A 57,671-nucleotide genomic window follows, 5' to 3' on the forward strand; every position below is an offset into this window, starting at 1 on the left:
TTCTTGCTCATGGTAAACTCCTGATGAGTGTGTTTAGTTTACCAAGTTAAAACCTCCTGTTTTTTCAGCACACATCAGTTCATCGTATTGATGGCATTAATTCCACTTCATTTACTCGCAAGTTTTTTTGCGGGTTTCGTCGTGTTTGAAATCATTAATAGTTTGGGGAATATTACTGAACGCTACATTGATGGGCAACGTGCGCGAATTTCAATTAGCGTGATTTTAGGTATTTTAATTATTACGTTCATCACGCTATCTATTACAGGTTTATATAGTTTTGTACAACATGATTTACAAGGTGATGGAATTACTTTGCTAAGTCAACAAGTGGATCAAACCTTACTGAAATTACAAGAAGAAATCGCTCAGTATATTCCTGGTTTTATTCCCTACACACTCAATGAATTAAAAGATCAAACCTTTGATCTTCTACGTGATAATTTATCTTTACTTAAAACTACAGGTACAGACGTTCTACACACGCTCGCAACCATGCTCATTGGAACAATTATTGGCATATTGGTTTCGCTTAATCAATTACATCCTAAACATGAATATCCAATTTTTAAACGTGCATTGATTCAACGGATTGAGAATCTTTCTATTTCTTTTAAGAATGTTGTTTTTGCTCAATTTAAAATTTCACTCATCAACACCGCACTCTTTATTATTTTTGCACATATTATATTGCCCCTCTGCGGTATTCATCTGCCTTTTGCAAAAACACTGACTATTCTTACTTTTATCTGTGGGCTCATTCCTATTGTTGGTAATCTTATTTCCAATACCATTATTGTCCTTACAGGTTTAACCATTTCAGTCACAACAGCTGGAATTACACTTATTTATTTGATTTTAATTCATAAACTCGAATATTTTATCAATGCTCGAATTATTGGCACAAAAATTCATGCCGCATCTTGGGAAGTTCTTTTAGCCATGTTGGTCTTTGAATCACTCTTTGGGTTAACAGGCTTAATTGTTGCACCCATCTTCTATGCTTATTTAAAATTAGAATTAAAAGAAGCAGGCATGATTTAACATCTTTTATTGTTACTCAATTTAAATCTAAGAATGTTTTATTCATATGCATGAAAAGCTCCCTCAGGAGCTTTTCAAGATCATTTATTTTCAATATAGATATACAATATAATCATGATTCCCAAACGACTTCCTGTTTCAGTGCCGCCCATTGGTTTAAAAATGGCTCATAATGACTTTCAATTTTATTACGCTTAATTTTTAAAGTGGGTGTCAGTAAATCATTTTCCATTGTCCAAGGCTCATTCACCACAACAAAAAAACTAATTTTTTCATGTGATTCAAGTGTCTCATTAATACTATTACGCAATAATTTCAATGAACTTTCAATCTCATTATTTTTACTATTTTCTTTTAGCTGATGACGAATTTCTTCAGGAAGCATAATAAATGCAACAGGTTGAGGCTGACTTGAACCACCTATACATACAGACTCAATAAGTTCATGATTCCCTAGTTTTTGTTCCGTTGGCACAGGCATAATATATTTCCCTTTCGAGGTTTTAAATATATCTTTAATACGCCCTGTAATTTTTAATCGACCACTCGCATCAATTTCCCCTAGATCACCTGTACGTAAAAATCCATCTTGAGTCATATCTTCTGCTGTTTTTTCAGGATTTTTATAATAGCCCAACATCGTTCCCGGACTTTTAACTAAGATCTCACCATTTTCATCAATTTTGCATTCAACCTTCGGTTGCGCATTACCCACATAGCCTGCGGCAAAGTTTCCTTCCTGAGTGACATGAGAATAACCACAATTTTCTGTCATACCATAGACCTCAAGTAACTCTAAACCCAAATTGCGATACCATAAAATAATATCAGTGGGTAAAGGGGCAGATGCCGTAAAAGCATAACGAACTTTATTTAACCCCAATTTGGTTAATAACTTCTTTTTTACAATTTTACCTAAGACTGGAATTTTAAAGAGTATCTTTTGTACATGTAATGGAATTTTTTCATTAATACCTAAATAAAACTTTGTCCATAATCTTGGTACTGAGAAAAATAATGTCGGTTGTGCACGATTCAAATCTTCAACAAAAGTTTCGATTGAATTGGCAAAATAAGCTGTAAAGCCACTTATCATTAAAGTACATTCAATAAAAATTCGCTCTGCAACATGCGCAAGCGGTAAATAAGACAGTGCTCGGTCTGCCTCTGTTACTTGATATTTCGTTTGTAATTCACGAGCACCTGCAAGCAGAGTACCAAAGCTTTGCATCACCCCTTTTGGTAATCCTGTACTTCCTGATGTATAAATAATGGTTGCCAATTGGCTTGGCTCAGGCAAAATCACTTGATCAAGTGGGGCTGTATTTTCAACAATATCATCCCACTTTGGTGCATCAAACTCTGGTGCCAAAGCCAGACAAATACAGGTTAAATGTGCTGGAATTTGGTCTTTAACTTCATTCCAACTATCTGTTTTCCCATCTAACTTACCAATAAATAATACTTTTGCATCACTATGTTCAAGCACATAAGTTGCCCCTTCGGCATTCAATGTCGGATATAAAGGAACGGAAACATGCCCTGCCATCCATATCGCTAAATCCGCCATAATCCAATGTGCACTATTTTTTCCATAGATCGCTATCGATGTGCCTTTGGGTAAGTTCAATGACAATAAGTAAGTCGCGATACAGCGAACCTGCTGTGCGACCTCCATCCAAGTATATGAAATGACTTCTCCATTGGCTAAGGGCTGTACCAATGCCTTTTTATTGGGTAAGTTTTTTTCCCAATGAAGCAAACCATGCACATGACTGATATATACATCTGCGTTTTCCGTGTTTTGCATCTCATTCTTCCTTTATTTTAAGTTTTTTAAATCCTATTTTTGTCTTTCACCTGATTTATCACAAATCTAGTGTTTTCCTATGCAAATAAAATATGACATTTGCATTATGGATAGCATAAATTTGACCACTCTGTATAGATTGTTTTTTAACCTTTTTTTTAATTTATTCATAGATCGATATTGAATTTTTTCTCTAAAACAAAAAAAGCTCCCGAAGGAGCTTTTTATGCATAAATGAATTTAATTAAATTCGTTTATTATGGCTTAACTACAACTAACACTTGAATCGCTTCAGGGGTTACAGATAGACCTTCAAGTAAACCTAAACCTTCTTTCTGCAATTTTTGTAAACGTGTAATTTCATCTTCACGAATACTTGAGTTGAACTGTTTCAAGTACGTTAAACGGTCAATTTCATATTGCCATTTACTGCCATACATTTCTTTGGCTTGTTCTTTCAATTGTGGCAATGCACTTTTTGCGATGTCGAGTGCTTGCGCATAACGCTGTTCAATCACATCACGGCGCGCTTTAACAACTTGACGGCAACTGTTGCTGTCTAAATGACTAACATAAGGCGATAAAATTTCAGGGCTCAATTTTGTTGAAATATCTTGACCTGTCTCAGTCAATAACACTCGGATCAATTGTGTTGGCAAGCTTGAAGGCAAGTTCAAAGCTTTTGGTGCAACCACATCCACTTTAAACCACACTTCAAGCAAGACTGAACCTTGTTTTAAAGCATTGGTTTTTAAAATTGCAACATTGGTACTACCGAAAGATTGAGTGCGGATCATTTCCATTACGCTTTCAGTAAATGGATGCTCCAAAGTCAAATATTCTGCATCTTCACGAATTTGAGCTTGGTCACGATAAAACGTTACAGTCATACCATCTTCATCAAGATCAAGTCCTTGAACTTGCATTTGATCAGTTGGTTTAATGATGACCGTACCGTTACTTTGCTCATCAAAATCGATATTGGTCGATGCCATGAAACGCTTCATGAACATTGGCAATAAAGTATTGTCATCATAGTCTTCAAGTGCAGTCACAATTTCTTGTGCAACGATTGGACGACAAGAATTGTATTCAAGTAAACGGTCACGGCCTTCTTGCAATTCATTTTCAAGTGCTTGGCGTTGTACATTCACTGCTTCAAGCAATTCTTCAAATGCTTGACCTTTATCGGTAAGTAAACAATCTTTTAAATCAACAATAAAGTTTTCTTGTAGCGTTTGTGCTGTCGGTGAAATGCTACTGAAAATATTTAACGCTTCATTGTACCAACGGAACATACGCTCTTGCGCCGTACCCACCAAGTATGGCACATGAATTTGAATACGATTTTCTTGACCAATACGATCTAAACGACCAATACGTTGTTCAAGCACATCAGGGTTGGCAGGTAAATCAAACAATACAAGATCAGATGCAAATTGGAAATTACGACCTTCTGAACCAATTTCAGAACACAGTAAAATCTGTGCACCATAGCTATCTTCTGCAAAATATGCAGCCGCTTGGTCACGCTCAAGTAAACTCATACCTTCATGGAACATTGCAGTACGAATACCCGCATGAATACGTAATGCACTTTCCAATGCTTCAACCACAGGACCACTACGTGCAATCAACAACACTTTCTTGTGTTTTAAATCGGTACGTAATTTTTCCATCAACCAGTTAACACGTGGATCTGTTTCCATCCACGAGCCATCAAGTTGTGTTTCTTCAGGCCACATTTGTTCACGTAATTTACCATCTTTTGACCAATTTTCAGGTGCAGGTAATGGCGCAGGTTGACAGTCACGACCAGGGAAACCTTGAATCGCTTCACGAGTATTACGGAACAATACACGCCCTGTACCATGACGGTCTAACAACTCATGAATGGCGCGGAAGCGCTGTTCGGGTTCATCGGTAATTGGATGACCTAATAATTGTTCAACAGCAGCTAAATGTTCAGCTTCAAGCGGGAAGTCAGACATCAACACTTCTGCAATTTTTGCAGTGTGATGATATTTTTCTTCTTCATCCAAGAAACGATCTAAAGAATTAAAACGTTGCGGATCAAGTAAACGTAAACGTGCAAAATGACTTTCTACACCCAATTGTTCAGGTGTTGCAGTTAATAACAATACGCCTGACGTTTTTTCTGCAAGTTCTTCAACAAGGTCGTAACGATCGTTACCACCGTCTTCTTCACTCCACATCAAATGATGTGCTTCATCGACTACCAAAAGATCAAAACCGGCTTCAACAGCTTGTTCACGTAGGTCTTCATGGTCAATCATCAAATCGACCGAAGCAATAATACATTGTTCTGTTAAGAATGGATTGAGCTCAGGATCATGTTCTTTGATTGCCGCAGTACGAGTCAAATCAAACAATGAGAAGTTCAAATTGAAACGACGACGCATTTCAATCATCCACTGATATTGTAATGAATCTGGTACTAAAATCAGGATGCGTTCAGAACGACCTGTTTTGAGTTGCTGATGAATAATTAAACCAGCTTCAATCGTTTTACCTAACCCCACTTCATCGGCAAGTAAAACACGTGGCGCAAAACGTTTGCCAACTTCATGTGCAATATAGAATTGATGTGGAATCAAACCAACACGAGCACCAATCATGCCTCGTAATGGACTATTTTGCATATTGGCTTGCATTTGCATTGCTTCAATACGCAAGTCATACCATTCTTTATAATCAATTTGACTTGCAAGAATACGGTCTAGCGGTTTAGACAACTGAATGGTCGCGCCAATACGGGTTTCATTTAAAGACTTACGTTCTTGCGTACCATCTTCAAGGGTACGAATCACGTCATAACGTAATACACCATTACGGTCTTCTACATGTTCTACCGTCCAACTTGTTCCATCTTGATCGTGCAAGGTGTCATTGACGTTAAAAACAATTCGAGATAATGGTGCATTATTACGTGCATAGACACGTGTTTCATCACTTTTTGGGAATAAAATACTGATTGAACGTTCATCAACATCAATCAGCACCCCCAAACCAAGTTCAGTTTCTGTATCTGATAACCAACGTTGACCTATAGCGAATTGTTGCAATTTTTCCACCTTTATCTCAAATAGGACTGAAAATTATGGTTCAAATTAGGAGAATATTTGAACCATAATTTCATACCTTAATGCAATCTATTTTGACATAAAGCCCACCAAAAAAGGGCTTCATTTATAACTTTAAAATCGGTATGACTTAAAAAGGAACTGGACAATCAAAATGTACAGACTCCTGTGTTTCAGGATGATGAAAACTTAGCTGTGCTGCGTGTAAACATAGTCTTGGCATCAATTGTTGCTGTTCTGCTGTGGCATATAGGGTGTCGCCAATAATCGGATGACCTAGATATTGCATATGCACACGGAGTTGATGAGATCGCCCTGTAATCGGTGTCAATTCGACACGACTTACAGCTTGTCCCTGAATTTGAAAATTTTCGATCACTTTATAGTGCGTGAGGGCAGGTTTATTATGTGTAGGATCGGCAATATGTAAAGGTGGATGTTCAGGATCATAAATCACAGGCACATCAATTGTACCTTCGCCTTGAAGCGTTCCTGCAACAATCGCTTGGTAGGTTTTAGACGTTTGACGTTCTTGAAACTGACGAGAAATATTTTTTTGCCCCCAACGGCTTAAACCAAAAACCAAAATACCTGAAGTATCTCGATCAAGTCGGTGAATCAGCAGTGTTTTAGGTTCAACTTTTAATAGACGATTGATGACACAATCCTGTAATTCTTCTGTTTTTCCTGGAACGGTGAGTATACCTGGGGGTTTGTGGATGACCATAAAATCATCTTCACGATGTATCAGGTTTTCGGTTAGAAAATTACTCAAGGTTCAGTTCCGCTGATCGTAAAAACAAGCGAGCAATGATAAGAATGCTAGCCATAAATTACAATCAAAATTATCATTTTTATGCAATATATCTGCATATTTCAGCCGAATATAAAATATTCATATTTTTAGCACGTTTAATTCCGCTAATCTTCATTTCGAAATCTAATGATAAAACTCAATCGGATACTGAACTTCACTATCAATTTGCTCAAGCCAAGATACACATTGAATTATATATGCTTAAGCAAACAAAAATAATTTAACTTTATAAAAGTTAGCTAATTACTTTTTTAAAGTTTTAACTATTTTTTCTAATGTGCAATATGTGAGAAAATCTTCATAAGTTATATTTGCTCCATTGACACGCCATAAAGCAATCAACGTGACTATTGCAACTGAATCTAAACCATAATCACGTAAATCTACCGCAGGATTGATGTCTAAAGGTGCAAGATCAAGTTGCTCCGCCACTGCCAATAAAATACCACGATCGGACAGAATCAGTTCTTTTGGCGCACTCAAAGACCATAACCGACCCAAAGTCGCTGTGTTTATGTGATGGATGCCTTGCCCTGTCCAAACATCCACACTTTGAATATGTTGTTCAGCAGTTGTCATCAGCACTGCATCATCCACCACACAAATTTGTTCAATCATACTCAATGCATGTTGAATCATTTGCTTCATCATTGGACTCATCTTGCCTGCAACCATCAATTGAGCATGAGCAACAGATAAGTATTGCCCAAGTTGTATCATGCCATGTTGAGGTTCTGACTGACTTAAAAATATGATTGGAATATCGAGCGCTTGTGCTTTTTTACATAATTGATCAATCTGTTTAGCTAGTCGACTTCCATTCCATTCAATGTGTTGTTTAAGTTCATCTAGACCAACAATTAATAAAACACTGTGTGTCGATTGAACAGACCATTTGGCTTGAGTTGGTTGATATTGGATTTTCTTGGGAAATGGATAAAACATAAAACCGATTCTACTGAACCATCAAGAATGAACTCACCCTTGATGGAGATAAAAATATAAATACGTGATAACAACTTAGTCATTCATCGCTACGTGAGCAGCAGCTAAAAAACTTAATTCTTCAGCATGCGAAAAAAGTAACATTTCAATATCATGATGTGTAGTCTTTCCACCTAATTCATGTGCAACGATATTCAACATGTCTAAATAATAACTATAAAATTCTTGATCATCAAACTTATCCCATTGACTCAAGGTAGGCTGAATTTTAATTTGAAAAAAATTAATTAGCGTATTTCGACCTTTAAGAGGTGGAAAATATTTTGCATCATCAATATTGTCAATAATTTGTAATGCATTTAATGACATTGCCACCCGAGCATCATAAATTGCATAGCGTGCAGGATCAATAACCGTCAAGGCTTTTGACCAAGATGCGATTCCTTTCGAGCCTTTTATAATTAGTTGTTCAGGAGATGTTTCTGTATATTTACGCAGTGTATCTTTACTATTCGCCTTTACACCACCCCCAATGATAAATATACCATTCAATAATCTTATACTTTTCATCAAATATTGTCGTAGCTAAATAAGCTTGATGTAATTTATGACGTAACTCAATATTTTGTTGATAAACATTCTGCGCTATAAGATTTAGTTGAATAGGCAAATGATCTAAACTCACTTGCCAAGTATAATTTTCATTTAAATGATCAATATTTTTTTTGAAAATGCGAATAAAGACTGATAAAGATTCATTTATTCCCCTATCGATATTGTTAAAATAAAACAACTAAAAATATTTAATTGTATAAAAAATTTATTTTACTTGCGCTAAAAAGGTCTGAATTGCCCATTGTGCAATCGCAGCATCTTCAAAAGCTTTCACCCCTGAAACACCCACTGCCCCAACCAACTGTCCATCATAAAGAATCGGCTCACCGCCTTCCAACAAACCGACAAAGTTCGAAATTGAAAGAAAACCACTACGACCATTTTTAATCATTTCTTCAAATACTTTAGATGGCTTAGTACTTAAAGCAGAACACTTGGCTTTTTCTTGGCAAATTATCGCACTAATAGGTGCTGCACCATCCATACGCTTCATTGCCAATAGATTGCCTGTTTCATCGACAATGGCAATACTGACATTAAACTGCTGCTGAATCGCATATTGATGTGCTTGATTTAGAAGAAACTCAGCATCAGATAAGGTTAAATAATATTTAGTTTTCATTTTTAAAAATTCCTTTTATATTATAAAAAAGCTCGTAGTAAACTACGAGCTAATCTTAAATGAAATCAATATATATTTAATACACTTTTATTGTATTTTAGCAAAAACTTCTTTCGCCATTGCAATGGTAAATTCAATATCTTCATCACTATGTGCAGCAGAAATAAAGCCAGCTTCAAATGCAGAAGGCGCAAGGTTCACACCACGACTAAGCATACCATGGAAGAATTTACGGAAAGCTTCTACATCACATTTCAACATTGAATCAAAACTTGTGATGTCTTGTTGATCTGTGAAATATAGACCAAACATACCACCCACTTGTTGAGTTTTAAATGCGATACCCGCTTCATCCGCAGCATTTTGTAAACCATCAAGTAGTTTAGCCAATTGCGCAGTTAGGTTTTCATAGAAACCTTCAGCACGTAAATGCTTAAACATTTCAATTCCAGCACGCATTGCCAATGGATTACCTGATAATGTCCCCGCTTGATAGACTTTACCGAGTGGCGCAATGCATTCCATCACTTCACGTTTACCACCAAAAGCACCGACTGGAAGCCCCGCACCAATAATTTTACCTAAAGTGGTTAAATCAGGTGTTACACCATAATGTGCTTGCGCACCGCCTAAACCGACACGGAAGCCTGTCATGACTTCATCAATAATAAATACTGAACCATATTCATCACATACATCACGAATCGCTTGCAAGAAACCATCAATCGGTTTCACTAGATTCATGTTCCCTGCAACAGGCTCGACGATTACGCCTGCAATCTCTGAACCAAATTTGGCAAAGCATTCCTTTAATGTCGCAATATCATTGTATGGAAGCGTTAAAGTGTGCTTAGCAAAATCTGCGGGTACACCTGCAGAAGTTGCCTCACCTTCACCATTCGTCAATAAACCTGAACCAGCTTTCACCAAAAGCGAATCTGAATGACCATGATAACAACCTTCAAATTTTACAATTTTGTCACGACCTGTATAACCACGCGCTAAACGAATAGCAGTCATGGTCGCTTCTGTACCTGAGTTGGTCATACGCACCAATTCAATTGAAGGCATAATTTCACAAATCATATCGGCAAGCGTAGTTTCATGTACCGTTGGCGCACCAAAACTTAGACCATCAACAGCCGCTTCTTGCACCGCTTTGATAATTGCAGGATGCGTATGACCTAAAATCATCGGCCCCCAAGAACCAACATAGTCGACATAACGTTTACCATCAACATCATACAAATATGCGCCTTTGGCTTTTTCAATAAAAACGGGCGTACCACCCACACCATTAAACGCACGTACAGGTGAATTCACGCCACCTGGAATATGTTTACTTGCTTGTTTAAATAATTGTTCTTGCTTTGGAGATAAGCTCATCAATCTACTCAACTAAAATTCAATACAAAATAAAAATAGCGTTTAAGCGGTTGCTTTAAAAAGCTCAGACCACTCATCAATGCGTTCAGGAATATGATTCATTGGGCGACCTAGAATATCGCTAACCACAGCGCATAAGTCCGCACCTGATTCAATCACTAATTGTGAATTTTCTACCGTTAAACCACCAATCGCGCAAATTGGCACATTCAATTTGGCTTTAGCAAGTTGCAACGTTTCTAAACCAATGTTGCCTGCTTCAGGTTTGGTATCGGTAGCATAAATTGCACCAAATGCCACATAATTTGCACCATCTGCAATGGCTTGTTCGGCCAATTCAAGTGAATTATTACAGCTACGACCAATCAAAACTTTTTTTGGTAAACGTACAACTGCATCTACAATTGAGCCATCATCTTGCCCTAAATGTACACCTACACCGTATTTTACCGCCAACTCTAGATCGTCATTAATCACGAAAGGCACTTTATATTCAGCACATAAGGCTTTCATATATTCCACTTCATAAATTTGATCTTCTTTTGCCACTTTTTTACGACGATATTGCAATACTGCAACACCACCATTGGCAAAAGCACCTTCTAACTTGGCAAGTAAAACTTCTAAAGGATCATCATTGGTAATGAGGTATAAACCACGCATTGTCTTTCCACAGCTCAATTTCATGCTCTGAGTATACCGTTACCGACTTGAAAATGGGGGCATTTCCTCGATTTTCTATTAGCCGATCTACAAATATAAACCTTTCCAAACATGAAAATAAAAATTGCAATAAAAACAACCCAAACAAAAAATTTGCTTGGGTTATTCGATCAATCTGAAATATTCATAGACTTACTTTACAAAGTCTTATATCAAAAATTTAAATTTTGCACTATATATGGCTCAAACAGTACGGATGACACTAACACGTATCCAAACACATTGAATGGTAAAATATAATTTTCATGTGACTGCGTAATATCGGTCATTCAATATGTTCAACCTGTTGTTTCTGTCCAGCTGTGAAAACAGTGGCTAACTTTTTTTCAAAAGCAGTGTTATCGGTTTTCCATTGTGGATTTTTGTCTTTATCAATCAAAAGTGCACGGACACCTTCAATGAAATCACCCTGTTCTAGCCAGATGTCCTGTACATCACGTTCAAGCTTCATACATTTTTCAAGCGATAAACTTTGCCCAATTTGTTGTAATTTCAAGCTTGTTTGCATTGCCATTTTTGGACGTTGTTGAATGGCATGTAAAGTTTTTTGTGCCCATTCGATGTCATTAGGATATTTTTCATCAGCAAGACTTTTTTCAATTTCATCAAGCGTAGCAAAACCAAAATGCTTATTTAAACGCTCTGCCATGGCTTGCAGTTGACTAGGAGCAGGGTCGGTAATAAAGCCACCAATAATTTCACGAATACGGCGCTCATTCAGTGTTTGTGCTGAGCTCAAAGCAGTTTGTAATGTAGTAAACTGTTCACTCTGCACATGATAATCAAGTAAATCTAAGTAAAGTGCATCACTGCTACTAATCTGTTCACCTGTCAATGCCATATAAACACCAACTTCATCGAGGCGTGATAAAAAGTGCGTTGCACCGACATCTGGGAAGAAACCAATAATCGTTTCAGGCATTGCAAAACGTGATTTTTCACTGCTCACCTGAATATGACAAGCTTGAGCCAAACCAAAACCGCCACCCAAAACAAAACCATCAAGCATGACAATAATCGGTTTTTTATACTGTCGAATGTATTCGAGCAATGCATATTCTGCTGCAAAATAATCTCGATAATCATTTTTATCCGTTTGGAAACTATCGTACAAATAGCGAATATCACCACCTGCACAAAATGCCTTCGGACTATTTGAATGAATTAATACAGCCTGTACTTGATCTTGCTCAAGCCAAGTTTCGAGTTGTTGATAAATACCTTGCACCATCTCTAAAGACAAAGCATTCAAATGCTTCACTCGATCAAGGGCGATCATGCCTAACTGCCCCTGAATTTGAATACTTAAATCATGTTCTGATTTTGCTTCATGTTGTGTCTGAGCGTTCATAATTTATTCCTGACTGCATGTTGATGCTGTATTTTTAATTTTTTATCATCATTGAAACTTTACTGATGCGTAAACTTTGCTGGACGTTTCTCCACAAATGCTTGCATACCTTCTTTTTGGTCAGAACCTGCAAAAATTGAATGGAATACACGACGTTCAAAACGCAAACCTTCAGCTAAACTGACTTCAAATGAACGATTAATCGATTCCTTAATCATCATGACCGCAGTCAATGATTTTTCAGCAACTTTTTCCGCAACCAATAGTGTTTGTTCAAGCAGTTCTTCTTTGGCAAAAATACGCGCGACTAAACCACTTTGCTCTGCTTCTTGCGCACCCATTTGCCGCGCGGTCAAACACATTTCCATGGCTTTAGCTTTACCAATCGCTTGCGTTAAACGCTGTGTACCACCCAATCCAGGTAATACGCCTAAAGTTACTTCAGGTAAGCCAAATTTTGCATTGTCTGCACAGTAAATAAAGTCACACATGAGTGCCAATTCACAACCACCGCCAAGCGCATACCCACTCACCGCGGCAATCAATGGTTTACGGCGCTGTGCAATGCGATCTGCAAGACTAAAAAAATCATCTAAATAAATTTGTGGAAAATGAAGTCCTGCCATTTCCTTAATATCCGCACCTGCGGCAAAGGCTTTTTCTGAACCTGTAATAACAATACAGCCAATGCTTGTATCACGTTCAAGCTGATCTAACGCTTGATTAACTTCTATAATCAATTGATTATTCAGTGCATTTAAAGCTTGTAGTCGGTTTAAGGTAATCAAGCCCACACCATTTTTTTGTTCAAGTATAATTGTTTGCCATTGCATAAAAATATCCTTATCTATCACTGTGTTTCTATCTATTTGAAAGCGGTTTTATTGATTTTTTATGCTGATGCCTAAGTGCTAAGCATCATATTCATTCAGTTTGCTTAATTCGCCATGCTACGTGCAATCACAAGACGCTGAATATCACTTGTACCTTCGTAAATTTGGCAAATACGGGCATCACGGTAAATACGCTCAATTGGGAAATCTTTTAAGTAGCCATAACCGCCAAAAATTTGTAGCGCTTGTGAGCAGACACGTTCCGTCATTTCAGATGAAAAAAGTTTCGCCATAGACGCTTCGGTTAAACATTGCTCACCTGCTTCTTTTTTACGTGCTGCAAAGTGGACTAACTGACGTGCCGCTTCAATTTCTGTTTTCATACTGGCTAAACGAAATGAAATTGCTTGTTGCTCAAAAATAGTTTTACCAAAAGCTGTACGTTCATGTGCATAACGAGTCGCTTCTTCTAGTGCTGCACGTGCCAGACCCACTGCTTGCGCTGCAATACCAATACGACCGCCTTCCAAATTTGCCAAGGCAATTTTTAAACCTTCGCCCTCCGCACCTAGACGCATACTTTCGTGCACACGTACATCGGTCAATGCAATTTGACAGGTATCCGAAGCATGTAAACCTAATTTTTCTTCGACACGAATTACTTCATAACCCGTTGTATTACGTGGAATTATAAAGGCACTCATACCCTTTTTTCCTGCACTTGGGTCGGTCACGGCAAAGACAATAATCATGCCTGCATTATGCCCTGAAGTAATAAACTGCTTCGCTCCATTAATAATATAGTGATCGCCATCTTTTACCGCACGAGTTTTAATCGCTGCCGCATCTGAACCCGTATGTGGCTCTGTCAATGCAAATGCACCTATCATTTCACCGCGCGCCAAAGGCATTAAATATTCTTGCTTTTGTTCTTCCGTACCAAATTTTAAAATTGGTACGCAACCCACAGAGTTGTGTACGCTCATAATGGCTGAGGTTGCACCATCCGCTGCGGCCACTTCTTCAAGTGCCAAAACATAGGCTAAAGTCCCTGTACCCGAACCGCCCCATTCCTCAGGAACAAGCATGCCTAAAAAACCTAACTCACCCATTTTTGCCAAAGCATCTTTCGGAAATATGCCTTTTTGATCCCATTCACCTGCATTTGGCTTAATTTGTTCTTGTGCAAAACTTTTTGCCATGTCCTGAATCAGTTGTTGTTCTTCCGTTAAATGCATCGCTTTCTTCCTATAAACAAACGTCTTATTTCTAACTTGCTTAACCTTAAAATTTAAATCATTAACTTTAAATAGTGATGATTTAAAAAGATTTTACAGATGAATCTTATGATGATATGGGATTGGCTGAAATATGCCTTCAGTCCAATCCATATCCTATTTTTTGAAAATAGTCAGTCCAATTAACCTGCTTGACCCAACTGTGTTTGCTGTTTGCTGATTTCTTGATTACGCAATAAAAAACGCTGAATTTTGCCACTTGGAGTTTTTGGCAACTCACTGACAAATTCAACCAAACGTGGATAAGCATGTGCCGATAAACGCTTTTTCACAAATTGACTGAGCTCATCTTCAAGTGCCTTACTTGCTGTGGCATGATTCGATAAAATCACAAAGGCTTTAATAATTTCTGTCCGCTCAGGATCAGGTACACCCACCACAGCTGCTTCAATTACAGCATCATGTTCAAGTAAGGCACTTTCTACATCAAATGGTCCTACCCGATAACCCGATGTTGTAATGACATCATCACTACGCCCAACAAAGCTCATACTGCCATCTTCATGAATTTCAGCAGTATCACCTGTTAAATAATAATGCTTTAAGAAGGGGGATTTGCGACTTTCCACATAGCCTGAAAACCACATCATTGGGGACTGGCTGATATCCACCGCTAAAATTCCTGATGTATCCGCAGGCTGTTCATTACCCTGCTCATCTAATACCGCAATCCTATAACCAGGACTTGCAAAACCTGCCGATCCAGCATGTACAGGATGTGACAATGAATGATGATTACATACCACCATTCCGACTTCAGTCTGACCATAATGGTCAAAAATTGGGGCATCTAAAACCTGTTCAAACCAGCGAATCACTTCTGGATTGAGCGGTTCACCCGCACTACTCACCACACGGAATTTACCTTTTAATGGTGCCATTTTTTCAGGTTCAGCCGCCATCATCATACGATACGCTGTTGGTGCACCTGCCAAATTGGTAATTTGATATTCCTGCACAATTTGGCAGACATTGTCGACGCTAAATCCCCCCTCATAAAACAGCGTTGCATGTCCCAATAACAATGGTCCTGTTATACCGTAATACAAACCATACGCCCAACCTGGATCGGCAATATTCCAAAATGAATCGGTTTCAGTCAGTCCAATGGCATTTTTCATATAAGTGCCAAAAGCTACCAATGCTTTTAATGGCACTTGCAACGGTTTTGCAGGACCTGTTGTACCTGAGGTAAACATCAATAAAAATGGATCAGAACTTTTCATCAGTATGGTTTCACACTCATCCGACTGTGCCTCAAGGACTTGCCAAAAACTCAAATCTTGCGGATATTCTGTTGCCATGTTTTCAACATGCACCGTTACAATAGGCGGACAATCTTGTAAATCAACCAATTTTTCCCGATTACCCAAATCGGTCACTACAAGTTTACTCCCTGCGAGTTTGAGACGATGTTCAATCGCCTTTGGACCAAAAGCAGTAAATAACGGTTGATAGACCGCACCTATACGCCATGTTGCCAAAATCGTAATCACAAGTTCAGCCGTGCGAGGTAAAAGTCCCGATACTCGATCACCAGCGTGGATGCCTTGTGATTTGAGAAAATTGGCATATTGGCTTGAATATTTTTTCAACTGTGCAAAGGTATATTGTTCCTTACGACCATCTTTGCCGTGCCAATACAATGCGACTTTGTCCGTATCTGCATAGCGATCACAGCACTCATAACAAGCATTCAGAGCATCTAATGAACCCGACAATACATTGTTTGCAACCGTATTTAAATCAAATGTCTGAACCGCATCCTGATAATTCAACATCTTAAGTACCTCAGTCTAAATATTGTTATTACTGAATTTTTGAGGTAGCAAATCCATGCTACCCTTTTTGCACATTAATTTTTTATGTATATTGTTGAATGATGCTCGAAAAATCTAATCGTGCAGCATCCCCTTCACTTTGTTTCTGATACATTTCTTGAACTTTAATGCCCAATGTAACTGGCTGATCAACATGCTTTGCTGCATCGACTGCGAGTCCTAAATCTTTCAACATCAGTTGTGAAGCAAAGCCATCCGTATAACCACGAGATGCCGGTGCATTTTCACAAATACCCGGCCAAGGGTTATAGATTTCTGAACTCCAACAACGACCTGTTGAACTGTTAATCACGCCTGCCAATGCTTTAGGATCAATACCCAACTTCACGCCTAGCGCCATACCTTCAGCCACCGCAGTCATTGAAATCCCTAAAATTAGGTTATTACAAATTTTAGCAACTTGACCTGTACCCACAGTACCGCAATGCACCAAATTTTTACCCATTAAACTGAGCACTGGCTTGGTTGCTTCAAAAGTCACTTCATCTGCACCGACCATAAAGGTCAATGTGCCGTCTTTTGCACCGAGTGTTCCACCTGAAACAGGTGCATCACATACTGCAATATTTTTTGTTTTGGCAATCTCTGCAATTTCTTGAATGGTTTGCGGGTCAATCGTGCTGCTATCAATACATAAACTGCCTGATTTCAAGACACTGAGCACACCGTGCTCACCCAAATATACTTCTCGAACATGCTTTGCAGCAGGTAACATCGTAATAACAATATCTGCCTGCGCGGCAGCCGCTGTCGGGCTCTCACAAATCACGCCGCCTGCATCGGCAAAATGTTTTAAAGCGACTTCACTTAAGTCATAACCAAAGACTTGTTGACCCGATTTCAACAAGTTTTGCGCCATTGAGCCACCCATATTGCCTAAACCAATGAATGCAATTTTCATATGAATGCTCCTTAGCGTAGACTAATTGTGGTATTAACAGCACCTGCGTCTTGTGAGTCTTCAAACCAACGGCTAGTGATGGTTTTAGTTTGGGTATAGAATTGTACCGCTTGTTTACCATATGGACCTAAGTCACCCAATTTCGAACCACGAGAACCCGTAAAGCTAAAGAATGGCACAGGGACAGGGATTGGAATATTAATGCCGACTTGACCAATATCAATATTGTGCTGGAATGTACGCGCCGTCATACCACTTTGGGTAAATAGACCGACACCATTACCAAATGGATTGGCATTGATCAGCTCAATGGCTTCTTCAAGAGTATCGACATGCATAATTGCAAGAACAGGACCAAAAACCTCTTCTTTATAAATGCGCATATTGGTTTTTACACTATTAAAAACAGTTGGTCCAACAAAATTACCCTGCTCATAATCCTTCACTTGAACATCACGACCATCAAGTAACAGTTCTGCACCTTGCTCTACACCGCTATTAATCAGATCAAGTACACGTGCTTTGGCTTTTTGTGAAATCACTGGTCCAACATCGGTATTCGGCTCATGTCCTGCATTGACTTTCAGTGTTTTTGTTTTTTCAACCAACTCATCGACCCATTGTTTAGACTCACCGACCATCACTGCAACAGAAAGCGCCATACAGCGTTGACCTGCCGCACCAAATGCTGCACCAACCAAAGCATTCAAGGTTTGCTCTTTATTGGCATCGGGCATCACCACAACATGGTTTTTTGCGCCCATCATCGACTGCACACGTTTACCATGCTGACCTGCAAGGTTATACACATGCGTACCCACCGCAGTTGAACCAACAAAAGAAATTGCTTTAATATCTGTGTGAGTACACAGCATATCAACCACTTCTTTACCACCATGTACTACATTGAGTACGCCTGCAGGAACGCCCGCTTCAAGTGCAAGTTCAACCAACATCATGGTTGAAAGCGGATCTTGTTCAGATGGTTTCAAAACAAAGGTATTGCCACACACAATTGCCATTGGGAACATCCACAATGGAATCATCGCAGGGAAGTTAAATGGGGTGATCCCTGCACATACTCCAAGCGGTTGTTGTAATGTATAAGTATCTACACCACGAGCTACACCTTCAACATATTCACCCATTTGCAGTGTACCAATTGAACATGCATGCTCAACGACTTCAAGTCCACGCTGAATATCACCTTCTGCATCTGCAAGAGTTTTACCCTGCTCAGCCGTGAGTACTTGCGCAATCGCTTTGGCATTTTGGCGAATCAAATCTTGTAGTTTCAACATGATGCGCATACGTGCTTGAATTGGTGTGTCTTTCCAACTTGCAAATGCACGTTGTGCCGATGCAATTGCAGCATTCACTTCTTCAGGTGTTGCAAATGGCACACGACCTAAAACTTCTTGCGTTGCAGGATTGATAATATCTTGCCATTGCGCGGTTTCAGATTCAACAAATTGACCATTGATGAGTAATTTTGCTGTAGTCAGTTGTGCGCTTTGCTGTGGTTGATGTATAGCGTTCATGATCGCTCCATGATCCTTGTTCTTGTTGATTTTTTTGCCCGATGGCATATCTATTTTGCGTATTTTTTACTTCATTTTTACGCTGTTTCAACAGACTAACAAAGAAAACTTTGACCCACTAGCCAAATTGTTGCACGATGAATGTGCAAATTTGCACAAACCTTTTTAGTATCTAATAGATTTGATTTAACAGGACGTTAAAGCACATATGAAAGTTGATTGGGATCATTTACGCTATTTTTTAATTCTTGCACGTGCCAAAACACTCACTAATGCGGCACGAATCATGGGCGTTGAACACAGCACTGTGGCAAGACGTATTCAAGCGCTTGAGCAATCGTTAGGTATGCAACTATTTAAACGTGAAGCGACAGGTTATGAGCTTACCATTGAGGGTTTAGCACTCATTCCTCGAGTGGAACAAATGGAGCAATCTTTTTTACAAATTGAAAAGCCCAATCCACTGCAAGGACGCGTCCGAATTGGTGCACCTGAAGGTTTTGGAACAGCATTTTTAGCTCAACTTCTGGCGGAATTTTCACAGCATTATCCCTTGCTGACCATCGACCTAATTCCTGTACCCAAAACCATTCGCTTATCGCACCGCGAAGCCGATATTGTCATTTCAATTGAACGTCCAAAATCAGGACCTTTTATTATCACGCGACTGACCAATTACAGCCTTAAACTGTACGGTAGTCAGCAGTATTTACAGCGTAACTCGCCTATTCGCCGTGTAGAAGATTTATCGGAACATCGTTTTGTCGATTATATTGATGATTTAGTCTATAGCTCTGCGCTGTATCGCTTGGAACGTCTACCTTTGCAGTTAACCGCATGTTTTCGCAGTAACAGTATTTTAGCTCAACAAATTGCTGTCAGTGCAGGTGCAGGTTTAGCTATTTTGCCGAGATTTATTGCGGTAGATCAGCCTGAATTACAAGAAGTCTTAAGTGAGGATGTCAACTTTACCCATACGTTTTGGATGCTAACCTTGGTCGATTTGCAACATGAACCTAAAATTAAATTAGTCTGGGATTTTTTACGTAAACAAGCCGATTTACAACAGGAATTATTGATGGGCTAAAGAAAGATCTATTTTTATGTATTTTTAGATACATTAAATTATTGAGGAATATATTTACGCCAATCACACTCCTGTAAATGCTGTGGTACTAAATCGGGTCTGTGAATATAAATTTTAGAACTAATATTGAGTAAGCAGGAATGTATTTTAGCTACTTCGACTAATGTAAATCAGGATCTAAAGCATCAGCATGAGTCAGATTATATTCTAGCTGCTGTACAACTCGTCCAATATCTAAAACCTGATAATGCAACTTTTCAATGTCCTGTTCATCCATAGATGCTTCTTCTGAATTCTGCTTTATGGTCAAATATTTTCAAAAATGAAGTACGATCAGTTAAAATTAATTGTGCTTCATTTATGAACTAATATTTTAACAATCAACTGTCAATTTTATCGAATTTACGATCACGTAAACTCAAATTTCCACGTAAAATATCTGACAGCATACGCCAATCTGAAATGAAGCTATAAAACGGTTGTTTAAAGCTCGCGGGCTTATTTTTTTCAAAGACAAAATGACCAACCCAAGCACAGGCATAGCCTGAAACTAAACCATAAACAAAATATTTTGCTTTACGTTGACGAATAGCTTTGCTAAAAAAATAAATTCCAAGACTACTACCTGCCGCATGCAAACGACGGCTCATAATGCTACGGTGTTCAGTCAAATAAAAACGATAAAATTCCGAATAGTTCTTAATGGGTAACTGAAATTGTGGCGCTTGCTGCAATTCGCCTTTCGGCACTACCTGTGCATTCATGTTATTTTCCTTGTAGTTTCCATCCACAATAATCCAAAATTTGCACAATGCAAAGAAGATTTATGCTTTCCTTACGATTCATAAATCCATTCACAAACATACACTCAATCAAATCTGTTCAACGTTCATGATAAAAATTGCGTTACAATAATCGATTGCAAAACTTCTCCGATTTCAAAGCTACGTTAAGTATCGGGACTTGCAAATAAAAATTCAAAAGATTGCATCAGGATTTAGACATGGTAGAAGTTGAATTAAAATTTCAGATTCCCGAAGCACGTCGCAATGCTTTACTCAAAGCATTAGACCCTAAAAAGTCAGAAATAATTCAATTACAGGCAAAATACTACGATTCTGAAGATCGTTTGCTTTCAAAGAATCATGCCGCACTGCGTCAGCGTTTAGAAGGTACTCGTTGGATTCAAACCTTGAAAGCGGCTGGAAAAAGCCATTTACACCGTTTTGAAGACAACGCTGATTTGGGCGAGCTTGAACAAGCACCCAATTTAGACCTCTCTCTTTATGAGGCCAATCCTACGGCAAAAGAGATTTTGAATCAGGTACTCGGTCAGCAAGCTGACCAATTAAAATTGCAGTTTGAAACTGATATTCAACGCACCCTTCGTGTCATTACTTTTGAAGATGCTGAAATTGAAATTAGCTTAGATATTGGCGAAGTTCGGACTGAATCTGCGACTCAAGAAATCCATGAAGTTGAATTTGAGCTTAAAAGTGGTTCGATACAATCTTTATTGGCTTTTAGTTTTGAATGGGTTAAAAAATATCAACTGTGGCTTGATGTTCGTAGTAAAGCTGAGTTTGGTGCTTTACTTGTGGCTCAAAAACACGTTAGCACTGCAACTGGGGCAAAAGAAGCTATTTTTAATAAAAAAGATTCCGCCGATCAAAATTTACGATTATTGATTGCAAATCATCTACAGCATTTATTGCCCAATATTGCGGCTATTTCTGCACAAGTTGCCGAAGATGAACATGTACAACAAGCACAATTGGCACTGCATCATTTACATTTAAGTTTATCTTTGCTCAGTGATTGGACGGATCACAAAGTCGATAAATGGGCACATCAATTATCAGCATTTGAAAGCCATTTTAAAAATTTGCAACATTTTGAGCATATGCAACGTACTTTAGGGGCTTTATTACAAAATCCTAAAACGGCAGAAAGTCTTGATAAAGATATTTTATATGCCAAAGAAAAGCTTAATAATTTGGTCAAATCGACACAAAATGTACAGCATTATCTTGAATTATTAATGTTTAGTTTAGGCATTAGTGAAAAAACTCAAACACATGATTTGAAATGGTTTGCACAAAATACACTGCAAAATCAGTATAAGCAGTTGCAAGAAAGTTTAACTCAGGCAGATTTATCAGATTTGGAAAGCTTAGAAAAATTGGCTCAACATTTAAATGAGTTAAAGTTTAGCTTTCCACTTTTAACCTCAATTTATGATGTTAAAAATTTGCAAAAATATGGCAAGTCTTTAAATGATGCTCAACAAGCCTGTGAACAATATCAAGTACTTGCCTCTTCATCATCTTATTTACAGCAAAGTGAACTTGAAGCAAGTGATTGGTTTGCACTCGGCTGGCTTACTGCAAAACAAGAAGTTTATGCTGAAAAATTGCTTGAAGCGACTGAGCAATTCTTAGTAAGTCGTAAATTCTTGAAGTAAACAATTAAGGTTGCATCAGTTTTATCCAATTGATGCAACCTTTCTTAAACCTGCAAATCAATACATCAGCGATATTTACCAAAAACTTTCCACGTTTCGTTATCTGCCAAAGGATCACTATAGCTGTCATTGCGTTGTTTTCGTGGTTTATCACGTGCATCAACCAATTCAAAATCATCTTCAACGCTCAATACAATGCCATTTACATAAAAACGAGTGCGTGTATATTCACTTTGCCCATGCTGAAATACATAGGTACGTAGATCGATAAATTCTCGATGCGCAACTAACGCAGCCGTATCATCACTGTTTAACCACTGTGACATGATGGCAATTTCACTCGGATCAAACTGCCCACATTTATCGATTAAACTTGCAATACCGCGAAAAGTTTTTGACTCTTTGGCACGAGTTTTATTGATCCGTATGCGATCGACATGAAAGAAAAATAACGGTAAATTTAAATGACTTGGCAACTGAATTGCATCCAAAACCTGATCTTCCATAAATGGTTGGAATAAGTCTTGTGCCCGTTCAATGAGCCCTGTCCATTGTCGATAATACTCATCGATCTGCCGTTTTGTACCATAATAAATGGGTAAGCCTTCAACATTGGCAAGTTCTGCAGGTGGCCAAGTATTTTGACGTAATAGAGCAATATCACTTTTTAGACTTTGCACAGCAATCACATCTTGCTGAACCGCTTTAGTTGTACTTTTTTGAATCGGATTTCTCTTTAAAACGAGCATTTCTGTTGTATCTGACATCGCGACATCCCTATTCATAACAATAATTAAATAGATACTTAGGCTATTTTAGATTAAGTCAAAGGTTTTGTTTCTGCAAGGCTTTGCTTATAATGATGCAGTTATTTATTTGTGGAAAAAAGTCATGTCTCAAAAAATCAACGCGACTGATGTTACCGATGAAGAAGCCTTAAATGCTGTATTTTTTGAGCGTGCTGACGAATTCATTAAACAAGCCAATGAATTTTGCCGTCCACCTAAAGGTCAAAAACCAAACCCTGATGAACTACGTGGTCAAGTTAGTTCAGCAATGCTATTCGGGACTGCTCGCTTTAACACTTGGGTTGCAGCCAATACCTTTAAAGATGGCGATGAAATGCGTGATGCGAAACAACAAGTGATGTCTTATATCTTGCAACAGTTTCAAATGATGCTTGAAGACAATTATGATGAATATTGTGAGCAATTTGAAAACTATTTACGCTTCCGTAAAAATGAAGATTTTCATACGCATAAACATGATCTTGACAAAGATGGACATAACCATCAACACTAATGTTTAAAGAGTCTCTATGAATAATAAAAGCCCTTCTGGGCTTTTTTTATTGCGCATTTTTTTGATAACTCCAAAATATGATGATTTTTTACACTTACCAAATCATACAATTTTGAGCATTTTTATAGATTTACCCGTATAAAAAATACGCTATATTCGAGTCATAATAATGAAATATATGGATGACTTATGCAAAATCTTGGATTTGCCCTGATTGACCCACACATTCATCAATGGGATCCATATAACACGCCACATGTAGCCTCACTTGCCGTCAAGCTATTAGGCAAACATCCGTTTTTACTCGATAAAATAGTACGCTTAGTCAAATCCAAAGACCTCATCGAAACAGTAGGTTTAACTACTCACATCACCCGTCCGTATTTGCCACAAGACTACAAACAAGATATTGGACAATATGCAGTCGAACAAGTCGTACATGTCGAAGCAAGTTGGGCTGATTCTAAAGGTAAAGGTGTAGTTGCTGAAACACAGTTTATTGAGTCACTTCCCTTTGGCACCAACACTGTTCAACTCGGTGGTATTGTTGCCACTGCCGATCCGACTGATAGCAATTTCAAAAAGATTTTAGCCTTACATCAAAAAGCATCTAGTCGATTACGTGGTATACGACGTATGGCTGCACATCATGAAGATAAAGGCATTCATGCTTGGGCGAATGATCCTCACTTATATACCAATAAGAAATTCCTAAAAGGCTTTGAACAAATTGTACGTCATCATCTAAGCTTTGATGCTTGGGTTTATTCCACCCAACTTGAAGATGTTATTGCGCTTGCGAAACGCTTTCCTGAGACGTCTATTGTTCTTGATCATTTGGGTACACCCGCAGGACTTTTTGGCAAAGTGGGACAAACTACAGGGCTGACGCAAACTGCTCGTGAAAATATTTTTTATCATTGGCAAGATGCCATCGCTGAACTTGCAACCTACCCCAATGTCTATACCAAAATGTCTGGGCTTTTTATGCCTGTACTTGGGCATCAATTTCATAAGAAAAAACAACAGGCATCTAAACAGCAAATTATTGATTTGGTTGCACCACTCATTACCCATGCGCTCGATAGCTTTGGTCGTTATCGAGTAATGTTTGCCTCAAATTTTCCAATGGATCGAGTTAGCACATCATTGGTAAATATTATTGATGCGCTCAGTGACATCGTACATGACTATGATGATGAAACTTTACAGCGTGTTTTTCATCATAATGCCAAACAATTTTATCGTTTATAAAGCATAGTTTTTAAATCATGATATAAAAAAGCCACGCTCATTTTTCAATCAGCATGGCTTTTTTCAATTAGATGCAATACAACAATTATTTCTGTACTTGACCGTATTGATCCGACATCACTTCAACTAATTGATCAGGTTTAATGTATTTTTTAATCACCGCATTCACATCGGCAACAGTTAAATTTGCCAAAATTTGATTACGCTGTTTGCTATACAACAAATCACGACCACGCTCTAATTGTGGTGCAAGCATGCCATGAATACGACGTTCATCTTCAAGCGCTGTCACTTTTTTCTTCATTATATCTGCTTTAGCTGCTTCAACTTCTTGCTCAGTCACGCCTTTGCTGATCATATCTTGTAAAACTTTATGCACAGATTTTGACACTTCTGCGGATTTACCTGCAGTGTAATTTGCACTAATGCTCAAAGCACCTGAGTCATTCCAATCGGCAAGTTGGACACTGCTACCAAAACCATAAACCAAAGCATTTTTTTCACGTAACTCTTGTCCTAAACGTGAAGAGAGTTGTGATTCACCTAAAATATAGTCAAAGACCATCATGGCTGCAGTTTCAGGACTATCTGCCCCCATTGGGAATGTTTGAATGGCTTGATAACTACCAAACTCACGTTGTTCTGCAAGTGCATGAACTTTTTGCCCTTTATATTCAAAATAATCATCCGCAATACGTTGATAATTTTGTTTACCATTCCATGTTGAAAATTCTTTTTGAATCATTTTCAACATTTTTTTAGCATCGTAATCACCCGTAATGGCCAATTGCGCATAATTCATTGCAAAAAAATCTGTGTATAGCCGTTTGACTTGAGCATTATTTGCATTTTTTAACTGCGTTTTCGCAAGTTCAGGTTCAAAATGATAACGTAAATCACCTGGTTGATATTTTTCAAGTAAACGTGCAATAGTCAATGCTGATACTGTTGCTGGTTCAGTATAAGGACGATCCAAACTCGATAAACTTTGTGATTTAATTAAATCAAATTGAGATTGTTCAAATGCAGGATTTTTCATTACAGAGAGCATGTACTTGAAATAATGTTCAAATTGATCTTTCTTTGCTGAAATCTGAATCACCATACCATTGTCTGACGCAGATGCCGAAGCAGATCCACTTACTTCAATGGTTTTATCTGTAATATCTTGTAGGCTATATTTATCTGATGCACGTAAAAGTAAATACGCAGTTAAATCAATAATTTCACTCTTATTCATCAATGACTGTGCTGTACCAAAATTGACAAACAATGTCGCATAGGTTTTATCATCTCGGGTTGTCGTTGGAAACAATGCATACTTCATGCCGTTCTTTAATGCACCACGTTGAATTTTCTTTTCAATCTCGACATATTTCACATCTGTGGTTGCTAAATACTGACTCACTTCCTGCTTATACACACTCGCATCTTTTAATGGTTCAACCGCGTCACTTTGCTGATCGAGTGTTTTTGGTTGTTCCGATGCTTTTTGTTGCTGTGCTTTTTTTTGATCTTCGGGTGTGGGTAAAACCTCACCTTCTATACGATTAGGTTTTACCAAAAAATCTTTAAGTGTCGTGTTTAAATCGGTCACTGATAATTTTTGAATCGCTTCTTGATCTCGGAAATATTGTGTCCAATCACCTTTTGAACTCACCACATAATCACTCAGCATCGAACCGACTGAAACAGCATTTGTAAATAATGTTTCCTGACCATTTTTCATCATATTTTTGACACGATTTAGCTCAGTATCAGTAAATGATTTGTTTTGCTCGACACCATCAATCAGTGATTTTTCAATTTTATTTACATCATGGTTTGGTGCATAAATTGCCCCAAGAAAAACCAAATTAAAATTATTATCAAGCCAACTTGTAGACTGTACATTTGTTGCAATGCCTGTTTCCACCATCTCAGAATACAAATGACCACTCGGCTGTAAAGTAAATAGATACGGTGCTACGGATAATGCTGGCTGAATACTGTCATTTTTACCATTTAAATAAATATTGAATCGAGCAAGATCACTGCCCTTTTTCACTTGAAATTTACGAGGTTCAATTTTGCTCGAATTGAGTAATGGAACAACCGCTTGTGCAGGCAATTTACGCGCTGCAATTGGGCTAAATTGTTGATCAATTTGCTTTAAAACCTCAGCTTTATCAAACTTACCTGAAATGACCATCACGGCGTTATTAGGTGCATACCAATTGCGATAAAAAGTTTGTAGCTCATTCATTTTAATTGATTTTAATTCACGTAAATCACCAATTGGTAAACGCCCAAGTGACTCATTACCATATGCTGCTTTCCACATTTGATCCATCAACACGGCAAACGGCTGATCCATACGCACTTCACGTTCACGCATGACAATATTGATTTCAGAAGGTACAAATTTTTCTTGTAGTACCAATTTATCCATGCGTTCAGCTTCAAGATGGATAATTTCATTTAGTGCATTTACTTCAGGTCGCACAATATTGGTATATTTGGTCGAGTAATAATCGGTACTCGCATTGGTCATTAACGTATGCTGATCAAGTCTGCGCTGAAATTCTTCACCTTTGACATTTTCTGTACCTTTAAATGCCAAATGTTCAAGTAAATGCGCTAAGCCCCCTTTACCTTTAGGATCATTCAATGCACCAGTGAAATAAATCGTATTCACTAAGACTTTATTTTCTTTATCATTTGGTGCAAGTAGTACACGAAAACCATTATCGAGTTTATATTCTTCAATTTGATGTTCTGATTTTACAAGTACCGTTTGAGCGAATGTCGATGTACCAAAACCCAATACACATAAAGATAACGTCAGTTGTTTCAACTGCATAAGCATAAATTAATCCAGCTTTTTAAAGTTCTAAAGGTTATATGCCCTATATCTTAAAAAAAGCTGAATCAAATTTATAGTTGACTTTTGAAAACAAAGTGCTTTATTTATATACAATCAATGATTATCCCCATCATACAAACTGGGTCTGCCCCTTAAATTTTAATCAACAAAAATATCAGCTTGCATATAAAGTTTCGCATAACCTGAAATTTCGATTCGATTTTCAGGTAAAAGTGAGCAATACAGTGCCCCGCCTCGTAGCGATGCCTGATACCCAATCAGTTGAGTTTTCCCTAACTTTTCCGCCCACAATGGCGCAAGTCCTGTATGCATCGAACCTGTGACAGGATCCTCATCAATACCTTTTTGTGGTGCAAAATAGCGAGCAACATAATCATACTCATGATGTTGCGATGAATTTGCCTGTGCCGTAATGGTCAAATCCAAATCATCATAATTTGCGGTAATAGCGGTACTAATATGGTGCTCTAAGGCAAGTTGACGAATGATTGTTAAATTTGGCGTTGCCTCAATCACATCTTGTGCAGATTCACACACCAAAATAAACGCCTGAGCATTGATATAAACCTCTTTAAAAGGTCGATCAATCACTTGATTTAATAATGCAGGATAATTGACTAATTTCTCAGGCTTACGCACAGGAAAATTCATTTCAATTTTTCCATCTTCTGCCTGACGAATAATAAAAATACCTAAATTTTTCACATGAAAATGAATGGTCTTTGCTTGGGTAAAATCCTTAAACAAAACAAAAGCCGATGCCAAAGTAGCATGACCACAAAAATCTACTTCAACAGTGGGCGTAAACCAACGGATTTCATAACTGTCCACATTTTCTTGGGTAGATGCTATTTTTTTCACAAATGCCGTTTCAGCTAAATTATTTTCTAAGGCAATATTTTGCATTTTGGCATCATCTAACCACTGATCAAGCACTAAAACCGCAGCAGGATTACCTTTAAATAATTCGCGACTAAACGCATCGACCTGATACATTTTCATAATATCTCTCCTTTGATTGTATTTTAAATCACTGCTATTTTGAGTACAGATACAATTTCAATTTAAAAATGGTTACAGCAAAAAAAAGCGCATTCACATTGAATGCGCTTTTTGATCAATCACAATATTGCCTAAAGCAACATACAAATTAACGATGATTCAATTCTAGATCATCATCACTGAGTAAAATGCTTTTATCAGTTTGTCCCAGCACTTGACTCGTCACCATACCAGCAGTCATTGAGCCATCGACATTCAGTGCAGTACGCCCCATATCAATCAATGGTTCAATTGAAATGAGTAATGCCACCAAAGTCACAGGCAAGCCCATAATCGGCAGAACAATGAGTGCTGCAAAGGTTGCACCTCCACCCACACCAGCAACGCCAATTGAACTCAGTGTCACAACACACACCAAAGTCAAAATCCAGAGTGGATCAAGTACATTAATACCAACAGTTGGTGCAACCATCACTGCCAACATGGCAGGATATAAACCTGCACAACCATTTTGACCAATAGTCGTACCAAATGATGCAGCAAAACTCGCTACAGATTCAGGAATACCTAAACGTTTGGTTTGTGCCTCAATACTCAGTGGAATACTTGCAGCACTTGAACGACTGGTAAATGCAAAGGTTAGTACAGGCAAAACCTTCTTAAAGAAGCGTAATGGATTGACGCCACTTAACAATAAAACAAGAGCATGTACCGCAAACATAATGGCTAGACCCAAATATGAGGCAACTAAAAAACCACCAAGTTTAGCAATATCCGCAGCATTAGAACTTGCAACGACTTTGGTAATTAATGCAAAAACACCATATGGTGTCAAAGTCATGACCAAACGAACCAACTTCATAATCCATGCTTGTAAAGTTTCCACAGCACTGACAATACGGTGCCCCTTCGTCGAATCATCGCGAATGAGTTGAATGCCTGCGATTCCTAAGAAAGTCGCAAAAATCACCACGCTAATAATGGATGTTGGATTTGCACCTGTCAGCTCTGCAAATGGATTGTTTGGAATAAATGATAAAATCATATCGGGTACATTAATATCTGTAACTTTGCCAACATAATCTGCATTAATTTTATCCAAACGGGCATTTTCCTGTTCACCTTGTACGAGTCCTGTCGCAGTTAATCCAAAAAGCTGCGTAACCATAACACCGACAAAAGCAGCAATTGCTGTTGTACCTAATAAAGTTCCGATACTAATCGCACTAATTTTGCCAAGAGATGAGGCATCATGTAATTTAATTACCGCACTCAAAATGGAAATGAAAACTAATGGCATCACCACCATTTGTAATAACTTGACATAACCATTACCAACTACGTTAAACCATTGAATGGATTCCTTTAAAATTTCAGAACCTGCACCATAAACTGCATGTAAACCCAAACCAAAAACAACGCCCACGGCTAAACCTGCCAAGACTTTTTTTGCTAAACTCCAATTTGTACGACGAGTTTGCAACAGCAAAATAATCAAGCCTACAAATACAGCGATATTGATGATCAAAGGATAATTCATTCTTATTCCAAGTATTTCTATCTGTCTATTATAAGCCAAATTGAATGATCACCGTAAAATTCGGTTTTTAGCTGATTTTATTCTCTACACATCTTCTCTTTATAATAAGCAATAAAACAACGTTATAGCGACTAAATCAGAAAAACTGCAATGCTTTTCTTAATTTTTTATAAACAATCTATATTTGTCTCCTTAATTAATTACTTACATTAGATGCTACTAAAATCATCCATTGATTTATTTAATAGCTTTATTAAGCATGCTTTTGGATAAAGATCCACCAAAGTCGTATTGTGAGCAACGGCTCAGTTATTTAACGTTCAATAAAATTTGTCTTTAAGCCACGAGTGAACAGGATGTTCCCCAACAAAATAAAACTCAGCCTTTTCCTGTGTCTAAGCATGTGTTTGGGCATTGGCATTTTACGTTTTTCCTATACCGCACTGTTACCTGTCACTCGTGAGGCTTATGATTGGACAACTAATTTTGCAAGTTTACTCGGTAGTGCGAACTTATTGGGCTATTTGATTGGTGCATTTTGGGCTTTAAAACTACCACAAAATCAAAAATTACCTTTCTATATTCAAATGGCAGCAATTACAGGCTCACTCAGTTTATTGGCATGTGCATTTTCTAATTTTTCTGCAAGTTGGTATATCGGTTGGCGTATTCTTTCGGGCATAAGTGGTGGATTATTAATGATTTTATCACCAAGTGTAATTGCACAATGTTGCCAACCCGAAGATCGCTTAAGCATTAATTTCATTGGCTTTAGTGGAATTGGTTTAGGCGTTTTGATGGCAACGCTGTTTTTGCCGTGGCTTGATCAGATTGCAACCCAAATAGCTTGGTTATTATTATTTTCTTGCTCAGCGCTCATTTGTATGGTTCTGATTTTTTTATTGTATCAATTCAAACCGTATTTAACTGATCAATCTACACAGACAACGACAATACCTGTATTTAATGGTTTGTTTTTGGCATTATTAATGGTGTATGCAAGCAGTGCCTTTGCTTACGTACCGCACTCGTTGTTTTGGATTGATTATCTGAGTAATACACTAAACCTCAATTTGTATTGGATCAATTTCAATTGGATTTTATATGGCATTGGTAGTGCTTTAGGTGCATTTGTGGCATTTGTGGCATTTTTATTGGCACGAAAATTTGGCAATTTCACCGCTTTAAAAATTCTTTATAGTATTTATGTACTTGCAATTTTAATTGCTGTGCTAAATGTTTATCCTATTTTTACCTTTGTATCTTCTTTTCTAACTGGAATGCTTAATCCTGCGGTGGTCTTTCTCACCTCTTATACTATTTTGCAATTATTTAATCAGCAATATAAAAAACTTTGGAGTATTGCTACCTTAGTCTTTGCCACAACACAACTCATTGGTGGTTTAACTTTCAGTACATTACAAAAATTTGGTGCAAGTTATCACCACCAATTTATGTTGGCATCCTTTATCTTACTCATTGGCACACTGATTTTAATGGGCTATTTGTATCGTCACCCAACAGTCCAAATAAAAACCAAAGATAAAAAATTCAAACATTCAATCAAGAATTTATGAGCAGAGGTTAGAGGTTATAGCGGATACTTTTAATAAAACTTTTCAGAAAAATAAAAAAACCTCAATCGATGGCTTTCTCAAACAACGTTCGTTCCACAACTCGTCTATTCACATGCCCTTGCATCGCCTTGCCACCACTCTTATTCCAAACATTGAACTGAGTAGCGACACTCGTATAATCTGCTTCATTCAACTTTTTAAGTCATGTAGATTTTTCAAAAACACCTGTACCAATGCGGTGGGCAACCGATACTAATGCATCGAACGGATTATGATTGATCGAAACAGTTAAAGCACTATTCACAGCAGATGCAATGTCTTTAAATCATACGTCATATTCGCTTTGGCTTGTGCTTAAATGCCATTGGGATAAATTGTGGTACCAAAACCAATCATCTATATACCACCTAAAATTCCACACCAAGGTCAATCAAGCTCCCACTTCAGCATGGCAATTGCGCCTTGAGCTCTGTAATTTTCTGCTCAAGCGTTTCAACTTTTACTCGTTGCTGATCAAATGCTTGATGGTATCCTTTATTAATTGCATTTGTTTGCACCAACTGCTCAGATACTTTCTGTAGTCGATCCGATACTTCGTTTAATCTTTTCCACAGTGATAAACTTGGTTCATTCACATACGCCCCATTATTTTTGACAATAAAAAAGCACCCTTCTGGGTGCTTTTAGATTTACTTTTCAATTTGGCATATGTTGAATAACATCTGTAATACATACCGCCAAACCGATGAAACTGAGTAATGTTAACAAATAGATAAATACATATGATTCTGATAACTTGTATTTAAAAATCATAAAACCTTAAATGGCTAAACTTTAAGTATAGTAATAATCATTATCAATTAAAAACACAATACTATTGATCTACTTTCTAGTCATTTTTTCATATAGCTTTATCTGAAATGAAGAAATGTATTTGAGTAATTTTTTCAAGACATTAAATTTGAAGATAAAACAAGTAAATAGCAATATAATTAAATTCTCAATGATGCCAAGAATGAAATTAGTCGCAATGTGATCAGGATTATGAAGTATACCTCCAATAGTTAGAAAGCTTTCAATCACTCATTCTTTGAAATCCACGGCAGATTCTAAGCAGATGGTTTCTTCTTCCTCTGCTCAATCAATTAGATCCATTGGTGGAAATGATCTGATCTTTTCACCTTTTAATCTATTAACTGCATTTTAATCCAATTAATCGTAAAACCTGATTAAATTTGATGAGGCTCAAGATGTACAGTTGATCCCCTTTCTTCGGACAAATCATATTTATACAATGCAATTGCTATCTTTTTGCCACCATGCCCCACTGACCATGAGCTGCCAGCAATTTCTAGCTGATTCAAATTGAAATTTTCTGCGATAACCAATGTTGTTTTCTTCTAACTCTTGAAATAAGGATTTTTCAGCTTCAAAATATTTTTCTTCTTTAGCAAATTGCTTAGTTCTTAGTTTGGTTTTAAGTGGGCGTTTCTTGGTTTTCCAAAAATAGCTGTCTTCATCCATAAAGTACGCCCATTAAAAAACCACCCGAAGGTGGTTTAAACATCTAATGAAGCTACTTGCTCTGAAAGTCGTGAAGCTGCTTCTCTGCATCCGTAATAATTAACCGAATCTCAGCTTCTCTTTTCTTCTTACTATCCTGATGTGCAATTACACCTAAGAAATAAATAACTACAGTCAAGCCTACAAGTATTGAAAAAATATAAGTTTTAATTTTCACCACCGTTTTATTGTAGTTTATTAACAACCTATTTTATTAATTTTTTTATATATAACAATAGTATTTTTTTACTATTTGATAAATTTTATATTTTCAACAACAAATAGAGTCTCGCATAATTTCAATAAACGCCATGCATAAAAAAGACACCTAGGCACCTTTCATCATTTGCCTTTGTCGCCTAACTAAACCAAGTGCTTCTTTACGCTCATAGATTTCATCATCGGAATAAGGGAGTAGTACTTTTAAATCCTTATTAGTCAATGAGCTGTTTTCAATTAATATACAGTCTTGCTCAGTAGTCCAACAAGACTTTGGAGATTCAGATATCTTACGTTGTCTTTTCATAACTTTATTTTAGTCAAAATTCAGGCATAAAAAAACCCTAATAAGCACGAAGCTAGTTAGGGTATTAAACTTTAATTTCTTTTCGTTGGTAGCGGGAGCTGGATTTGAACCAACGACCTTCGGGTTATGAGCCCGACGAGCTACCAGACTGCTCCATCCCGCATCAACGAAGTGTCTTTATACGCCTAAAATACAAGTAATACAATCATTATTAAATTTATCTAATACATAGCCAAATATAAAAACTCACATATATTGGGTTTTTATATTACTTAATGTTCAATAATTTTAAATATTTTTCCAGTATTTACACTTTGAAAAAACATTTCAAAGCTAGGACGAATCAGTTCATTGTCTACAATAATATATTTAATTCGTTCATAGGTTTTAACTGCACTTGATACAACTTCATCTAAGGTCGCTTCAATGGCGTAATTCGCACCAAATTGATCTTGTACATTAATATTAAGTTTATTCATAAAAATACCTCAAAAAGTCAAATAACAAACAGTCTAAGACTGCAAAAGTGGCATTCAATATTTATTAAATTTAGTGGTTATATATTGAACGCTCAACAATATACGTTAAAAAACACCTTCTAGGGGATTTTTTGCATGTCATACACATCTCTAAAATTCAGGTATTAAAAAAGCCCCACATTTCTGTGAGGCTTCCCCCCTTATTCAATTGCGCTGATTAAGGATTATTTTTTGCTATTTATTCTAAATAATCATTGAAGTTTTACTAAACAATTTAGCTCAAGTCAAACTTATTTACTAAAAGCCATCTTTTCGATGAGCAAAAAACACCCACCTTCAACTCTTGCCTGAAATTCGTTCTCGCCATGCTATCGCACCAAAATATTTCGAGAATGAATAAACCAAAATCGTATTATTTGGCAAATTGCAAAAAGAGTTCTAAAAATTTTCTGCAAAAGTACCATAAACATCGTCAGTCAAAATAAATAGATTAGGACGTTTTTTCACAATATTGGCAATAATTTCTAAACTTTAAAACCGCATATTTAAATGCAGGTGGTAAGGCATCTGAGCTTGAAAATGAAAATGGAGATTATGTGTCATCAACAGCTCAAATGGATTTATCTGAAGATTTAATACTAAGCTTGAAAGAAGTGTCATGATGGAAATTGATCACAGAATTCGAGCAAAAGAATTTATGAGACTGCTCGCAATTGGTAATGATAAATTTTACGACTTTGTAAAATCTGGTGCTATACAGCAACCAGTTCGGCAAACTGAAAAAGATGTGTTTTGGTACTCATCTTATGTTCGGAATAAAGTTGAAGAGCGTAAAGCTTAATATGGTATAGTAGCCCACATTCTAGTGGGCATTTTATTTTACTCAGCTACCTATTCTCCCTAAAACGGGTAATTAAACGGGTAACCCACGCAATCCACAATATTCTATCTATATATATCAATTGGTTACTATGAAAATTGTAATTCTAAATAAGCCTTATGACGTGCTCTCCCAATTCCGTAAAGATGAAGCACACATGACCATGTCTGACTTTGTCAGCGATCCAGATTTACGTCTTGCTGGTCGTTTAGATATGGACTCAGAAGGTCTCGTTTTCTTAACCGATCACGGTGGGCTAAATCAGTACATTACCAATCCTGCCAATAAAAAGTTCAAAACTTATGTTGTGCAAGTTGAAGGTGATGTAACTGAAGAAGCACTTGAACAATTACGTAAAGGTGTTGAGCTAAAAGATGGCATGACTTTGCCTGCAAAAGCTGAAAAAATTGAACAACCTGAATGGTTGTGGGATCGTGATCCTCCAGTACGTTTCCGTGCCAATGTGCCAACTTCTTGGGTTGAAATTCAGATTTGTGAAGGTCGTAACCGCCAAGTACGTCGCATGACTTCATCTGTGGGCTTCCCGACTTTACGTTTGATTCGTACACGTATTGGTGCAATTGATCTTGTACAAATGGGTTTAAAACCAGGTGAAATCAAAGAAATCGAACCACTACTGTATCCTGACTTCCAGAATCTTCCTCCTGAAGAACCGTATCGTTCTCGTTCTTATGTAAAAAAACCAGGAGGTACAGGTGGTAAACCAATGGTTCGTAAAAATAAAGATGGTTCTGTAAAGAAAACATCGGGTACGAAGCGTATTTGGCAAATGGATGATAGCGAAAAGCCAAAACGTAAAACCAATGGTACAACGCGTCCAAACTCGAAAGCGCCTCGTGGTCGTGGACGCAACGGTCGTTAATCTTTCCTGATTATTAAAGTTAAATATAAAAAGTTCACTTCGGTGAGCTTTTTTTAGCTCAATTTTTAAAGTGTTCTGAATAACAATAACTCAAAATAAAATCATCATTGGAAAAGGCATCATCAAATTGCTTTAAGCCTAGATTAAGCACTGTTTAATTTTTGATTAATTAGCCATTAATCTAACAAGGTTATGCTTACTTTATACAAAATTCAACGAAGTAAGGATGCGACCGTGACGATCAATACTACGCTACAACATCTACCCAATATATTAGTGATCCATGATGGTCGTAAAGGTCACTTGAATCCATCACTCGCTATTGCTGAAATGATTTCAGAACAGCATCCTTTTAATACAATATCATTTCAACTACCAATTCAATTGAATAAAAAATTGGTCAGCATATTAAAAAAGCTTTCTCACTTTCCCCAGATATTTCAAATCATTGGACAAATTTTCTTCAAATTTCAACCACAAGGCATTGAAAATACAAAACTCATTGTGTGTTCAGGGATGCCCAATCTGATTTATGCAGCCTATTTATCACGTAAATACCATATTCCCCTGCTGTACTCTGGCGGAACACGGAAATTCAATACCGCTTTAATAAATTGGATTGTTGCCTCTGTTCCTGAGAAAAATGCCTGTACACAAATTATTGTTCCTGTTGGTCCAACGCTTGCTCAATTTGCCACTATTCGAAATACACTCCCCTTACAAGAAGCAAGTTTATTACTGGGTGGAGCAACCGAAGAATATCCTTTTAATCAACAACACATCAGCACAATAATTGAAAATTTCACTCAGTTTTGTCAGCAACATCATTTACAAGGCAATATTATAACTTCTAGACGAACAGCACCTTTTTCTGAAAATATGCTGCAATGGATGACACAACAGCAGTTACGTTTAATCACACCTATACAAAATATTGCAGTTTGCGATATTTTACAGCGTAGCCAATATGCTTTTGTCACTTCAGATAGCGACACTATGTTGTCCGAAGCGTTACACACTGGGCGTACAGTCATTTCTGTTGGTTTAAACTATACAACAGCAAGCTTTTTTGATCCCTTAATAGCACAACACTATTTACAACGTAAAACCTGTGAGGATTTACACACTGCAATTGAATTGCCAAGTCCACTGATGCGAAATGCAATTGCTCAACCTATTCTAAATGCACTCAATCCAATACTCAAAAATAGCGTATTGCAAAACACAACTCACTCACTACATTCCATTCAACATTTTGCTTAAACTTAGAACTCTCTTAAACTCAATATACATGGCTATTTTCAAAAACATTGAAAATGGCATCAAAAAAGCGCGGTTTATAGTTATGCCGATCCTTTATGTTAATAATTATACAAAATCCTAAAAATCTCCCATAATCCCTCTTAAAAAGAGGAAAAATCTCAACTTTAATAAATTTTCCTTATTGAAAGCTCCCTCCTTTGGAAAAGGAGGGTTTGAGAGAATTCAAAGAATTATTAACAAACTAACATCAACCATTTACATTGCATCTTTAAACACATATTAATCTGATATATAAGAATATATTAAGATTTTAAGCACGTGCTTTCAACCAAGTATCTGCTTTGTTTTGATCAGTAACATTTAGTTCAACTTCCGTTAAAGCTGAACCACCTGTTTGTACATCAAACTGAATAAACTCATCACGACGGAATGCAAATACAGTATATGTACCTTCTTGTTTGGCATACTTTTCAACAAGTTTAACTGTTGCTTTAATGCCATCAATCGCCACAATCACATCATTAGCAGATAAACCCGCTTGAACAGCAACACCATCACGACGTGCAGACTGAATCAATACACCTTCAGGTTTATCAACAAGTTTTAAGCCCAGAGGTAAAGACTTGTCATTTTTCAATGTATAGTTTAAACCAAACTCTGGAAGTAATTGATCTAAAGGTAATTCATCTGTGGTATTGATGAGATGATTAATCTGTTCAATCCAATCATCACCTGTCAATTCATTACATAAATCGACAATAGTACGTTCATTCACTTGAATGCCATTCTGTGCATTTTCATACAGTTTACGCATCAATGCATCTAGGCTTGAACCACGTAAACGTAAACCCATATCTAAGCACAACGCCACTAAACAACCTTTGTTATAGTAACTTGTACCGGCATTATTTGAATTTTCATCTTGGCGATAAAATTTCACCCATGCATCAAAGCTTGACTCTGAAACTGATTGAATTGCTCGACCTGGATTTTGCAAATATCGATCAATTTGTACTTTTAACAATTTAATGTAGGATTCCTGAGAAATCACACCGCTACGAAGTAAAATTAAATCATCATAATATGAAGTGAAGCCTTCAAAAATCCACAATAAAGAGGTATAGCCTTCTTGATTCAAATCATAATTAGCAAAATTTTCAGGGCGAATAAATTTAACTAACCATGAGTGGAAATATTCATGGCTACATAAACCTAAGAAACGTTGATAATCTGCTGAAGGTTCTTCTGGCTCATCAGTTTTAGGTAAGTCATCACGCGGAGTAATCAAACTCGTGCTATTAGGATGCTCAAGACCACCATAACTATTACCTGTTGCCATGGTCATAAAGGTATAATTTTTAAACGGTGCAGAACCAAACATTGAAATTTCTGTGGCACAAATTTTTTCAATATCTTGCTGCATACGAGCTATATTCATCGCTTGTTTGCCCGAAACCACAAATTCATGTGGAATGCCATTGGCTTCAAAGCTAAAGCGAGTCTGCTCTGCCAACTCAAATGGCGAATCAATCAACTGCGCATAATTGTCGGCTTTTAAGGTAAAACGACCTTTGACCAAACTTTTTGACGCTAAGCCTGTCGCAATTTGAAAATGCTTCAACTCAGGTGGCAAGAAAACTTCAACTTCAACTGCTTTATGCTCCTGCCCATCTAAGCCTAAACATAAACATGCTGGATTGACATACAGACGTGTTTGATCGACATAGGCACCACGTACCGATAAATCATAGGCATAAACATCATATTCAACTGTAATCAATTCATGATCAGTATTAAATAAACGCCATTTATTTTTTTCAAATTTGCTGATTTTAAGTACACGCCCAGCTTCATCATACGCGCGAACAGATTCAATATGCTTAGAAAACTCACGAATCAGATAGCTGCCCGGAATCCATGTGGGTAATGATAAAACCTGTGTTGGATCTGCAAGAAAACGCAGTGTGACATGAACTAAATGCTGACGATAATCGTCAAATTCGATCTGATAGTGCAACATAATTTTGCTTCAACAAACAGTGGAAAGTTAATTTAACAATTAGATTATCATTTTTTATAAATTCATGCAGAAATTGCCGTATTTATCTACAAAACTGGCTAGCGAAATCATATAAAAAAGCATAGGATTCGCAGTGATTTCTATATTCATCGCCATCGGATTGGCTATAAAAGGTATCTCTGTTGAAAATTTTGACTTCCACACTGGCAATACTCAGCCTGTGTTGCTCCACGTTTGTAAATTCTGCACTACTTAATATCAATCCACAGTCTGTCGAGGCTGAGTCTTGGACAATCCTTGACACACAAACAGGGCAAATTATTGCTGAGCATAATAGTCATGTTCAGCGTGCACCTGCCTCTATGACCAAAATGATGGTTGCCTACATTGCACTTAAAGAAATTAAAGCAGGACATTTGCGTAAAGATGAGGTTTTAACCGCAACGCCTGTAGTGCAGATGGTACAGTGGGATGAATCTCAAATGTATCTCAAACAAGGGGAACAAATTTCAATAGATCAGCTATTAGCAGGTTTGGTTGTAATGTCTGCCAATGATGCCGCTGTGACCCTTGCAGAACGTATTTCAGGCGATGTTCCCGCATTTATTGTTCGAATGAATAAAGAAGCGCAAGCTTTGGGTATGAAGGACACGCATTTTGCCAATGCACCAGGTGTGACCATGCCTGATCATTTTTCATCGGCACATGACATGGCGCTATTAGGTCAAGCGGTAACTCAAAATACGCCTGAATATATGCATTATTCAGTCATGCCAAATTTTAGCTACAAGCAACGCTTTCACCATGCAACGAATCTTGTTTTAAAAAATGATCCAAGTGTCGATGGCTTAAAAACGGGTTTCACTAGAGCTGCGGGTTACAATCTTGCACTCAGCGCCAAACGTCCTTCAGGTTTAATTGAATCGCCTGATCGCCGTTTAGTTGTAGTCGTAATGGGCGCTAAAAGTGCTATTAAACGTGCTGAAGTTGCACATAAACTATTAAATTTAGGTTATAGCTATACACGTGATGAAGTTGCCATTAAGGATAAACAACTGATTGCTGAACTCCCTGTGGTCAAATCAACATTAAAGATTTTTAAAGTTGAAGCCAAAAAACCACAACTTGTCACCACTTCACTGTATAGCAACCCTACCCCAATTGACTTGATGACTTTTGATAATCTCAATTCTAAAGTCATGCAAACACATGCCAATGGTGTCATCAGTACTATCGAACCTTTACAAACAACAAAAACTAAACTCAATGTCGAATTGAATGAAACTTCACTGACCGCCCCATTGGCTCAAATCATGCATTTGGCTAAAGTCAATGTTTATCAAGGTGATCAACTGATTCAAACTTTTGATATTGAAGATGATGTCCAAATCGAACAAGCCTCATGGATTGAGCGCCTGATCAATTGGTTAAAGTCTTTGTTTTAACCTAATCGATTTTTAATAAGAGATGCCAAAAACAGAAAACAATAAAACCAAGCTTTGAACTTGGTTTTATTGTAAAAATGTAATTTGTAAAACAAGAATCATAAAAATATTTCAATGGAATGGCATATTAGTGCCATTCCATTTTTTATAACAACAATTAGGTAATTTTCATGTCCAATCTACATCATATTGTGATTGTTGGTGGTGGCGCAGGCGGACTCGAGCTCGCAACACAACTTGGCGATACCATTGGTAAATCATCCAAAGCCAAAATCACTTTAGTCGATCAAAAGCTCACACATATTTGGAAACCTCTTCTGCATGAAATTGCGGCTGGAACAATGAACCCAAATGATGAGGAAACCAACTATTATGCTCATTCAGCCAAACATCACTATGAGTTTGTCTTAGGACGCTTTGAAAAATTAGATCGTGAACAAAAGATTATTTCACTGAGTAAAACTCAAAGTACCAAATACGACAGCTCTACAGATACATATACATTAAGTTATGACACACTTATTTTAGCTGTCGGATCAGTGTCCAATGATTTCAATACGCCTGGTGTCAAAGATTATTGTCATTATTTAGATAGCCGTAAACAAGCTGATATTTTCCAACAAGATCTTTTACATTTATATCTAGACGCACAAAATAAAAATATTGATCGTGACTTAAAAATTGCAGTCATTGGTGCAGGAGCAACAGGCGTAGAACTATCTGCTGAATTGGTTGAAGCCAAGCAAAATTTTTATAAATATGGTTTGAATAAAATCAACCCTCAAAATGTACAAATTACACTAATTGAAGGTACAGATCGAATTTTACCTGCTTTAACTGAAAAAATAGCTGCACATGCTAATCAACAACTACAACGTATGAAAATTGAAGTACTCACAGCAAAGCGTGTTGAAAAAGTTGATGCAGATAAAGTGTGGTTTACCGATGGTACCTCTATTGATGCACAACTTAAAGTATGGGCGGCAGGTATTCAAACACCGTCTGTCATTGCTAATTTAGAAGGTTTTAATCAAGACCGAATGGGCCGTTTAGATGTATATGCCACATTACAAACCAAAGCCGATCCATCTATTTTTGCCTTTGGTGATTGCGCATGTTGTATTTTAGACGCGCGTGAACCTCCACTAGGACCTCGTGCACAAGTCGCAAGCCAACAAGCCGCTTTTTTAGTGGAAGCCATGAGTGCTCGCCTAAGTGGTCGTCAGCAACCTATGTTTCAATTTTCAGATAAAGGCTCTTTGGTTTCACTTAGTAAAAATAAAGCGGTAGGTGAATTAATGGGGCAAGTGAATGTACAAGGTTTCATTGCCAAGTCGATGTATGTTTCACTCTATCGTATTCATCAAGCCACAATTTATGGTTATGCACATGCAGGTTTACTGACGGCTAAAGATTTTGTTACACGAAAAATCTCTCCACGCATTAAATTACATTGAAATTGCACAAACTGCCCTTATTAATGAAAAAACGGTCATAAAACCGATGAACATGCATTTTTTTAGAAATTTTAGTCTACAAAAAATGCATTTCACTTTATGATAGCTTCCTTAAAATATTGAATGGATCAATGACATGACTGCAATTGCAAATAACCACGTGGTTTCTTTCCACTATACGTTGACTAACGCTGAAGGTGAGCAACTTGACAAATCACAAGGTGAGCCACTTGTCTATTTGCAAGGCGCTGGTAACATCATTCCAGGTCTTGAAAAAGCACTTTTAGGCAAAACAACTGGTGATAAATTCACAGTAACGATTCCTGCTGCTGAAGCGTATGGTGAATACAACACTGATTTAGTTCAAGAAGTTCCTGCTCAAATGTTCCAAGGTGTTGAAAACATCGAAGCAGGTATGCAGTTCCAAGCACAAACTGATGATGGCGTTCAAATTGTTACTGTTAAAGCAATTGAAGGCGACAACATTATTGTTGATGCTAACTTCCCTCTTGCTGGTCAAGATTTAACTTTTGATGTTGAAATTGCTGAAGTTCGTGATGCATCTGCTGAAGAAATTGAGCATGGTCATGTACACGGTGCAGGTGGTCATCACCACTAAGATCTAACTGATCTGAAAAGGCAAAGTAAATACTTTGCCTTTTTTATGTCAAAAAGAATAAATTCTATCAAAATGACAGAAATAATAAAAATGAAGCTCACAATTCCTTTTGTACTCTTAAGCATAAACCTAATTACGTCATATACCTATGCAAAAGAAAAAATTCAAACCGTCCAATGCCATATTTCATCACCTAATTGGGCAAATGAACTGAATAAAGTTTATCAACTCGATGAATTTTATGTGTATTACTCAGATCTACCCAATAGTGAGCATAAAATTCCACAAACAGCAGATATCAACAAAAATACTATTCCTGATTATGTTGAAAATATTGCTCTTCAAGCTAAAAGTAGCCGTGATATGTTCCACCTAGCAGGCTTTCGCTCTCCACTCAAATCACCTCGTTATCAAAACCATGCAACAGGAATTGCCATTTTTTTGCAAAATATGAAGGGAAATGGAATAGCCTTTGAAAGAGCAGCTCAACATCCTAATATTGCAAAAGATATGATTCAAATGCCGTGTTCTATTGCTTTGGTTATTTCCAATAACTTAGATGGTTTTCCAGGCTCTTGGGCCACTGTTACTCATGAATTTTTTCATTTATACCAATATAGTTATACACAATTTAAAAATTCATGGTATTTGGAAAGTCTAGCATTTTGGGCAGACCGCTCACTAAAACGAGAGAATGGAAGTGGCACTAGAAATCTCCCTACTCTCCCACAGAATCCAACTGATTTTTATAAACAAATTTATAAACAGCCCTATACCCATATTTGGCGTAGACTTTTTTTAATTAATGATACTGATGTACTTAAAATTCCAGATCACATGAAGAATCGAATCTATATTGGTGGTCAAAAAGTCTTTGCAGATGACGAATGGCGTGGTACTCAGTTTGTACTCAAATTTATGCAAGATATGGAAAAAGAATCTAATCTAATTACACAACAACGTGATTGGCCCGAATACCATTGGAAAGAAAATGACCAACGTTTATCTGCATGGAATCCAATTATTTTTGGACTCATTCAAAAACAACTACAACAGCCACAATATGATCAAACTGAAATTCAGTTCATACGTACAGTTGATTTAAAGTCCATAAAAAGTGAATAATCAAAAATAATTATCTAGAATTATTCAGCCTCGTTATGTCAGAAAATACACTCATTTGGTTTAGACAAGACTTACGACTACACGACCATAGTGCTTTGTGGCATGCAACAACATCAGGTTCAGCGATTGCCTTAGTCATACTCTCACCTGAGCAATGGCAACAACATGATGATGCCCCTATCAAAATTGATTTTTATTTACGTCAATTGTTACAACTCAAAATAGACTTGGCGCAGCTTAATATTCCACTCATTATTAAAACTATACCACTTTGGCACGATATCGCACCGTATATTCAACAGATGTGTAATGACTTAAGTATTCAACATGTTCATGCAAATATCGAATGTGGTGTGAATGAGTTACAGCGTGATTTTAAAATACAAAAATTACTGAATGAACATGCCCAAGATTTAATTTTACATCATGATCGTACACTTTTTCCTGTCGGTTCAATTCGTAATAAAAGCAATACGCCCTATCAAGTGTTTGGTGCATTTAAAAAATATTGCTATGAACAGCTTAGTATTTCGATTCCACAGTGCTACCCAAAACCTGAGATTCAAACCCCGATTGCTTATAACATTGAATCGGAAGACATTCCAAAAGTAGAACAAATTTACTCATCGAATTGGCAAACCAATACACATCCTATATGGACTATATCGGAGCAACATGCTTGGTCTTTACTTGATAATTTTATTGAAGATCGTGTTGAGCATTATCATACTGAACGTGATTTTCCACATATTGAGGGAACAAGCCAACTATCGAGCTATTTAAACATAGGGATTCTCTCTATTCGACAGTGTATTCAAGCCTTATTTCGTTCGCAAAATGGCTATTTTCAAATTGAGTCTACAGGTCAACAGACATGGCTCGATGAACTATTATGGCGTGAATTCTATCAGCATATTTTGTTCGATTTTCCTCGTGTATCGAAAAACTTTCCTTTCAAAATCAGTACTCAAAATATTCCTTGGCGTAATGCGCCTGATGATTTACAGGCTTGGCAAAATGCAAAAACAGGTATTCCGATTGTCGATGCAGGTATGCGTCAAATACTTGCAACAGGTTGGATGCATAATCGTGTTCGTATGATTGTTGCGATGTTTCTGTGTAAAAACCTCCTCATCGATTGGCGACAAGGCGAACAATGGTTTATGCAACACCTTGTGGATGGCGATTTGGCTGCCAATAATGGTGGATGGCAATGGTGTGCATCGACAGGAACAGATGCTGTGCCTTATTTCCGAATTTTCAATCCGATCAGTCAGTCAATCAAGTTTGATCCGCAAGGCGACTATATTCGTCAATGGTTACCTGAACTTGCGCATTTAGATGCCAAGACCATTCATGAACCTTATGCTAAAAATCCCGATATGTTGTTAGACTATCCAAAACCGATTGTTGACCTTAAAAGTAGCCGTATTCGTGCAATTGAAGCCTTTAAGCAAAATAGTTAAGTTAATCAGTTTAATTCATTACGTAATTTATATACATAATGGATAGTGATTTGATATTCTTGCGAAAAATATCTTTCATCGCTTGAAAAAGAAGAATCGTATGAGTAGAAAAACACAACAAGATATGCACGTATTGATGCAACACTTTCATGCTAAGACTTTGCCTGAGAATGGTTTACGCTATTCAGAACGATTATTTCAAATTACTGCAAATTATAGTGATGAAAGTCTTGATCAACTTGATCAATTACTCATCGACTTACATCATCAAAATGTTCGCCCCAATGATCTTGTTGCAGAGTTTGATGGTCTTAAATTTCTGATGAGTATTTCAGGCTACATATGCGAAACCATCAACCAAAGAACCTCTACAGAAACAGAATGGTATAACTATCATGAAGCTATAAAAATTTTACCTTCTGATTATAATCTGCCTCTCGATTTCTTTTCTTCAATGGTAGCAATCATTGAAAAGCAAGTTTGTCTGCCTTTAGGTGTTTTACAAGATTTACTCTATCAAGGTACTGAATCAAAACGCAATTGTAAAAATTACGTAGAAAACCGTTGTGAGACCATCAATCAAAGTAAAAAGCGCGACACAAATGAAATGGCGAAACAATATCTTTCGGCATTACAAAATAATACTTATATGCCCGGTGGAAACTATTATCGGAGCAGCACTGATCTGATTGATTTTGATTTTTCTATACGCAGTGTCGCTGAACTCGATGTCTTACTACAAAGTATTAGAGAAACTGAATTACTCACAGAACATGATTTTGCATCTTTTTTTCAAAATAGAGAAAAACTTAACTTCCTCATTGGGATGACTTATTATTTGGGTGCAGTCATCGCACATTTGGGACAAAACTCGCTAAAGTGGTTTGACTTTGCCGAATATAAAGCCCGTTTTAGCAATGAACCTGATCTTGAATTCCGCCATGAATTTGATCAGGTCTGTGTGACGGAAGATCGTATGTCATTCCCAATGACAGTACTTACGACTTTACTTTTTGACTCCTCAGCCAACAATCAAAGCTGTGTCGCATATATTCAAAAGCAAACCTCAGATTTACAATCGGGACCTATTCGGTATTTTCCATCCTCTTTACGTTTTGCAACGGATGCTTCACTACCACCAAATATACAGACTGCTTTTGCACAGGCAGGTTTTTTTGCGGCTTATGCCAGCTTTATGATGCAAGGTTCGTCTTTCCCCCCGATGGTTCTTGTCCCTGAAGGAGAAAAAATTAATATCGTAAAAGAAATGTCTGACAATGCTCGATCTGAGATATTAAAAAAGCTCGATGAAAATATCTATCAACACCCTTATTTAATTTTTTGCGAGGATATTCACGCCTACCCACCCTCTGGTCGTACAGATGCAATCTATATGAAAATTCGGGTATACGACACAACGCCTATTGATTTAACACTCATTATTCCCTATCAACCAAAAACAGCAACGCAAGCTGAAAAAGTATTTTCAGCAATTCGCTATACTGAATCAGATATTCCTGAACACTTGCTTAGCCCTGCAATGGCTGAATTTTATAAACAAGCCTTTGAGTTTATCAATGCTTTTACACATGAAAAGCTTTGGGAAGAGTGCTTTGAAGAGCATATTTTACTGAAACCGCTTGAAGATGCAGCCTCAGAAGATCATTTGCATAAGTTCAAAACACAAATTATTGCAATACTGAATACACATCAAAAAAAACAATCTAATCAACAAGCTTATACACCTGAAACATCGACTCACGCTACATCTAATCCATCCATTCAGCAGCAAACAGCGACACCTCAACCACAAAGTATACAAGCTACATTGGCAAGTCATACATCGACACGAGCTATTCTAGCTGTCCTAGATGATGCTGATAATACACCACAGCAAAAACAAGAAGCAGTTGCGCTACTCAAAACTAAAGCATTACAACATGATATAGATGCAATGCAAGTCATCGCTTACTTCTATGCCAATGGTAAATATGTAGAACGCAATCCTAAACAAGCTTTATACAATTTGATTGAAGTTGCTAAAGTGAAATTAGACGAAGAGTCCTTTGATACAGCGATGGGCTTTTTTGCAGCGCCTGAAAATGGTATTCACGCCGAAGATAAAGAGGCAGAAAGTTGGCTACTCGATTTAGCTGCACGTTATGATCAGGCTACACAAGAAAAACCTTCTTTTGATAAGTCAATTCCACAAAATAATACGTCCACTACACGTGCCCGCCGTCAACAAAAACAAGCTTTAGATGGCACACAATGGTTTATTCGTATTGGTATAGGATTGGTCATTTTATTGTTTTTAATTATTATTTTTAAATAATCATCAATCAGAAATCATCTAGGATTGATTGTTGATGATGTCTTTCATTTTTTAGACAACATCTTCAACAGATTTTGCTTCGCCTGATCTTCAAATAAATGATTAAAGTAATGCGTTTGATAAATTGGCTGCATCTGATAAAAATACTGCAAAACTTCAGCTCGTTTTAGCTTATACAAGTCAGATTCAACCCAAGTATATTCCTGCTGAATTTGCTGTTCATATTCGGCAAAGCGAGCTGTTGAACTTCCTAATATTGCCAAATCTATGTCAAGCAAATAGTTTAAATCTTGATCAGTTAATGCTTGATGTTTTTTTGTCGCAATAATCCAATCATAGACTTTTTGAATTTGATCAGATGCCAATAAATTTGAACAAGACTTTTGCATCAACTCTGCACTTTGTTCTTCATTATCTATGGCTTTAGGATCATAAATCACATCGTGGAACCAAATCGCAAGTTCAATTGCGATGGTATCATTCAACTGTTCTTTAATTTGATGAAATAAATCAAGGCATTCAACTATATGTTGATAAGTATGATAGTGACGCTGTGACTCAGAATAGGCATTTATAAGTAATGAATATAACTCTTCTACTTGCTTATTATCTAAGTTCAATTCAGCCGAAAATTGTGCCCAATACTGCTGAAATTTCTCATGATCATTTTGCATTGGGCACCTCACTCTTAGGCTAAATCACTTAAGCCACTTTCTCATCACGTTTAAAAACGAGTTCACCTTTCAATGAGCTTTCTGCATCAAAATAATAACCATCCGTATTAAATGATTTAATACCATCTACTTGATCAATTTGATGTTCAATCATATAGCGTGCCATCAAACCACGGGCTTTTTTGGCATAAAAACTAATGACTTTATATTTACCGTTTTTCTGATCTAAAAATACGGGTTTAATAATCTCTGCCTGAATTTTGGCTTCTTTCACAGATTTATAATATTCATCTGAAGCAATATTCAATAAAATTTTAGCATCTACTTGCTCTAAATCATCATTAATCAATTGAGTAATTCGATCTTCCCAAAATTGATATAAATTCGAACCGCGTTCATTGGCAAGTTTTGTGCCCATTTCTAAACGATATGGCATCATCAAATCAAGTGGACGCAATAAACCATATAAACCTGATAAGCTACGTAGATGATTTTGTGCGAAATTGAGATTATCTTGCGACAAACTATATCCATCTAAGCCAGTATAGACATCACCTTTGAATGCAAAAATAGCTTGACGCGCATTGGCAAAACTAAAGTCAATATTCCAATCACGAAAACGCTCTACATTTAATTGTGCAATTTTTTCACTTACACTCATCAAATTGGCGATTTCTGAAGCAGATAACTTACGACTAACGTCGATAAGCTGTTGTGATTGATCAAGTAATCTTGGTAAAGTGTGGCTATCTGTAGGTAGCGCAGTTTCGTAATCGAGTGTTTTTGCGGGTGAAATTAAAGCAAGCATGGTTTTCCTGATCAAAAAATAACTAATCAAACTATAACAGTCAGAATATTTTAATGCCAATTTGTGTTTTCTGTGAGCAAAATCGGTAAAATACACCTTCTCCCTACTATTTATTGTTTAAATTATGTCCGAACAACTGTTCATACAAGGTTCGGTTGGCAAAATTGAAGTTTTTGCTGACTATCCTGTGGGCGAAGTAAAAGGATTTGCTGTCGTTTGTCATCCACACCCGCTTCAGGGTGGTACACCTCAACATAAAGTTCCCGCTTTACTTGCTCAGATTTTGACTGAACAGGGATGTGTCGTCTATCGCCCAAGTTTTCGTGGTTCAGGTCAATGCGAAGGTATCCACGATGAAGGTTTTGGCGAAACTGATGACATTTTAGATGTTATTAAACATGTTAGACAATTACACAAAGGTCTACCTTTCTATACAGGAGGCTTTAGTTTTGGGGCACATGTAATGGCAAAAGCCTATCATGCGCTACAAGATGAGCTCAAACCTATACAGATGATCTTATGTGGTCTACCAACGACAACTGTAGATGGTATTCGTAATTATGAAACGCCCGCCATTAAGGGTGATATTCTATTTGTACATGGTGAAGCTGATCCAACCACAAAATTAAGTGATTTGATAGAATGGGCGAAACCCCAACGTCATATTATTACGGTTTTACCGGGTGCAAATCATTTCTTTACTGGCTACTTAAAACAGTTAAGAATTGCAATTTCACGTTTTTTACTAGTACCTTAAACAAATATTGCTTTGTACGTAATACATGAATGGGGGCAATTATTGCCCCCATTTTTATTGAGAAATTACATTCCAAGTCAGCCCGAACTTTGCCAAATACTTCTTCACCCGATCACTGTCATTGGTACTCTGCCGTTCCGCTCTAGACACTGCAAATAAACGCCGTCCCGCATCTGCCATCGACTTCGATTTGCGACAAATTTCAATCACACCCTCAAGTTGAATACGATCAAATTCATCTATTTCAGCAATCTTTTGATGAGTCAAAATAGCGCTTAATCCTGAATATTGTTTTTCTACATGTTCACCAATATTCCAAATATTTTGCAGTCTTTTAATTTCAGCATTCACCTCATTTAAACCAATACGCTCACCATTTGCCAATGTCGCCATACGCGTAACACTTGCAGTTAAATCACGAAAATTCCCTTGCCAAGTCGCCTCATGTGATTGTGCAAACTGTAAATATTTCTCCAAAGCATCACTATGAAAACGTAATTGCCGTTGATGTACATTGGCGAAGCGCTGTAATTCAAACTCAATATTGGGTGCAATGTCTTCACGACGTTCTTTCAAGCTCGGTAAAAAAAATGTCCATGTATTTAAACGTGCCCATAAATCTTCACGAAATCGCCCTGCTCGAACTTCTTCTCGTAAATCTCGATTTGTCCCTGCAATCAATTGAAAATCAGCTTGAACTTCTTTATCACTTCCGACAGGAAAAAATATTTTATCTTCCAATACCTTGAGTAGCATAGCTTGCTCATCTAAACCCAACTCACCTATTTCATCGAGAAATAAAATACCCTTATCTGCACTTTTTAAATAACCTGTTCGTGCCGAAACTGCCCCCGTAAATGCACCTTTGCTATGTCCAAATAATGTAGACATTGCACCATCACCGACTAAAGTGGCACAGTTGACATCAATAAATCGCCCAGTTAGATGAAACTTTTCTTTTTTAAGAGCATATATTTGTTTTGCCAATTGTGACTTACCTACACCTGTTGCACCCATAATTAAAATAGGTGCACTTGATCTTGTAGCAACAAGTTCAACTTCCAGAATCATTTGATTAAAGTTCAAATTTTTAGTGGCAATATTAGATTTGAGCTGTTGCCAATTTTCCAATTGTTCATGCTCAAAACGCTGCGTTAAAGCGGCATAACGTGATAAATCTAAATCAATAATGCGATATTCACCTTCAGGTTGTTGCTTACCTGTCGGAGAACTTTGAATGAGTTTTGCAGGTAAATAATGCGCATCGATGAGTAAATACCAACAAATTTGTGCGACGTGCGTTCCTGTAGTGATATGTAAAAAGTAATGATTTCTTTCTATATCAAATGGGTAGGATTTTACAAAATCGTACAACCCACCGTACATATCGGAAAAATCCCACGGATCTCGAATATTGACTTGATGCCCTTTAATCTGTGTATGTGGTGAAATCTGCACAGCATCTTTTTGTAAGTGCTCAATCAGACTTGAACTGCGACGATCATGTAATAGAACCAATTCATCAACCAACAAATCTTCATGCATCAGTAAGCTTAGCGTTGGTCGCCACCGTTGCCAACGCTCTTCTTTTTTGCCTTGATCGAGTGTTGAACCGACAAAACCAATCACAACTGTCTTTTTAGATTTTTGCATATTTTCTATAAAATTTTATAGTTTCACTTATTTTAATATAGCTAATTCAACTTAAAAAACAATTTTATTTGTGACTTTGGATTTTAATTCTCCTGATTCTCAGCATGATTTTCTTGATCTTTGACAATGTGGTATTCTTTTAAATCCTGAATAATCACCCGATCTAATTTTAAATTTTGTATTAATGATTCAAAATATTCTTCACGATCTTCAGGTGATAAATACTCTAAAATTTCATGTAAAACGGTCTCTATACTTTGCCATTGCTGAGTATTGGGTTGCCATATTACCCATTCACTCAACTGTAAAAATGTCTTCAATATTTTTCCATCAAGCCAGTACTCACCCTGAGACTGTTGGCTTAGAGATTCAATCCATTGCCACAATATAGGTTGAAAATGACTTGCCAATTGTGGATAAGCATCTAAATATACACATAGGTTTTTAATAACGTCTTGATCATTTTCTGCAATCGCTTCATTTAATAATTGTGTAATTTTATCAGCCACATACAAGCCTTTCTCTTGCCACTGTACCAGTAAATCTATACTGGTGCTTTGGGGTGATTCATCATCACAACCATAAGCATGATTTAAAGCATCAAGTAAATGATCTTTAAACCATTGATCTTGTACACCTATGCCATGTAATGCTCGCATAGCTGACATCGGTCGAAACCAGACCTCATCATCATGTAATAAATCTTTTAAATTTTGAATAACTTCGGTAGGAATAATGATTGTTTTACATTGTGCTAAAGCATCCAAACTCATATTGAATATGCTTTGATTAGAATGTTTAGCATATTCAATGAAAGTATCTAAAATAAACTGCTGTAAAGATTCTACCAAAAGCACAGGACGATCAGACAAACAACCTATTAACTTTTCCTTTAAATGACTAGAAGATGTTTGCAAAAAGCGCTGTGGGATTTGCATTAAAAATTCTGGAAATTGATCATAAAAATACTGAATATACTGCGTGGGGCGAATACCTGCCGTTGCAAAACTTAATTTTTCTTCTTTAAATAATTGATAGAAAATTTCTATATTTTCAGCTTTTAAGTAAGATCTAGGCAATTGTAGTAACAATTCAAATGTTTCCATTGGATAAATCTGAAATACTTGCCAAAACAAACTTACATTGTGTTCTGCAAACGGACTAAATGCCTGTAGCCAATAATTTAAATATATTAATTGTTGCTGTCCTGATTGCTCTTGGAAAATCGAAGCCATTTCAGAATCTGACTGTAGTTGATTCCATGTTTCAGTTTGATCGTCCACCGTCATACTAGTTTGATATTTTTGCAATGCAGTTTCGAATTTCTGCATTTGCACAACCATAGTTTGCTCAAAGCCTTGCTGAATTTTTGGAAAAAATTCCAAATAAAATTTTAAAAAATCCGTGAAATGTTTTCGTATAGCCGTATCTTGCTTTAACAAATCTTGCCAACACTGCAATTGAAAATATTGATCATGCCCTATCACTAAGCGTTGAATTTGATCCATTAGCTCAACATTAAAATAATCTTGTTGATCAAGTAAATCTAATAATAAAGATTGTGCTTTTTCTAATGAAACCATTGTTTGGCTTGACATAATTACCCTATTGTTATGTTATTTTCTTCATTCTATCTTATTTTCAATTCATATTGGTAGAACGCTCACCCTGGCATTTATATCGCCATGGCGGATGTAATGGTTATTTCAATCCAGATAATATCTATCTATTTTTATATTTAATTATTTATTTTTATACTTAAAATAATTTCTATAACACTAAAAGTTCAATAAAAAACTCATATACAATAGATTAATCAATTAAATATCAATACATTAATAAATAAAAATTAAATCAAAACCAAACTTGGCACACTCTCTGCAATATACATAACATACATCATAGTGTGTATGACATTCACCTGCCTGCAACTGCTTGGCAGGCAGGTATAGAGAAAGGAATAAAAAAATGACTATGTCAGTAATTGAACAAATTGAAAAACAAGCATCGAATGAACGTGCTTATAACATTATTCAGGATTCTAAAGGTGTCCCAATTAAAATGTGGACCAAAGGTGTTCCTGTTGATGAGAAATCGAAAGACCAACTTTTGAAAACTGCACAAATGCCGTTTATTTACAAATGGATGGCAGTGATGCCAGATGTGCATGTTGGAATTGGTGCAACCATTGGAAGTGTGATTCCAACTAAAGGTGCAATTATTCCCGCAGCGGTGGGTGTCGACATTGGTTGTGGGATGATGGCATCTCGTACCACCCTGACCGCTTCCGATTTACCCGATAATTTATTCGCTTTACGTACCGAGCTTGAGCGTTTAATTCCACATGGAATGACCAAAAACCGTGGACAACGTGATCGAGGTTCTTGGGCAAATCCATCTGAACGTGTCGATGCTGTGTGGTCTGAGTTGGTAACCGATTTTGATTATATTTGTGCCAAACATCCACGTTTAAAAAACACCAATAATCGCACGCAGTTAGGGACACTCGGAACAGGAAATCACTTTGTCGAAATCTGTTTAGATGAGCATCAACAAGTGTGGATTATGTTGCATTCGGGTTCTCGTGGTGTGGGAAATGCAATTGGATCATATTTTATTGATCTTGCACGTAAAGATATGCAGAAGCATTTTATTAACTTGCCCGATAAAGATTTAGCGTATTTGGTTGAAGGAACAGAACATTTTGATGATTATTGGTTTGCTGTGGGTTGGGCGCAACGTTTTGCCATGAAAAACCGTGAGTTAATGATGGAAGCAGCCATTCAGGCTTTACGAATCATTATTAATAAACCGTTTAATGCCAAAGTTGAAGCGGTGAATTGTCATCATAATTATGTCGACAAGGAAGAGCACTTCGGGCAAGAAGTTCTAGTTACTCGTAAAGGCGCTGTACGTGCGCGTTTGGGTGAGTATGGAATTATTCCGGGGTCAATGGGTGCAAAGTCTTTTATTGTAAAAGGTAAGGGAAATCAGGAGTCTTTCTGTTCGTGTTCGCATGGTGCAGGTCGTGTATTAAGCCGTACTGCTGCGAAGAAACAGTTTACTGTGGAAGATCAGATTGCACAGACGCAAGGTGTCGAATGTCGTAAGGATGAAGCTGTGATTGATGAGATTCCGTCTGCGTATAAACCCATTGAAGATGTGATGAAAGCGCAGAGTGATTTAGTGGAAGTTGTTTATACGCTAAATCAGGTTGTTTGTGTAAAAGGATGAGTGTCTTTTCACGCAGATTAATAAGGAGATGATGATGTGTAATGTTTTGCTGATTAGCACAGAACAATGGATAGATTTAGCCTGATTCAACTGTGAAGATATTTCATTTACGCAACATCTTCCCGATTATGTTCCTGAAATTATTGAAATGAAATTCGAACATCGTTGGTATATTGTAGGCTATCCGAATGTGCAGTCATGCAGTTGCCAATTTAGAATTAGACCACTTGAATTGGGCTTTAATCCACCTGAAGATTGGTTTTGTGAAGATGAGCAAGCCATTAAAGCAACTAAAATAGCATATGAAATATTTAAATATTTAATGGACAATCAGATTCAATTTGAAATTATTGAATCGTGGACTCAAGGCAGTGTGAATACAGACATAAATACAATTCATGATATTGATCTGGATTTTAAAGAAATTAGTCAGGATGAATTTTGCTTCATTGAAAATTCGAGAATGCTATTCAGTAGGGAAAATTGATGGCACATAGAGATATTGTAGTTTTGCATAATGAGCTTATCTCGAATCAAGAGATTACTTTTGATTTACCGCAAAAACCTTACATTTTAGTGATTACAATACATAGCGATAGTGTGAGTAATGAATGGCGAAATATTTGCTGTGATTGGATTGTAAAATCAGAGCAATGTTATTGGGCTTTAGCTTGGGGTCATGAATGTTCAATTTGGGATGATGCTTTGGATTGGAGTTACCTAGAATTTTGTAATTATGATCTACCTGAAGATGATGATTACAACCTCATGACTACTTGGCATGAAGACCAAACTTTAGATGAAGTTATAGAATTTGCAGAATCAGTTGTAGTAAATACTTTACCTCAACAGGATTTATATCAAATTATTGTGTTAAATATTCACTAAATATTGAAGTTATAAGGATAAAAAATGAAACTCGCAGAAGCGTTATTACTACGAAGCGATCAACAGAAGAAACTCGCTTCACTGAAACAGCGTATCAATGCCAATGTATTGGTACAAGATGGCGATGAACCATCGGAAGATCCAAACGAGCTATTGAAGCAAGTCTTTGCATTAACTCAGGAATCGCAAAAATTGGTTTTTGCCATTCACCAAACCAATGCTTTGGCAAAGTTAAATGATGGCCGTTCATTACTAGCTTTACTCACCCAACGTGATGAGTTGGTGGAACGCCATAAAATTTTATCGTCTGCGATTAGCAATACAAACCGTGAGCCTGATCGTTATAGCTCTCGTGAGATTAAATGGCGTAAAGTGATTCCTGTATCATCTTTGCAAAAGCAAGCCGATGATATTAGCGCTAAATTACGTGATTTAAATGTATTGATTCAAGCAAACAATTGGCAAATTGATTTAATTGAATCTTAACGATACATTTGACAAGTTTTGTTATCTCTCAAGATGACAAAAACCTGAACATACTGGGCGAGTGCAAGATCCCCTACTTCCACAACACAGGATTGAAAATAACGTGTAGTGGCTTGCAGAGCGAGTGGGTCAGCTTAAACCTTTAAGCACAATTCAACCCATCACTTAGCACAAGTCAAACCCTTGCGAAAGCATCGTTACTGCTCACTATTCATCACCATGCGCTGACAGTATGTTCACCCTATTTTTTAAGATAAAAGCTATGAATACACAATTTAAAAAAAGAACTATTCAAATTGATGGTTCAATCGGTGAAGGCGGTGGACAAATCCTCCGTACTGCCCTTTCCCTATCAATGATTACAGGTATTCCCTTTGAACTTGTGAATATCCGTGCAGGACGAAAAAAACCAGGGTTAATGCGTCAACACTTAGTTTGCGTTCAAGCTTCACAACGCATCAGCAATGCAACGGTTGAAGGTGCTGAATTGCATTCTCAAAAATTGTATTTTGAACCACAGCAAGTTCAAGCAGGAACTTATGATTTTCAAATTGGTTCTGCGGGAAGTACAATTTTAGTACTACAAACGCTTTTACCTGCTTTGATGATGCAGTCGCAAGCCAGTCAGATTAGCATTCACGGCGGTACGCATAATCCTATGGCACCAACTGCTGATTTTATAACGCATTGTTTCTTGCCAACAATTGAAAAAATAGGTATTCAGGTCGACTTCCATTGTGAACGTGCAGGCTTCTTCCCAATCGGTGCGGGGCAGATTCAAACCACTATTCATCCTTGGATACAGCAGACTAAATATACTGCTTTAGATAAGGGTCAACTTATTTCCACACATGCCTATGCGGCAGCGCTAAATATTCCAACAGATATTGCAGACCGTGAGCTTGAAACACTGCATAATAAATTGGATTTAAGCACTCGAAAGCGTTTGAATTTTAAAGGCATTAGTCAGGGCAATACAGCATATGTCATATTAAATTACGAGCAACATCAACAAGTGTTTTCTGCTTTAGGTGAAATGAAGAAGAGTGCTGAAAAAGTAGCGCATGATTTATCCAAAGAGGTGAAAGCTTATTTAGAGTCTGAGGCTGTTGCAGATGAATATTTGGCAGATCAATTGTTATTGCCCTTGGCTTTAGGTAAAGGTGGTGAATTTACTGCGAAAGTTA

At 37.1% G+C, this 57,671-nt stretch carries 48 protein-coding genes, 1 tRNA gene and 3 pseudogenes (1 of these 52 running past the window's edge); 21 read left to right on the forward strand and 31 right to left on the reverse strand.

The features are described 5' to 3' along the window. The first annotated feature begins 27 nt into the window (after nt 1–27). Nucleotides 28–1,044, forward strand: coding sequence for an AI-2E family transporter (locus ACK1JC_RS11475; protein WP_409512009.1), 1,017 nt, complete (start codon nt 28–30; stop codon nt 1,042–1,044). A gap of 112 nt (nt 1,045–1,156) precedes the next feature. Here the strand turns inward: ACK1JC_RS11475 and ACK1JC_RS11480 are convergent, their stop codons facing one another. From ACK1JC_RS11480 to ACK1JC_RS11545, 14 genes are all read right to left on the reverse strand, one after another. Beyond that, on the reverse strand, nt 1,157–2,854 hold the full coding sequence (locus ACK1JC_RS11480) for an AMP-binding protein (RefSeq protein ID WP_409512010.1): 1,698 nt from the start codon (nt 2,852–2,854) through the stop codon (nt 1,157–1,159). Nucleotides 2,855–3,111: 257 nt separating this feature from the next. Next, the gene (gene rapA, locus ACK1JC_RS11485; protein ID WP_409512011.1) at nt 3,112–5,949 is read right to left on the reverse strand and encodes an RNA polymerase-associated protein RapA; all 2,838 of its coding nucleotides are present in this window, start codon (nt 5,947–5,949) and stop codon (nt 3,112–3,114) included. A gap of 139 nt (nt 5,950–6,088) precedes the next feature. Then, nucleotides 6,089–6,733, reverse strand: coding sequence for an RluA family pseudouridine synthase (locus ACK1JC_RS11490; protein ID WP_409512012.1), 645 nt, complete (start codon nt 6,731–6,733; stop codon nt 6,089–6,091). Between the two features lie 285 nt (nt 6,734–7,018). Further along, nucleotides 7,019–7,720, reverse strand: coding sequence for a phosphopantetheine-binding protein (locus ACK1JC_RS11495; RefSeq protein WP_409512013.1), 702 nt, complete (start codon nt 7,718–7,720; stop codon nt 7,019–7,021). A 75-nt stretch (nt 7,721–7,795) separates the two neighbouring features. Next, nucleotides 7,796–8,290: a hypothetical protein gene (locus ACK1JC_RS11500; RefSeq protein ID WP_409512014.1), complete on the reverse strand. Its 495-nt coding sequence runs from the start codon at nt 8,288–8,290 to the stop codon at nt 7,796–7,798. Nucleotides 8,291–8,540: 250 nt separating this feature from the next. After that, on the reverse strand, nt 8,541–8,957 hold the full coding sequence (locus ACK1JC_RS11505) for a GlcG/HbpS family heme-binding protein (RefSeq protein WP_409512015.1): 417 nt from the start codon (nt 8,955–8,957) through the stop codon (nt 8,541–8,543). 87 nt (nt 8,958–9,044) lie between these two features. Beyond that, nucleotides 9,045–10,343 carry a glutamate-1-semialdehyde 2,1-aminomutase gene (hemL, locus tag ACK1JC_RS11510; RefSeq protein WP_409512016.1) on the reverse strand — a complete coding sequence of 433 codons (1,299 nt, stop codon included), beginning with the start codon at nt 10,341–10,343 and terminating at the stop codon, nt 9,045–9,047. A gap of 42 nt (nt 10,344–10,385) precedes the next feature. Continuing rightward, nucleotides 10,386–11,006: a thiamine phosphate synthase gene (gene thiE / locus ACK1JC_RS11515; RefSeq protein ID WP_409512017.1), complete on the reverse strand. Its 621-nt coding sequence runs from the start codon at nt 11,004–11,006 to the stop codon at nt 10,386–10,388. Between the two features lie 325 nt (nt 11,007–11,331). Continuing rightward, nucleotides 11,332–12,417, reverse strand: coding sequence for an enoyl-CoA hydratase/isomerase family protein (locus ACK1JC_RS11520; protein WP_409512018.1), 1,086 nt, complete (start codon nt 12,415–12,417; stop codon nt 11,332–11,334). A gap of 59 nt (nt 12,418–12,476) precedes the next feature. Continuing rightward, nucleotides 12,477–13,250: an enoyl-CoA hydratase gene (locus tag ACK1JC_RS11525; RefSeq protein ID WP_409512019.1), complete on the reverse strand. Its 774-nt coding sequence runs from the start codon at nt 13,248–13,250 to the stop codon at nt 12,477–12,479. Nucleotides 13,251–13,354: 104 nt separating this feature from the next. Further along, nucleotides 13,355–14,488 carry an acyl-CoA dehydrogenase family protein gene (locus ACK1JC_RS11530; RefSeq protein WP_409512020.1) on the reverse strand — a complete coding sequence of 378 codons (1,134 nt, stop codon included), beginning with the start codon at nt 14,486–14,488 and terminating at the stop codon, nt 13,355–13,357. A 182-nt stretch (nt 14,489–14,670) separates the two neighbouring features. Then, nucleotides 14,671–16,329, reverse strand: a complete 1,659-nt coding sequence (locus ACK1JC_RS11535) for an AMP-binding protein (RefSeq protein WP_409512021.1) — start codon at nt 16,327–16,329, stop codon at nt 14,671–14,673. An 82-nt stretch (nt 16,330–16,411) separates the two neighbouring features. Beyond that, nucleotides 16,412–17,290 carry a 3-hydroxyisobutyrate dehydrogenase gene (mmsB, locus tag ACK1JC_RS11540; RefSeq protein WP_409512022.1) on the reverse strand — a complete coding sequence of 293 codons (879 nt, stop codon included), beginning with the start codon at nt 17,288–17,290 and terminating at the stop codon, nt 16,412–16,414. Nucleotides 17,291–17,301: 11 nt separating this feature from the next. Continuing rightward, nucleotides 17,302–18,831 (reverse strand): CoA-acylating methylmalonate-semialdehyde dehydrogenase, encoded by a 1,530-nt coding sequence (locus ACK1JC_RS11545; RefSeq protein ID WP_409512023.1) that lies wholly within the window; start codon nt 18,829–18,831, stop codon nt 17,302–17,304. Between the two features lie 208 nt (nt 18,832–19,039). Here ACK1JC_RS11545 and ACK1JC_RS11550 point away from each other — a divergent pair, with 208 nt between their 5' ends. Beyond that, nucleotides 19,040–19,918 carry a LysR family transcriptional regulator gene (locus ACK1JC_RS11550; RefSeq protein WP_409512024.1) on the forward strand — a complete coding sequence of 293 codons (879 nt, stop codon included), beginning with the start codon at nt 19,040–19,042 and terminating at the stop codon, nt 19,916–19,918. Nucleotides 19,919–20,078: 160 nt separating this feature from the next. On the opposite strand, the gene ACK1JC_RS11555 is transcribed toward ACK1JC_RS11550, so the two are convergent. Both ACK1JC_RS11555 and ACK1JC_RS11560 read right to left on the reverse strand, forming a co-directional pair. Then, entirely contained in the window at nt 20,079–20,228 is a 150-nt protein-coding gene (locus ACK1JC_RS11555; protein WP_409512025.1) for a hypothetical protein, read from the reverse strand. A 70-nt stretch (nt 20,229–20,298) separates the two neighbouring features. Then, nucleotides 20,299–20,682, reverse strand: a complete 384-nt coding sequence (locus ACK1JC_RS11560; protein WP_409512026.1) for an Mpo1-like protein — start codon at nt 20,680–20,682, stop codon at nt 20,299–20,301. A 239-nt stretch (nt 20,683–20,921) separates the two neighbouring features. Between ACK1JC_RS11560 and ACK1JC_RS11565 the strand changes: the two genes are divergently transcribed. Then, nucleotides 20,922–22,382 carry an inorganic triphosphatase gene (locus tag ACK1JC_RS11565; RefSeq protein ID WP_409512027.1) on the forward strand — a complete coding sequence of 487 codons (1,461 nt, stop codon included), beginning with the start codon at nt 20,922–20,924 and terminating at the stop codon, nt 22,380–22,382. A 65-nt stretch (nt 22,383–22,447) separates the two neighbouring features. Here ACK1JC_RS11565 and ACK1JC_RS11570 read toward each other — a convergent pair whose 3' ends face one another. Next, on the reverse strand, nt 22,448–23,131 hold the full coding sequence (locus tag ACK1JC_RS11570) for a hypothetical protein (RefSeq protein ID WP_409512062.1): 684 nt from the start codon (nt 23,129–23,131) through the stop codon (nt 22,448–22,450). A gap of 142 nt (nt 23,132–23,273) precedes the next feature. Between ACK1JC_RS11570 and ACK1JC_RS11575 the strand changes: the two genes are divergently transcribed. Both ACK1JC_RS11575 and ACK1JC_RS11580 read left to right on the forward strand, forming a co-directional pair. After that, a complete protein-coding gene (locus ACK1JC_RS11575) occupies nt 23,274–23,684 on the forward strand; it encodes a DUF3144 domain-containing protein (protein ID WP_409512028.1) in 411 nt (136 codons plus the stop codon). Nucleotides 23,685–23,873: 189 nt separating this feature from the next. Then, nucleotides 23,874–24,938: an amidohydrolase family protein gene (locus tag ACK1JC_RS11580; protein WP_409512029.1), complete on the forward strand. Its 1,065-nt coding sequence runs from the start codon at nt 23,874–23,876 to the stop codon at nt 24,936–24,938. Between the two features lie 85 nt (nt 24,939–25,023). Here ACK1JC_RS11580 and ACK1JC_RS11585 read toward each other — a convergent pair whose 3' ends face one another. The 3 genes from ACK1JC_RS11585 to ACK1JC_RS11595 form a co-directional block, all read right to left on the reverse strand. Further along, a complete protein-coding gene (locus ACK1JC_RS11585) occupies nt 25,024–27,786 on the reverse strand; it encodes a M16 family metallopeptidase (protein WP_409512030.1) in 2,763 nt (920 codons plus the stop codon). Between the two features lie 156 nt (nt 27,787–27,942). After that, a complete protein-coding gene (locus tag ACK1JC_RS11590; RefSeq protein ID WP_409512031.1) occupies nt 27,943–28,806 on the reverse strand; it encodes a PhzF family phenazine biosynthesis protein in 864 nt (287 codons plus the stop codon). Nucleotides 28,807–28,954: 148 nt separating this feature from the next. Next, nucleotides 28,955–30,346, reverse strand: a complete 1,392-nt coding sequence (locus ACK1JC_RS11595; protein WP_409512032.1) for an L-cystine transporter — start codon at nt 30,344–30,346, stop codon at nt 28,955–28,957. A 356-nt stretch (nt 30,347–30,702) separates the two neighbouring features. On the opposite strand from ACK1JC_RS11595, the gene ACK1JC_RS11600 reads away from it, so the two are divergent. Beyond that, entirely contained in the window at nt 30,703–31,923 is a 1,221-nt protein-coding gene (locus ACK1JC_RS11600) for a YbfB/YjiJ family MFS transporter (protein WP_409512033.1), read from the forward strand. Nucleotides 31,924–31,984: 61 nt separating this feature from the next. Here ACK1JC_RS11600 and ACK1JC_RS11605 read toward each other — a convergent pair. The 6 genes and pseudogenes from ACK1JC_RS11605 to ACK1JC_RS11630 form a co-directional block, all read right to left on the reverse strand. Beyond that, nucleotides 31,985–32,239, reverse strand: a pseudogene (locus tag ACK1JC_RS11605) (lysozyme). A 127-nt stretch (nt 32,240–32,366) separates the two neighbouring features. Continuing rightward, nucleotides 32,367–32,558: a hypothetical protein gene (locus ACK1JC_RS11610; RefSeq protein WP_409512034.1), complete on the reverse strand. Its 192-nt coding sequence runs from the start codon at nt 32,556–32,558 to the stop codon at nt 32,367–32,369. A gap of 594 nt (nt 32,559–33,152) precedes the next feature. Further along, nucleotides 33,153–33,447 (reverse strand): annotated as a pseudogene (locus ACK1JC_RS11615) (hypothetical protein). Between the two features lie 651 nt (nt 33,448–34,098). Continuing rightward, a tRNA-Met gene (locus tag ACK1JC_RS11620) sits at nt 34,099–34,175 on the reverse strand. Nucleotides 34,176–34,284: 109 nt separating this feature from the next. Beyond that, nucleotides 34,285–34,491 (reverse strand): hypothetical protein, encoded by a 207-nt coding sequence (locus ACK1JC_RS11625; protein ID WP_409512035.1) that lies wholly within the window; start codon nt 34,489–34,491, stop codon nt 34,285–34,287. 360 nt (nt 34,492–34,851) lie between these two features. Beyond that, nucleotides 34,852–35,019 (reverse strand): annotated as a pseudogene (locus tag ACK1JC_RS11630) (aminotransferase class I/II-fold pyridoxal phosphate-dependent enzyme); the annotation flags it as partial. 169 nt (nt 35,020–35,188) lie between these two features. Between ACK1JC_RS11630 and ACK1JC_RS11635 the strand changes: the two are divergent. The 3 genes from ACK1JC_RS11635 (at nt 35,189) to ACK1JC_RS11645 (ending at nt 37,517) form a co-directional block, all read left to right on the forward strand. Further along, nucleotides 35,189–35,332: a transcriptional regulator gene (locus tag ACK1JC_RS11635; protein WP_409512036.1), complete on the forward strand. Its 144-nt coding sequence runs from the start codon at nt 35,189–35,191 to the stop codon at nt 35,330–35,332. Nucleotides 35,333–35,462: 130 nt separating this feature from the next. Then, nucleotides 35,463–36,254 carry a pseudouridine synthase gene (locus tag ACK1JC_RS11640; protein ID WP_409512037.1) on the forward strand — a complete coding sequence of 264 codons (792 nt, stop codon included), beginning with the start codon at nt 35,463–35,465 and terminating at the stop codon, nt 36,252–36,254. Between the two features lie 234 nt (nt 36,255–36,488). Then, complete coding sequence (locus tag ACK1JC_RS11645; RefSeq protein WP_409512038.1) at nt 36,489–37,517, forward strand: ELM1/GtrOC1 family putative glycosyltransferase; 1,029 nt, start codon at nt 36,489–36,491, stop codon at nt 37,515–37,517. A 310-nt stretch (nt 37,518–37,827) separates the two neighbouring features. Here ACK1JC_RS11645 and ACK1JC_RS11650 read toward each other — a convergent pair whose 3' ends face one another. Next, nucleotides 37,828–39,537 carry a M61 family metallopeptidase gene (locus tag ACK1JC_RS11650; RefSeq protein ID WP_409512039.1) on the reverse strand — a complete coding sequence of 570 codons (1,710 nt, stop codon included), beginning with the start codon at nt 39,535–39,537 and terminating at the stop codon, nt 37,828–37,830. A 182-nt stretch (nt 39,538–39,719) separates the two neighbouring features. Between ACK1JC_RS11650 and ACK1JC_RS11655 the strand changes: the two genes are divergently transcribed. From ACK1JC_RS11655 to ACK1JC_RS11680, 6 genes are all read left to right on the forward strand, one after another. Continuing rightward, nucleotides 39,720–40,982 carry a D-alanyl-D-alanine carboxypeptidase PBP6B gene (locus ACK1JC_RS11655; RefSeq protein WP_409512040.1) on the forward strand — a complete coding sequence of 421 codons (1,263 nt, stop codon included), beginning with the start codon at nt 39,720–39,722 and terminating at the stop codon, nt 40,980–40,982. Between the two features lie 170 nt (nt 40,983–41,152). Further along, nucleotides 41,153–42,439: an NAD(P)/FAD-dependent oxidoreductase gene (locus ACK1JC_RS11660; RefSeq protein ID WP_409512041.1), complete on the forward strand. Its 1,287-nt coding sequence runs from the start codon at nt 41,153–41,155 to the stop codon at nt 42,437–42,439. 136 nt (nt 42,440–42,575) lie between these two features. Next, entirely contained in the window at nt 42,576–43,058 is a 483-nt protein-coding gene (locus ACK1JC_RS11665) for a peptidylprolyl isomerase (RefSeq protein ID WP_409512042.1), read from the forward strand. A 90-nt stretch (nt 43,059–43,148) separates the two neighbouring features. Beyond that, nucleotides 43,149–44,183, forward strand: coding sequence for a hypothetical protein (locus tag ACK1JC_RS11670; RefSeq protein WP_409512043.1), 1,035 nt, complete (start codon nt 43,149–43,151; stop codon nt 44,181–44,183). A gap of 35 nt (nt 44,184–44,218) precedes the next feature. Next, on the forward strand, nt 44,219–45,649 hold the full coding sequence (locus ACK1JC_RS11675; protein ID WP_409512044.1) for a cryptochrome/photolyase family protein: 1,431 nt from the start codon (nt 44,219–44,221) through the stop codon (nt 45,647–45,649). A 100-nt stretch (nt 45,650–45,749) separates the two neighbouring features. Beyond that, nucleotides 45,750–47,984 carry a hypothetical protein gene (locus ACK1JC_RS11680; protein ID WP_409512045.1) on the forward strand — a complete coding sequence of 745 codons (2,235 nt, stop codon included), beginning with the start codon at nt 45,750–45,752 and terminating at the stop codon, nt 47,982–47,984. 44 nt (nt 47,985–48,028) lie between these two features. Here the strand turns inward: ACK1JC_RS11680 and ACK1JC_RS11685 are convergent, their stop codons facing one another. Both ACK1JC_RS11685 and yaaA read right to left on the reverse strand, forming a co-directional pair. Then, entirely contained in the window at nt 48,029–48,658 is a 630-nt protein-coding gene (locus ACK1JC_RS11685; protein ID WP_409512046.1) for a metal-dependent hydrolase, read from the reverse strand. 28 nt (nt 48,659–48,686) lie between these two features. Then, entirely contained in the window at nt 48,687–49,466 is a 780-nt protein-coding gene (gene yaaA, locus ACK1JC_RS11690; RefSeq protein ID WP_409512047.1) for a peroxide stress protein YaaA, read from the reverse strand. Nucleotides 49,467–49,590: 124 nt separating this feature from the next. Here yaaA and ACK1JC_RS11695 point away from each other — a divergent pair, with 124 nt between their 5' ends. Next, complete coding sequence (locus ACK1JC_RS11695) at nt 49,591–50,223, forward strand: alpha/beta hydrolase (RefSeq protein ID WP_409512048.1); 633 nt, start codon at nt 49,591–49,593, stop codon at nt 50,221–50,223. A gap of 54 nt (nt 50,224–50,277) precedes the next feature. On the opposite strand, the gene rtcR is transcribed toward ACK1JC_RS11695, so the two are convergent. After that, the gene (gene rtcR / locus ACK1JC_RS11700) at nt 50,278–51,876 is read right to left on the reverse strand and encodes an RNA repair transcriptional activator RtcR (RefSeq protein WP_409512049.1); all 1,599 of its coding nucleotides are present in this window, start codon (nt 51,874–51,876) and stop codon (nt 50,278–50,280) included. A gap of 83 nt (nt 51,877–51,959) precedes the next feature. Continuing rightward, nucleotides 51,960–53,474: a hypothetical protein gene (locus ACK1JC_RS11705; RefSeq protein WP_409512050.1), complete on the reverse strand. Its 1,515-nt coding sequence runs from the start codon at nt 53,472–53,474 to the stop codon at nt 51,960–51,962. A gap of 376 nt (nt 53,475–53,850) precedes the next feature. Between ACK1JC_RS11705 and ACK1JC_RS11710 the strand changes: the two genes are divergently transcribed. The 5 genes from ACK1JC_RS11710 to rtcA form a co-directional block, all read left to right on the forward strand. Further along, complete coding sequence (locus ACK1JC_RS11710) at nt 53,851–55,110, forward strand: RtcB family protein (protein WP_409512063.1); 1,260 nt, start codon at nt 53,851–53,853, stop codon at nt 55,108–55,110. A gap of 148 nt (nt 55,111–55,258) precedes the next feature. Beyond that, nucleotides 55,259–55,597 carry a hypothetical protein gene (locus ACK1JC_RS11715; RefSeq protein WP_409512051.1) on the forward strand — a complete coding sequence of 113 codons (339 nt, stop codon included), beginning with the start codon at nt 55,259–55,261 and terminating at the stop codon, nt 55,595–55,597. After that, a complete protein-coding gene (locus ACK1JC_RS11720; RefSeq protein WP_409512052.1) occupies nt 55,597–55,998 on the forward strand; it encodes a hypothetical protein in 402 nt (133 codons plus the stop codon). The genes ACK1JC_RS11715 and ACK1JC_RS11720 overlap by 1 nt, the downstream gene beginning before the upstream one ends. Nucleotides 55,999–56,022: 24 nt before the next feature. Continuing rightward, complete coding sequence (locus ACK1JC_RS11725) at nt 56,023–56,484, forward strand: DIP1984 family protein (RefSeq protein WP_409512053.1); 462 nt, start codon at nt 56,023–56,025, stop codon at nt 56,482–56,484. Nucleotides 56,485–56,746: 262 nt separating this feature from the next. Beyond that, a protein-coding gene (rtcA, locus tag ACK1JC_RS11730) for an RNA 3'-terminal phosphate cyclase (protein WP_409512054.1) crosses the window boundary here: on the forward strand, nt 56,747–57,671 show its 5' portion. It continues 107 nt past the right edge of the window; only the first 925 of its 1,032 coding nucleotides appear in the window; its start codon is at nt 56,747–56,749; its stop codon lies beyond the right edge, outside the window.

The organism is Acinetobacter sp. TY2 (assembly GCF_046269225.1).
Classification (GTDB): Bacteria; Pseudomonadota; Gammaproteobacteria; order Pseudomonadales; family Moraxellaceae; genus Acinetobacter.

What these genes read in the sequence shown, in the direction of transcription:
- ACK1JC_RS11480 (WP_409512010.1), bottom strand. Translation starts at nt 2,854, where the DNA reads ATGCAAAACACGGAAAACGCAGATGTATATATCAGTCATGTGCATGGT.
- ACK1JC_RS11495 (WP_409512013.1), bottom strand. Translation starts at nt 7,720, where the DNA reads ATGTTTTATCCATTTCCCAAGAAAATCCAATATCAACCAACTCAAGCC.
- ACK1JC_RS11500 (WP_409512014.1), bottom strand. Translation starts at nt 8,290, where the DNA reads ATGAAAAGTATAAGATTATTGAATGGTATATTTATCATTGGGGGTGGT.
- ACK1JC_RS11505 (WP_409512015.1), bottom strand. Translation starts at nt 8,957, where the DNA reads ATGAAAACTAAATATTATTTAACCTTATCTGATGCTGAGTTTCTTCTA.
- hemL (WP_409512016.1), bottom strand. Translation starts at nt 10,343, where the DNA reads ATGAGCTTATCTCCAAAGCAAGAACAATTATTTAAACAAGCAAGTAAA.
- thiE (WP_409512017.1), bottom strand. Translation starts at nt 11,006, where the DNA reads ATGCGTGGTTTATACCTCATTACCAATGATGATCCTTTAGAAGTTTTA.
- ACK1JC_RS11520 (WP_409512018.1), bottom strand. Translation starts at nt 12,417, where the DNA reads ATGAACGCTCAGACACAACATGAAGCAAAATCAGAACATGATTTAAGT.
- ACK1JC_RS11525 (WP_409512019.1), bottom strand. Translation starts at nt 13,250, where the DNA reads ATGCAATGGCAAACAATTATACTTGAACAAAAAAATGGTGTGGGCTTG.
- ACK1JC_RS11530 (WP_409512020.1), bottom strand. Translation starts at nt 14,488, where the DNA reads ATGCATTTAACGGAAGAACAACAACTGATTCAGGACATGGCAAAAAGT.
- ACK1JC_RS11535 (WP_409512021.1), bottom strand. Translation starts at nt 16,329, where the DNA reads ATGTTGAATTATCAGGATGCGGTTCAGACATTTGATTTAAATACGGTT.
- mmsB (WP_409512022.1), bottom strand. Translation starts at nt 17,290, where the DNA reads ATGAAAATTGCATTCATTGGTTTAGGCAATATGGGTGGCTCAATGGCG.
- ACK1JC_RS11545 (WP_409512023.1), bottom strand. Translation starts at nt 18,831, where the DNA reads ATGAACGCTATACATCAACCACAGCAAAGCGCACAACTGACTACAGCA.
- ACK1JC_RS11550 (WP_409512024.1), top strand. Translation starts at nt 19,040, where the DNA reads ATGAAAGTTGATTGGGATCATTTACGCTATTTTTTAATTCTTGCACGT.
- ACK1JC_RS11560 (WP_409512026.1), bottom strand. Translation starts at nt 20,682, where the DNA reads ATGAATGCACAGGTAGTGCCGAAAGGCGAATTGCAGCAAGCGCCACAA.
- ACK1JC_RS11565 (WP_409512027.1), top strand. Translation starts at nt 20,922, where the DNA reads ATGGTAGAAGTTGAATTAAAATTTCAGATTCCCGAAGCACGTCGCAAT.
- ACK1JC_RS11570 (WP_409512062.1), bottom strand. Translation starts at nt 23,131, where the DNA reads ATGCTCGTTTTAAAGAGAAATCCGATTCAAAAAAGTACAACTAAAGCG.
- ACK1JC_RS11575 (WP_409512028.1), top strand. Translation starts at nt 23,274, where the DNA reads ATGTCTCAAAAAATCAACGCGACTGATGTTACCGATGAAGAAGCCTTA.
- ACK1JC_RS11580 (WP_409512029.1), top strand. Translation starts at nt 23,874, where the DNA reads ATGCAAAATCTTGGATTTGCCCTGATTGACCCACACATTCATCAATGG.
- ACK1JC_RS11585 (WP_409512030.1), bottom strand. Translation starts at nt 27,786, where the DNA reads ATGCTTATGCAGTTGAAACAACTGACGTTATCTTTATGTGTATTGGGT.
- ACK1JC_RS11590 (WP_409512031.1), bottom strand. Translation starts at nt 28,806, where the DNA reads ATGAAAATGTATCAGGTCGATGCGTTTAGTCGCGAATTATTTAAAGGT.
- ACK1JC_RS11595 (WP_409512032.1), bottom strand. Translation starts at nt 30,346, where the DNA reads ATGAATTATCCTTTGATCATCAATATCGCTGTATTTGTAGGCTTGATT.
- ACK1JC_RS11600 (WP_409512033.1), top strand. Translation starts at nt 30,703, where the DNA reads ATGTTCCCCAACAAAATAAAACTCAGCCTTTTCCTGTGTCTAAGCATG.
- ACK1JC_RS11625 (WP_409512035.1), bottom strand. Translation starts at nt 34,491, where the DNA reads ATGAATAAACTTAATATTAATGTACAAGATCAATTTGGTGCGAATTAC.
- ACK1JC_RS11635 (WP_409512036.1), top strand. Translation starts at nt 35,189, where the DNA reads ATGAGACTGCTCGCAATTGGTAATGATAAATTTTACGACTTTGTAAAA.
- ACK1JC_RS11640 (WP_409512037.1), top strand. Translation starts at nt 35,463, where the DNA reads ATGAAAATTGTAATTCTAAATAAGCCTTATGACGTGCTCTCCCAATTC.
- ACK1JC_RS11650 (WP_409512039.1), bottom strand. Translation starts at nt 39,537, where the DNA reads ATGTTGCACTATCAGATCGAATTTGACGATTATCGTCAGCATTTAGTT.
- ACK1JC_RS11660 (WP_409512041.1), top strand. Translation starts at nt 41,153, where the DNA reads ATGTCCAATCTACATCATATTGTGATTGTTGGTGGTGGCGCAGGCGGA.
- ACK1JC_RS11665 (WP_409512042.1), top strand. Translation starts at nt 42,576, where the DNA reads ATGACTGCAATTGCAAATAACCACGTGGTTTCTTTCCACTATACGTTG.
- ACK1JC_RS11670 (WP_409512043.1), top strand. Translation starts at nt 43,149, where the DNA reads ATGAAGCTCACAATTCCTTTTGTACTCTTAAGCATAAACCTAATTACG.
- ACK1JC_RS11675 (WP_409512044.1), top strand. Translation starts at nt 44,219, where the DNA reads ATGTCAGAAAATACACTCATTTGGTTTAGACAAGACTTACGACTACAC.
- ACK1JC_RS11680 (WP_409512045.1), top strand. Translation starts at nt 45,750, where the DNA reads ATGAGTAGAAAAACACAACAAGATATGCACGTATTGATGCAACACTTT.
- ACK1JC_RS11685 (WP_409512046.1), bottom strand. Translation starts at nt 48,658, where the DNA reads ATGCAAAATGATCATGAGAAATTTCAGCAGTATTGGGCACAATTTTCG.
- yaaA (WP_409512047.1), bottom strand. Translation starts at nt 49,466, where the DNA reads ATGCTTGCTTTAATTTCACCCGCAAAAACACTCGATTACGAAACTGCG.
- ACK1JC_RS11695 (WP_409512048.1), top strand. Translation starts at nt 49,591, where the DNA reads ATGTCCGAACAACTGTTCATACAAGGTTCGGTTGGCAAAATTGAAGTT.
- rtcR (WP_409512049.1), bottom strand. Translation starts at nt 51,876, where the DNA reads ATGCAAAAATCTAAAAAGACAGTTGTGATTGGTTTTGTCGGTTCAACA.
- ACK1JC_RS11705 (WP_409512050.1), bottom strand. Translation starts at nt 53,474, where the DNA reads ATGTCAAGCCAAACAATGGTTTCATTAGAAAAAGCACAATCTTTATTA.
- ACK1JC_RS11710 (WP_409512063.1), top strand. Translation starts at nt 53,851, where the DNA reads ATGTCAGTAATTGAACAAATTGAAAAACAAGCATCGAATGAACGTGCT.
- ACK1JC_RS11715 (WP_409512051.1), top strand. Translation starts at nt 55,259, where the DNA reads ATGAAATTCGAACATCGTTGGTATATTGTAGGCTATCCGAATGTGCAG.
- ACK1JC_RS11720 (WP_409512052.1), top strand. Translation starts at nt 55,597, where the DNA reads ATGGCACATAGAGATATTGTAGTTTTGCATAATGAGCTTATCTCGAAT.
- ACK1JC_RS11725 (WP_409512053.1), top strand. Translation starts at nt 56,023, where the DNA reads ATGAAACTCGCAGAAGCGTTATTACTACGAAGCGATCAACAGAAGAAA.